The 55,313-nt window shown below is 74.5% G+C and carries 57 protein-coding genes (2 of these 57 running past the window's edge); 21 read left to right on the forward strand and 36 right to left on the reverse strand.

From position 1 onward, the window contains the following. The 3 genes in view from ilvC to ACRAKJ_RS35925 are tightly spaced (at most 35 nt apart) and all read right to left on the reverse strand, a layout consistent with a single transcriptional unit that may run on beyond the window. On the reverse strand, positions 1-633 hold the 5' portion of the coding sequence (ilvC, locus tag ACRAKJ_RS35915) for a ketol-acid reductoisomerase (RefSeq protein WP_438921836.1). The gene continues 381 nt to the left of window position 1, outside the view; the window shows 633 of its 1,014 coding nt (coding positions 1-633); the start codon lies at positions 631-633; its stop codon lies beyond the left edge, outside the window. A 35-nt stretch (positions 634-668) separates the two neighbouring features. Next, positions 669-1,175 carry an acetolactate synthase small subunit gene (ilvN, locus tag ACRAKJ_RS35920; RefSeq protein WP_438921835.1) on the reverse strand — a complete coding sequence of 169 codons (507 nt, stop codon included), beginning with the start codon at positions 1,173-1,175 and terminating at the stop codon, positions 669-671. Between the two features lies 1 nt (position 1,176). Continuing rightward, a complete protein-coding gene (locus ACRAKJ_RS35925; protein WP_438921834.1) occupies positions 1,177-3,015 on the reverse strand; it encodes an acetolactate synthase large subunit in 1,839 nt (612 codons plus the stop codon). A gap of 285 nt (positions 3,016-3,300) precedes the next feature. On the opposite strand from ACRAKJ_RS35925, the gene ACRAKJ_RS35930 reads away from it, so the two are divergent. From ACRAKJ_RS35930 to ilvD, 3 genes are all read left to right on the forward strand, one after another. Further along, on the forward strand, positions 3,301-3,834 hold the full coding sequence (locus ACRAKJ_RS35930) for a PH domain-containing protein (protein ID WP_438921833.1): 534 nt from the start codon (positions 3,301-3,303) through the stop codon (positions 3,832-3,834). Further along, complete coding sequence (locus ACRAKJ_RS35935; protein ID WP_438921832.1) at positions 3,831-4,274, forward strand: vitamin K epoxide reductase family protein; 444 nt, start codon at positions 3,831-3,833, stop codon at positions 4,272-4,274. Before ACRAKJ_RS35930 ends, ACRAKJ_RS35935 begins: the two co-directional genes overlap by 4 nt. Positions 4,275-4,370: 96 nt before the next feature. Then, positions 4,371-6,215: a dihydroxy-acid dehydratase gene (ilvD, locus tag ACRAKJ_RS35940; protein WP_438921831.1), complete on the forward strand. Its 1,845-nt coding sequence runs from the start codon at positions 4,371-4,373 to the stop codon at positions 6,213-6,215. A gap of 95 nt (positions 6,216-6,310) precedes the next feature. On the opposite strand, the gene ACRAKJ_RS35945 is transcribed toward ilvD, so the two are convergent. Together ACRAKJ_RS35945 and ACRAKJ_RS35950 are read right to left on the reverse strand one after the other, a co-directional pair. Continuing rightward, complete coding sequence (locus ACRAKJ_RS35945; RefSeq protein WP_438921830.1) at positions 6,311-7,045, reverse strand: DoxX family membrane protein; 735 nt, start codon at positions 7,043-7,045, stop codon at positions 6,311-6,313. A 72-nt stretch (positions 7,046-7,117) separates the two neighbouring features. Continuing rightward, the gene (locus tag ACRAKJ_RS35950; protein ID WP_438921829.1) at positions 7,118-8,032 is read right to left on the reverse strand and encodes a 2-hydroxyacid dehydrogenase; all 915 of its coding nucleotides are present in this window, start codon (positions 8,030-8,032) and stop codon (positions 7,118-7,120) included. Positions 8,033-8,077: 45 nt separating this feature from the next. Between ACRAKJ_RS35950 and ACRAKJ_RS35955 the strand changes: the two genes are divergently transcribed. From ACRAKJ_RS35955 to ACRAKJ_RS35970, 4 genes are all read left to right on the forward strand, one after another. Continuing rightward, on the forward strand, positions 8,078-8,947 hold the full coding sequence (locus tag ACRAKJ_RS35955; RefSeq protein WP_438921828.1) for an alpha/beta fold hydrolase: 870 nt from the start codon (positions 8,078-8,080) through the stop codon (positions 8,945-8,947). Positions 8,948-8,957: 10 nt separating this feature from the next. Beyond that, positions 8,958-10,139 carry a PQQ-dependent sugar dehydrogenase gene (locus ACRAKJ_RS35960; RefSeq protein WP_438921827.1) on the forward strand — a complete coding sequence of 394 codons (1,182 nt, stop codon included), beginning with the start codon at positions 8,958-8,960 and terminating at the stop codon, positions 10,137-10,139. Positions 10,140-10,363: 224 nt separating this feature from the next. Further along, positions 10,364-11,758 carry a DUF1996 domain-containing protein gene (locus tag ACRAKJ_RS35965; protein ID WP_438921826.1) on the forward strand — a complete coding sequence of 465 codons (1,395 nt, stop codon included), beginning with the start codon at positions 10,364-10,366 and terminating at the stop codon, positions 11,756-11,758. After that, positions 11,755-12,357 (forward strand): hypothetical protein, encoded by a 603-nt coding sequence (locus ACRAKJ_RS35970; protein ID WP_438921825.1) that lies wholly within the window; start codon positions 11,755-11,757, stop codon positions 12,355-12,357. The genes ACRAKJ_RS35965 and ACRAKJ_RS35970 overlap by 4 nt, the downstream gene beginning before the upstream one ends. A gap of 517 nt (positions 12,358-12,874) precedes the next feature. Here the strand turns inward: ACRAKJ_RS35970 and ACRAKJ_RS35975 are convergent. From ACRAKJ_RS35975 to gatC, 7 genes are all read right to left on the reverse strand, one after another. After that, the gene (locus ACRAKJ_RS35975; RefSeq protein ID WP_438921824.1) at positions 12,875-15,361 is read right to left on the reverse strand and encodes a M14 family zinc carboxypeptidase; all 2,487 of its coding nucleotides are present in this window, start codon (positions 15,359-15,361) and stop codon (positions 12,875-12,877) included. Between the two features lie 116 nt (positions 15,362-15,477). Beyond that, positions 15,478-18,138, reverse strand: coding sequence for a CHAT domain-containing protein (locus ACRAKJ_RS35980; RefSeq protein WP_438921823.1), 2,661 nt, complete (start codon positions 18,136-18,138; stop codon positions 15,478-15,480). Positions 18,139-18,217: 79 nt separating this feature from the next. Continuing rightward, complete coding sequence (locus ACRAKJ_RS35985; protein WP_438921822.1) at positions 18,218-18,436, reverse strand: hypothetical protein; 219 nt, start codon at positions 18,434-18,436, stop codon at positions 18,218-18,220. Between the two features lie 359 nt (positions 18,437-18,795). Then, positions 18,796-20,298 (reverse strand): Asp-tRNA(Asn)/Glu-tRNA(Gln) amidotransferase subunit GatB, encoded by a 1,503-nt coding sequence (gene gatB / locus ACRAKJ_RS35990; protein ID WP_438921821.1) that lies wholly within the window; start codon positions 20,296-20,298, stop codon positions 18,796-18,798. Continuing rightward, positions 20,295-20,486 (reverse strand): hypothetical protein, encoded by a 192-nt coding sequence (locus ACRAKJ_RS35995; protein WP_438921820.1) that lies wholly within the window; start codon positions 20,484-20,486, stop codon positions 20,295-20,297. The genes gatB and ACRAKJ_RS35995 overlap by 4 nt, the downstream gene beginning before the upstream one ends. Then, positions 20,483-22,000, reverse strand: coding sequence for an Asp-tRNA(Asn)/Glu-tRNA(Gln) amidotransferase subunit GatA (gene gatA / locus ACRAKJ_RS36000; protein WP_438921819.1), 1,518 nt, complete (start codon positions 21,998-22,000; stop codon positions 20,483-20,485). Before gatA ends, ACRAKJ_RS35995 begins: the two co-directional genes overlap by 4 nt. After that, a complete protein-coding gene (gene gatC / locus ACRAKJ_RS36005) occupies positions 21,997-22,296 on the reverse strand; it encodes an Asp-tRNA(Asn)/Glu-tRNA(Gln) amidotransferase subunit GatC (RefSeq protein WP_015804727.1) in 300 nt (99 codons plus the stop codon). Before gatC ends, gatA begins: the two co-directional genes overlap by 4 nt. A 213-nt stretch (positions 22,297-22,509) precedes the next feature. Between gatC and ACRAKJ_RS36010 the strand changes: the two genes are divergently transcribed. Next, positions 22,510-23,163: an ACT domain-containing protein gene (locus ACRAKJ_RS36010; protein WP_438921818.1), complete on the forward strand. Its 654-nt coding sequence runs from the start codon at positions 22,510-22,512 to the stop codon at positions 23,161-23,163. Between the two features lie 7 nt (positions 23,164-23,170). Here ACRAKJ_RS36010 and ACRAKJ_RS36015 read toward each other — a convergent pair whose 3' ends face one another. Beyond that, positions 23,171-23,824, reverse strand: a complete 654-nt coding sequence (locus ACRAKJ_RS36015) for a LysE family transporter (protein ID WP_438921817.1) — start codon at positions 23,822-23,824, stop codon at positions 23,171-23,173. Between the two features lie 32 nt (positions 23,825-23,856). Next, on the reverse strand, positions 23,857-24,567 hold the full coding sequence (locus ACRAKJ_RS36020) for a 3-keto-5-aminohexanoate cleavage protein (RefSeq protein WP_438921816.1): 711 nt from the start codon (positions 24,565-24,567) through the stop codon (positions 23,857-23,859). Between the two features lie 26 nt (positions 24,568-24,593). On the opposite strand from ACRAKJ_RS36020, the gene ACRAKJ_RS36025 reads away from it, so the two are divergent. Further along, positions 24,594-25,004 carry an SWIM zinc finger family protein gene (locus tag ACRAKJ_RS36025; RefSeq protein WP_438921815.1) on the forward strand — a complete coding sequence of 137 codons (411 nt, stop codon included), beginning with the start codon at positions 24,594-24,596 and terminating at the stop codon, positions 25,002-25,004. Here the strand turns inward: ACRAKJ_RS36025 and ACRAKJ_RS36030 are convergent. Continuing rightward, positions 24,985-25,491, reverse strand: coding sequence for a GNAT family N-acetyltransferase (locus tag ACRAKJ_RS36030; RefSeq protein WP_438921814.1), 507 nt, complete (start codon positions 25,489-25,491; stop codon positions 24,985-24,987). The genes ACRAKJ_RS36025 and ACRAKJ_RS36030 overlap by 20 nt on opposite strands. Positions 25,492-25,761: 270 nt before the next feature. Here ACRAKJ_RS36030 and ACRAKJ_RS36035 point away from each other — a divergent pair, with 270 nt between their 5' ends. After that, the gene (locus ACRAKJ_RS36035) at positions 25,762-27,705 is read left to right on the forward strand and encodes a GTP-binding protein (RefSeq protein WP_438921813.1); all 1,944 of its coding nucleotides are present in this window, start codon (positions 25,762-25,764) and stop codon (positions 27,703-27,705) included. 12 nt (positions 27,706-27,717) lie between these two features. Here the strand turns inward: ACRAKJ_RS36035 and ligA are convergent, their stop codons facing one another. Genes ligA through ACRAKJ_RS36050 form a run of 3 tightly spaced genes read right to left on the reverse strand, consistent with a single transcriptional unit; the run spans position 27,718 to position 31,517 of the window. Next, complete coding sequence (gene ligA / locus ACRAKJ_RS36040; RefSeq protein WP_438921812.1) at positions 27,718-29,931, reverse strand: NAD-dependent DNA ligase LigA; 2,214 nt, start codon at positions 29,929-29,931, stop codon at positions 27,718-27,720. A gap of 9 nt (positions 29,932-29,940) precedes the next feature. Beyond that, positions 29,941-30,630, reverse strand: coding sequence for a hypothetical protein (locus ACRAKJ_RS36045; RefSeq protein ID WP_438921811.1), 690 nt, complete (start codon positions 30,628-30,630; stop codon positions 29,941-29,943). Further along, positions 30,627-31,517, reverse strand: coding sequence for a LysR substrate-binding domain-containing protein (locus ACRAKJ_RS36050; protein WP_438921810.1), 891 nt, complete (start codon positions 31,515-31,517; stop codon positions 30,627-30,629). Before ACRAKJ_RS36050 ends, ACRAKJ_RS36045 begins: the two co-directional genes overlap by 4 nt. Positions 31,518-31,587: 70 nt before the next feature. Between ACRAKJ_RS36050 and ACRAKJ_RS36055 the strand changes: the two genes are divergently transcribed. Beyond that, positions 31,588-32,370 carry a putative sulfate exporter family transporter gene (locus ACRAKJ_RS36055; protein ID WP_438921809.1) on the forward strand — a complete coding sequence of 261 codons (783 nt, stop codon included), beginning with the start codon at positions 31,588-31,590 and terminating at the stop codon, positions 32,368-32,370. On the opposite strand, the gene ACRAKJ_RS36060 is transcribed toward ACRAKJ_RS36055, so the two are convergent. The 3 genes from ACRAKJ_RS36060 to ACRAKJ_RS36070 are packed head-to-tail and all read right to left on the reverse strand — an operon-like array spanning position 32,346 to position 35,627. Continuing rightward, on the reverse strand, positions 32,346-33,092 hold the full coding sequence (locus ACRAKJ_RS36060) for a succinate dehydrogenase/fumarate reductase iron-sulfur subunit (protein ID WP_438921808.1): 747 nt from the start codon (positions 33,090-33,092) through the stop codon (positions 32,346-32,348). The two genes, ACRAKJ_RS36055 and ACRAKJ_RS36060, sit on opposite strands and share 25 nt — an antisense overlap. Then, on the reverse strand, positions 33,089-34,996 hold the full coding sequence (locus ACRAKJ_RS36065) for a fumarate reductase/succinate dehydrogenase flavoprotein subunit (protein WP_438921807.1): 1,908 nt from the start codon (positions 34,994-34,996) through the stop codon (positions 33,089-33,091). Before ACRAKJ_RS36065 ends, ACRAKJ_RS36060 begins: the two co-directional genes overlap by 4 nt. 1 nt (position 34,997) lies before the next feature. Then, positions 34,998-35,627, reverse strand: coding sequence for a succinate dehydrogenase cytochrome b subunit (locus ACRAKJ_RS36070; RefSeq protein WP_438921806.1), 630 nt, complete (start codon positions 35,625-35,627; stop codon positions 34,998-35,000). A gap of 72 nt (positions 35,628-35,699) precedes the next feature. Between ACRAKJ_RS36070 and ACRAKJ_RS36075 the strand changes: the two genes are divergently transcribed. Further along, positions 35,700-36,605, forward strand: coding sequence for a LysR substrate-binding domain-containing protein (locus tag ACRAKJ_RS36075; protein WP_438921805.1), 906 nt, complete (start codon positions 35,700-35,702; stop codon positions 36,603-36,605). Positions 36,606-36,615: 10 nt separating this feature from the next. Continuing rightward, positions 36,616-37,119 (forward strand): GNAT family N-acetyltransferase, encoded by a 504-nt coding sequence (locus ACRAKJ_RS36080; protein WP_438921804.1) that lies wholly within the window; start codon positions 36,616-36,618, stop codon positions 37,117-37,119. A gap of 19 nt (positions 37,120-37,138) precedes the next feature. Here ACRAKJ_RS36080 and ACRAKJ_RS36085 read toward each other — a convergent pair whose 3' ends face one another. Beyond that, positions 37,139-38,149, reverse strand: a complete 1,011-nt coding sequence (locus ACRAKJ_RS36085) for a methionine synthase (protein WP_438921803.1) — start codon at positions 38,147-38,149, stop codon at positions 37,139-37,141. A gap of 201 nt (positions 38,150-38,350) precedes the next feature. Between ACRAKJ_RS36085 and ACRAKJ_RS36090 the strand changes: the two genes are divergently transcribed. Both ACRAKJ_RS36090 and ACRAKJ_RS36095 read left to right on the forward strand, forming a co-directional pair. Further along, positions 38,351-38,800 carry a hypothetical protein gene (locus ACRAKJ_RS36090; RefSeq protein WP_438921802.1) on the forward strand — a complete coding sequence of 150 codons (450 nt, stop codon included), beginning with the start codon at positions 38,351-38,353 and terminating at the stop codon, positions 38,798-38,800. Beyond that, positions 38,755-39,012, forward strand: a complete 258-nt coding sequence (locus ACRAKJ_RS36095) for a hypothetical protein (RefSeq protein ID WP_438921801.1) — start codon at positions 38,755-38,757, stop codon at positions 39,010-39,012. The genes ACRAKJ_RS36090 and ACRAKJ_RS36095 overlap by 46 nt, the downstream gene beginning before the upstream one ends. Positions 39,013-39,019: 7 nt before the next feature. Here the strand turns inward: ACRAKJ_RS36095 and ACRAKJ_RS36100 are convergent, their stop codons facing one another. From ACRAKJ_RS36100 to ACRAKJ_RS36110, 3 genes are all read right to left on the reverse strand, one after another. Continuing rightward, positions 39,020-39,193 carry a hypothetical protein gene (locus tag ACRAKJ_RS36100; RefSeq protein ID WP_438921800.1) on the reverse strand — a complete coding sequence of 58 codons (174 nt, stop codon included), beginning with the start codon at positions 39,191-39,193 and terminating at the stop codon, positions 39,020-39,022. Positions 39,194-39,238: 45 nt separating this feature from the next. Further along, positions 39,239-39,616 (reverse strand): hypothetical protein, encoded by a 378-nt coding sequence (locus ACRAKJ_RS36105; protein WP_438921799.1) that lies wholly within the window; start codon positions 39,614-39,616, stop codon positions 39,239-39,241. A gap of 66 nt (positions 39,617-39,682) precedes the next feature. Then, positions 39,683-40,858 (reverse strand): hypothetical protein, encoded by a 1,176-nt coding sequence (locus tag ACRAKJ_RS36110; protein ID WP_438921798.1) that lies wholly within the window; start codon positions 40,856-40,858, stop codon positions 39,683-39,685. Between the two features lie 41 nt (positions 40,859-40,899). Between ACRAKJ_RS36110 and ACRAKJ_RS36115 the strand changes: the two genes are divergently transcribed. Both ACRAKJ_RS36115 and ACRAKJ_RS36120 read left to right on the forward strand, forming a co-directional pair. Next, complete coding sequence (locus ACRAKJ_RS36115; protein ID WP_438921797.1) at positions 40,900-41,406, forward strand: DUF6584 family protein; 507 nt, start codon at positions 40,900-40,902, stop codon at positions 41,404-41,406. A gap of 15 nt (positions 41,407-41,421) precedes the next feature. Continuing rightward, positions 41,422-42,294, forward strand: a complete 873-nt coding sequence (locus tag ACRAKJ_RS36120) for a threonine/serine dehydratase (RefSeq protein WP_438921796.1) — start codon at positions 41,422-41,424, stop codon at positions 42,292-42,294. A 61-nt stretch (positions 42,295-42,355) separates the two neighbouring features. Here ACRAKJ_RS36120 and ACRAKJ_RS36125 read toward each other — a convergent pair whose 3' ends face one another. The 8 genes from ACRAKJ_RS36125 to ACRAKJ_RS36160 form a co-directional block, all read right to left on the reverse strand. Further along, positions 42,356-42,709 carry a hypothetical protein gene (locus ACRAKJ_RS36125; RefSeq protein WP_438925007.1) on the reverse strand — a complete coding sequence of 118 codons (354 nt, stop codon included), beginning with the start codon at positions 42,707-42,709 and terminating at the stop codon, positions 42,356-42,358. Positions 42,710-42,748: 39 nt separating this feature from the next. Then, complete coding sequence (gene mnmA, locus ACRAKJ_RS36130; RefSeq protein WP_438925006.1) at positions 42,749-43,831, reverse strand: tRNA 2-thiouridine(34) synthase MnmA; 1,083 nt, start codon at positions 43,829-43,831, stop codon at positions 42,749-42,751. A 5-nt stretch (positions 43,832-43,836) separates the two neighbouring features. Beyond that, positions 43,837-45,030: an aminotransferase class V-fold PLP-dependent enzyme gene (locus ACRAKJ_RS36135; protein WP_438925005.1), complete on the reverse strand. Its 1,194-nt coding sequence runs from the start codon at positions 45,028-45,030 to the stop codon at positions 43,837-43,839. After that, positions 45,030-46,400, reverse strand: coding sequence for an MFS transporter (locus ACRAKJ_RS36140; RefSeq protein ID WP_438925004.1), 1,371 nt, complete (start codon positions 46,398-46,400; stop codon positions 45,030-45,032). Before ACRAKJ_RS36140 ends, ACRAKJ_RS36135 begins: the two co-directional genes overlap by 1 nt. 268 nt (positions 46,401-46,668) lie before the next feature. Continuing rightward, positions 46,669-47,523 (reverse strand): 1-acyl-sn-glycerol-3-phosphate acyltransferase, encoded by an 855-nt coding sequence (locus tag ACRAKJ_RS36145; RefSeq protein WP_438925003.1) that lies wholly within the window; start codon positions 47,521-47,523, stop codon positions 46,669-46,671. After that, entirely contained in the window at positions 47,520-48,290 is a 771-nt protein-coding gene (locus tag ACRAKJ_RS36150) for a GNAT family N-acyltransferase (protein ID WP_438925002.1), read from the reverse strand. The genes ACRAKJ_RS36145 and ACRAKJ_RS36150 overlap by 4 nt, the downstream gene beginning before the upstream one ends. Positions 48,291-48,438: 148 nt before the next feature. After that, complete coding sequence (locus ACRAKJ_RS36155) at positions 48,439-49,398, reverse strand: FAD-binding protein (RefSeq protein ID WP_438925001.1); 960 nt, start codon at positions 49,396-49,398, stop codon at positions 48,439-48,441. 14 nt (positions 49,399-49,412) lie between these two features. After that, entirely contained in the window at positions 49,413-50,195 is a 783-nt protein-coding gene (locus tag ACRAKJ_RS36160) for an electron transfer flavoprotein subunit beta/FixA family protein (RefSeq protein WP_438925000.1), read from the reverse strand. Positions 50,196-50,505: 310 nt separating this feature from the next. Here ACRAKJ_RS36160 and ACRAKJ_RS36165 point away from each other — a divergent pair, with 310 nt between their 5' ends. Continuing rightward, positions 50,506-51,375, forward strand: coding sequence for a DegV family protein (locus ACRAKJ_RS36165; protein WP_438924999.1), 870 nt, complete (start codon positions 50,506-50,508; stop codon positions 51,373-51,375). 37 nt (positions 51,376-51,412) lie between these two features. Next, positions 51,413-51,562, forward strand: a complete 150-nt coding sequence (locus ACRAKJ_RS36170) for a hypothetical protein (protein WP_438924998.1) — start codon at positions 51,413-51,415, stop codon at positions 51,560-51,562. 5 nt (positions 51,563-51,567) lie between these two features. Here ACRAKJ_RS36170 and ACRAKJ_RS36175 read toward each other — a convergent pair whose 3' ends face one another. From ACRAKJ_RS36175 to ACRAKJ_RS36185, 3 genes are read right to left on the reverse strand one after another with little or no spacing between them, the layout of a single operon-like run. After that, positions 51,568-52,254 (reverse strand): hypothetical protein, encoded by a 687-nt coding sequence (locus ACRAKJ_RS36175; RefSeq protein WP_438924997.1) that lies wholly within the window; start codon positions 52,252-52,254, stop codon positions 51,568-51,570. A 10-nt stretch (positions 52,255-52,264) separates the two neighbouring features. Next, a complete protein-coding gene (locus ACRAKJ_RS36180) occupies positions 52,265-52,864 on the reverse strand; it encodes a hypothetical protein (protein ID WP_438924996.1) in 600 nt (199 codons plus the stop codon). Beyond that, positions 52,864-54,000 carry a hypothetical protein gene (locus ACRAKJ_RS36185; protein WP_438924995.1) on the reverse strand — a complete coding sequence of 379 codons (1,137 nt, stop codon included), beginning with the start codon at positions 53,998-54,000 and terminating at the stop codon, positions 52,864-52,866. Before ACRAKJ_RS36185 ends, ACRAKJ_RS36180 begins: the two co-directional genes overlap by 1 nt. Positions 54,001-54,315: 315 nt before the next feature. Here ACRAKJ_RS36185 and ACRAKJ_RS36190 point away from each other — a divergent pair, with 315 nt between their 5' ends. Next, positions 54,316-55,062: a methyltransferase domain-containing protein gene (locus tag ACRAKJ_RS36190; protein ID WP_438924994.1), complete on the forward strand. Its 747-nt coding sequence runs from the start codon at positions 54,316-54,318 to the stop codon at positions 55,060-55,062. Beyond that, positions 55,059-55,313: the start of a 1,4-alpha-glucan branching protein domain-containing protein gene (locus ACRAKJ_RS36195; RefSeq protein WP_438924993.1), read on the forward strand. Its footprint extends 1,278 nt past the window's final position; 255 of the gene's 1,533 nt are visible here — the first part of the coding sequence; it begins with the start codon at positions 55,059-55,061; its stop codon lies beyond the right edge, outside the window. Before ACRAKJ_RS36190 ends, ACRAKJ_RS36195 begins: the two co-directional genes overlap by 4 nt.

The raw sequence follows: 55,313 nt of genomic DNA on the forward strand, positions 1-55,313 counted from the left end.
ACCGGCCTGCACCAGCGCGGACGCGCCACCGCAGAGCACGGCCTGCTCACCGAACAGGTCGGTCTCGGTCTCCTCCTTGAACGTCGTCTTGATGACGCCCGCGCGGGTGCCGCCGATGCCCTTGGCGTAGGCCAGGGCCAGCGCCTGGGCGTTGCCGGTGGCGTCCTGCTCGATCGCGATCAGCGCGGGCACGCCCTTGCCGTCGACGAACTGGCGGCGCACCAGGTGCCCCGGGCCCTTGGGCGCGACCATGGCCACGTCCACGTTGGACGGCGCCTCGATCAGGCCGTAGCGGATGTTGAAGCCGTGGCCGAAGAACAGCGCGTCGCCGTCCTTGAGGTTGGGCGCGATGTCGTTGGCGTAGATGTGCCGCTGCGCGGTGTCCGGCGCCAGGACCATGATCAGGTCGGCCTCGGCCGCCGCCTCGGCGTTGCTCAGGACCCGCAGGCCCTCCTCCTCGGCCTTGGCCGCGGACTTCGAACCCTCGCGGAGGCCGATGCGCACGTCGACGCCGGAGTCGCGCAGGCTCAGCGCGTGGGCGTGGCCCTGGCTGCCGTAGCCGATGACCGCGACCTTGCGCCCCTGGATGACGCTCAGGTCGGCATCGTCGTCGTAGAAGATCTCGACGCTCACGTGTTGGTACTCCCTTTCGCAAAAGCGGGGTGGGTTCAGCGCACCGCGGTGGCGGTGATGGAGCGGGCGCCACGGCCGATGGCGACCATGCCGGACTGGACGATCTCGCGGAGCCCGTAGGGCTCCAGCATCCGCAGCAGCGCGTCGAGCTTCTCAGACGTGCCGGTGGCCTCGACGGTGACCGCCTCCGGGGAGACGTCGACGACCTTCGCGCGGAAGAGCTGCACCGTCTCCAGGACCTGGCTGCGCACCGTGGCGTCGGCACGCACCTTGACGAGCAGGAGCTGCCGCTGCACGGCGGCGGCGGGTTCCAGCTCGACGATCTTGATGACGTTGATGAGCTTGTTGAGCTGCTTGGTGACCTGCTCCAGCGGCAGCTCCTCGACGGAGACGACGATCGTCATCCGGGAGATGTCGGGGTGCTCGGTGCGGCCGACGGCGAGCGACTCGATGTTGAAGCCGCGCCGCGAGAACAGGCCCGCCACCCGGGCCAGGACACCGGGCTTGTCCTCGACCAGGACGCTGAGGGTGTGCCGGGTCATCTCACTCGTCCTCGTCGAACAGGGGGCGGATGCCCCGCGCGGCCATGATCTCGCTGTTGCCGGTGCCCGCCGCGACCATCGGCCACACCTGGGCGTCCTTGCCGACCACGAAGTCGATGACGACGGGGCGGTCGTTGATCTCCATGGCCTTCTCGATGACCGCGTCGACCTCCTCGCGGGACTCGGCGCGCAGCCCGGCGCAGCCCATGGCCTCGGCCAGCAGCTTGAAGTCGGGGATGCGGTGCTTGTGCGTGCCCAGGTCGGTGCTGGAGTAGCGCTCGCCGTAGAACAGGGTCTGCCACTGGCGGACCATGCCCAGGTTGCCGTTGTTGATGACGGCCACCTTGATCGGGATGCCCTCGATGGCGCAGGTGGCCAGCTCCTGGTTGGTCATCTGGAAGCAGCCGTCGCCGTCGATCGCCCACACCTGGACCTCCGGCACGCCCGCCTTCGCGCCCATCGCGGCCGGGACGGCGTAGCCCATCGTGCCGAGGCCGCCGGAGTTGATCCAGGTGCGCGGCGACTCGTACTTGACGAACTGCGCGGCCCACATCTGGTGCTGGCCGACGCCGGCCGTGAACACGGTGCCCGCCGGGGTCAGCGCGCCGATCCGCTCGACGACGTACTGCGGGGACAGCGTGCCGTCGTCCGGCCAGGTGTAGCCCAGCGGGAACGTGCGGCGGACCTCGTCCAGCGTCTCCCACCAGGGCGTCAGGTCGACGACCCGGGCGGTGTTCTCCTTCTCGGCGCGGACCGCGTCGATCAGCTCGGCGATGATCTCCTTGCAGTCGCCGACGATCGGGACGTCCGCGCGGCGGTTCTTGGAGATCTCGGCCGGGTCGATGTCGGCGTGCACGACCTGCGCGTCCGGCGCGAACGTGGACAGCTGACCGGTGACCCGGTCGTCGAACCGCGCGCCCAGGGCGATCAGCAGGTCGGACTTCTGCATCGCGGCGACCGCGGCGACCGTGCCGTGCATCCCGGGCATGCCCAGGTGCTGCCGGTGCGAGTCGGGGAACGCGCCGCGCGCCATCAGCGTGGTGACCACCGGGATGCCGGTGGACTCGGCCAGCTCCAGCAGCTCGGCCGACGCCTCGGCCTTGATGACGCCGCCGCCGGCGTACAGGACCGGGCGGCGGGCCGCGGCGATCAGCTTCGCGGCCTCGCGCACCTGCTTGCCGTGCGGCCGGGTCGTCGGCCGGTAGCCGGGCAGGCGCAGCTCCGGCGGCCAGGAGAACGACGTCATCTCCTGGAGCACGTCCTTGGGGATGTCCACCAGGACCGGGCCGGGTCGGCCGGTGGAGGCCAGGTGGAACGCCTCGGCCACGGCGCGCGGGATGTCCGCGGCATCGGTGACCAGGAAGTTGTGCTTGGTGATCGGCATCGTGATGCCGCAGATGTCCGCTTCCTGGAACGCGTCGGTGCCGATCAGCGGGCGGGACTGCTGGCCGGTGATGGCGACCACCGGGACGGAGTCCATGTTGGCGTCCGCGAGCGGGGTGACCAGGTTCGTGGCGCCGGGACCGGACGTGGCCATGCACACGCCGACCCGGCCGGTGGCCTGGGCGTAGCCGGTGGCTGCGTGGCCCGCGCCCTGTTCGTGGCGGACCAGGATGTGGCGCACCTTGGTGGAGTCGAGCAGCGGGTCGTACGCGGGCAGGATCGTGCCGCCGGGGATGCCGAAGACCACCTCGCAGCCCACCGCTTCGAGCGAGCGGACGAGGGACTGGGCACCGGTCACGCGGATGGGGGCACCGCTCGGCGGGGCCGGCTTCGGGCGCGGTCCAGGGCGGGGCGACGGCGGCTCACCGGGAGCCGGTCGCGAGGTTGCGCTGGTCATCTGTCTGCCTCGTGGTAAGGAGAATGCACGGTCCGGGCACGAAAAAACCCTCGCCAACCCAGACGGGTCGCACGAGGGTCGCGCGTCGACGCAAGCTCGAGTGCCTAGGCGTCGACGCGCCTGGGAAGTACGAGAACGAGGTTGCGCTGCATGGCGCTGACGTTAACCGTCAAGTGCGGGAAGCGTCAACTGTGCGGGACGGCACTCCCGGATGGTGGACGCCCCCACGTGCGTCGACCCGGGCCGGGGTCACCCGCCCGGACGACCGGTGGCACCATCGGTGGCGTGTCGAAGGTCGTGTTCCGCATCCCCACCCCCGCCCTGCTCGCCGCCGCGCTCACGGTGATCTGCGCCACCCCGATCGCCTGGGCGGCGCCCGGTCTCCAGGCGATCTACCTGCTGCCGGCGGCGTTCGCGGTGTGGGTCGTGCGCAACCGGACCACGGTGGACGGTGAGCGGATCGTGGCCCGGAGCACGTTCGGCGAGCGGGTCGTGCCGTGGTCCGGGGTCAAGGCCGTCAAGGTGGTCGAGCGCGGCTGGCTGAGCGCGGTGCTCACCGACGGTTCGCTGGTCCGGCTGCCCGCCGTCCGGGCGGGTCACCTGCCCGCGCTGGCCCTGGTCAGCGGCGGTCGCCTGCCGAACCCGGCCGCGGCGGAGGAGGGGCCGGCGACGGCGCCCGAGCCGACCGCGGTGGCGTCGAGCACGGGCCCCGGGGACCCGGCAAGCGCGCCGGGGGGTGCCGCTTCGGGTGGTCCCGACCCGGCCGCCGCCGCGCCTGACCGGGAGGCAACGCCGCCCTCCGTACAGTCCGACGGGTGAGTTCGAACACGCGGACCCTCGGCCGGGTGCCCGTCGTCAGCCTCGTGCTGTCCCTCGCGGGCCTGGCCGTCTCGACCTACCTGACCGTCGCGCACCACACCGCGGGCGCGCTGCTGTGCGCCGAGGGCGAGGTGGTCGACTGCGGCACGGTCACCACCAGCGAGCAGTCCGAGCTGCTGGGCGTCCCGGTCGCGGTGCTGGGCCTGGCGTTCTTCGCGTTCCTCACCGTCGTCTGCCTGCCGTTCGCGTGGCGCGTGGAGGCGCTGCACTGGGCACGCCTGGCGTCGGTCGCGGTCGGCGTGCTGTTCGTCGTCTACCTGGTGGCCGCCGAGTTCCTGCTGATCGGCAAGATCTGCCTGTGGTGCACCGCCGTGCACGTGATCACGCTCGCGCTGGCGGCCGTGCTGGTCACGGGCGCGTTGCGGCGGAGTAGCCTCTAGGCACCGCTCCCACCACCCCGGCGCCCCACCCCCGCGCCGTCGGCGCCTTTCGCGCGCCCCCGCGACCAGCACCTGAACCGCAGACATGGAGGAGCCGTGCCACCGCTCCGTTCCCGCACCACGACCCACGGCCGCAACGCCGCGGGCGCCCGCTCGCTGTGGCGGGCGACCGGCATGACCGACTCGGACTTCGGCAAGCCGATCGTGGCGATCGCCAACTCCTACACGCAGTTCGTGCCCGGTCACGTGCACCTGCGCGACCTCGGCGACATCGTGGCCGAGGCGATCCGCGAGGCGGGCGGCGTGGCGCGCGAGTTCCACACCATCGCCGTGGACGACGGCATCGCGATGGGCCACAGCGGCATGCTCTACTCGCTGCCCTCGCGCGAGATCATCGCCGACTCGGTCGAGTACATGGTCAACGCGCACCAGGCCGACGCGATCGTGTGCATCTCGAACTGCGACAAGATCACCCCGGGCATGCTGAACGCCGCGATGCGGCTCAACATCCCCGTGGTGTTCGTCTCGGGCGGGCCGATGGAGGCGGGCAAGGCGGTCGTGGTGGACGGCGTCGCCGTCGCGCCCACCGACCTGATCACCGCGATCTCCGCGTCGGCGTCCCCGGACGTGGACGACGCCGGGTTGGCCGAGGTCGAGCGGTCGGCGTGCCCGACGTGCGGCTCCTGCTCGGGCATGTTCACCGCGAACTCGATGAACTGCCTCACCGAGGCGCTGGGCCTCTCGCTGCCCGGCAACGGCTCGACGCTGGCCACGCACGCCGCGCGCCGCGAGCTGTTCGCCGAGGCCGGCCGCGTGGTCGTGGAGCTGTGCAAGCAGTACTACGAGCAGGACGACGAGTCGGTGCTGCCGCGGTCGATCGCGAACCGCAAGGCGTTCGAGAACGCCATGGCGCTCGACATGGCGATGGGCGGCTCCACGAACACCGTGCTGCACGTCCTCGCCGCCGCGCAGGAGGGCGAGGTCGACTTCACGCTCGCCGACATCGACGCGCTCAGCCGCCGCGTGCCGTGCCTGGCGAAGGTGTCGCCGAACTCGGACTACCACATGGAGGACGTCCACCGGGCCGGCGGCATCCCGGCCCTGCTGGGCGAGCTGTGGCGGGCCGGGCTGCTCAACGAGGACGTGCGCACCGTGCACAGCCCGGACCTGGCGTCCTGGCTGGGGGCGTGGGACGTCCGCGCCGAGTCGCCGTCCGAGAAGGCGGTCGAGCTGTTCCACGCGGCGCCCGGCGGCGTGCGCACCACGCAGGCGTTCTCCACCTCGAACCGCTGGTCGAAGCTCGACACGGACGCGGCGGGCGGCTGCATCCGCGACGTCGAGCACGCCTACACCAGGGACGGCGGCCTGGCCGTGCTGCACGGCAACCTGGCCGAGCGCGGCGCGGTGATCAAGGCGGCGGGCGTCGACGAGGACCTGTGGCGCTTCGAGGGCCCGGCGCGCGTCGTCGAGTCCCAGGAGGAGGCCGTCTCGGTCATCCTGAAGAAGGAGATCAAGGCGGGCGACGTGCTGGTGGTCCGCTACGAGGGCCCCGCGGGCGGGCCGGGCATGCAGGAGATGCTGCACCCGACCGCGTTCCTCAAGGGCGCGGGCCTGGGCAAGAAGTGCGCGCTGATCACCGACGGCCGGTTCTCCGGCGGCACGTCGGGGCTCTCGATCGGCCACGTCTCGCCGGAGGCGGCGGGCGGCGGCGCGATCGGCCTGGTCCAGGACGGCGACCGCATCCTGATCGACGTGCACGAGCGCCGGCTGGAGCTGCTGGTGGACGACGAGGTGCTGGCCGAGCGGCGCGCGAAGATGGAGGCGTCCGAGCGGCCGTGGCAGCCGGTGGACCGGGTGCGCCCGGTGACCTCGGCGCTGCGCGCCTACGCGCGGATGGCGACCGACGCGTCCACCGGCGCGGTGCGGGACGTGAACAGGTAGCACGTGCCGAGGACCGGCCGTCCCGCGTGGGGCGGCCGGTTTTCGCACGTCAGGGCGTTTCGTCGACGTGCACCGGGCCGTCGGTGGAACACCCGTCAGCGGAACACGTAGAGGGTCGCGGCCGTCGCGCCCACCGCCGGCACCAGGCAGATGAACCCGGCCAGGAGCGCGTGGCGGAACCAGCCCCGGTTGTAGTCGAGCGCCGCCCGGCCCGGCCCGGCGAACAGCAGGCCGAACGCCATCGCCGCGTACGCGACCTCCAGCTCCACGCCGTCCGGCGCCAGGAACCCGGCCCGGTACTTGAGCGCGACGACGTTCGCCATCACGCCCAGCACACCGGCCGCCGCCAGCGGCGTGAACAGGCCCAGGACCAGCAGGCCGCCGCCCGCCAGCTCGGTGACGCCGGTGACCCACGCCAGGATGCGCGGCTCGCGGAAGCCCGCCGCCTGGAGGTAGTTCGCGAACCCGTCGATGCCCGGCCCGCCGAACAGGCCGAACACCTTCTGCAACCCGTGCACGACGAACGCGCCGCCCAGCGCCAGGCGCAGCACGAGCAGGCCGAGGTCGGGACCGGCGCTCCAGCCGAACGGCCTGCGCTCGTCGTCCTCGTCCTCGTAGTGCGACGACGGCTCGTCGTCGAGCGTGGAGACCGGCGCGTACCCGGTGGAGTCGAAGCTCTGCGTGTCCCGGTCGTACGCCTGCGCGCCGAACGCCGTGGTGCCGTCGTCGTCGAAGTGGTGCACCCCGCCGCCGCCCGTGCCGCTCGTCGAGTAGAACCCGTCGTCGGAGTAGCCGCCCGAAGCCCTCGAGCGGTCGTCGTGAGTAGCCACGCACCCGCACGTTAGGAGGTTCGGACGACGACCGCGAGCGTCCGTCCAGCCCTCCCCGCACACCCGAACGGCCTAGTAGTCGCCCGTCACGAGGTTGACCGGCAGCTCCCCGCGGGCGTAGCGGGCCACCTCGGCCGCCACCACCGCGTACGCGCGCTCGGCGTGACCCGTGCAGCTGCCCGCCACGTGGGGGGTGAGGAACAGCCCGGGGGCCGTCCACAGCGGGTGGTCGGCGGGCAGCGGCTCGGGTTCGGTGACGTCCAGCGCCGCCCGCAGCCGCCCCGACTCCAGCTCCGCGAGCAGCGCGCCCGTGTCGACCACCGGGCCGCGCGCCGCGTTCAGCAGCACCGCCCCGTCCTTCATCCGGGCCAGGAACGCCGCGTCCACCAGGCCGGTGGTCGCCCCGGTCAGCGGCACCACGACCAGCACCGCGTCGAAGTCGCCCAGCAGCTCCGGCAGCTCGTCCACGCCGTGCACGCCGGGCCGCGCCGTGCGGGCGACCATCGTGGCGGTCGCGTCGAACGGCTCCAGCCGCCGCCGGAACTGCTCGCCCAGGTCGCCCGCGCCGACCACGAGCACCTTCTTGCCCTGCAACGTGTCCGTCACGCGGTAGTCCCAGCGGCGCTCGGCCCGGGCCCGCTCGAACACCGGGAAGTCGCGGTAGACCGCGAGCAGCGCGCCGATCGCCCACTCGGCCGTGCTGCCGCCGTGCGCGCCCCGGCACGTGGACAGCAGCACGCCGTCCGGCACCGCGCCGACGAACCGCTCCGCGCCCGCCGACATCAGCTGCACGTACTTCAGCGCGGGCAGCTGCGCGAACACCTCGCGCGGGTCGGTGCTCTGCAGGAAGCGCGGCACGATCACCTCGGCCTCGGCGGCCTCGGCGGGCAGCGGTCGCCCCGCCTCGTAGCGGACCGGGCGGACACCCTCCACCCCGGACAGCGCGCGAACACCGACTTCATCGGGGACCAGCACGATGACGCTCACGGCGTCGAACGTTACGGCAGGGCCCGGTGCGGCACACTGGCCGCCATGCGGGAGCACGACGTCCTCAGCGGGGACGGCACGCGGATCAGGCTGTGGCGCACCGGCGGGGACGGCCCGGACGTGCTCCTGTCCCCCGGTCTCGGCGCGGTGCCCGACGGCTGGCCGGAGCTGCCGTCCGCGCGCGTGCACAGCTGGTACCACCGGGGCACGCTGGGGTCCGACCGGCCCGCCGACCCGGCCCGCGTCGAGCTGGCCGACCACGTGGCCGACGCGCTGGCCGTCCTCGACGACGGCGGGGTCGAGCGGTGCGTGGTGATGGGCTGGTCGATGGGCGTGACCGTGGCCGCCGAACTGGCCCTGCGGCACCCGTCGCGGGTCAGCGGGCTGATGCTCGTCGCGGGCTCGCCCGGTGACGCCTTCGCGGGCGTCCTCGGCGTGCCCGGCGTGCCCCCGGAGGTGCGGCGGGTCCTCGGCGTGGCCGTCGCGAGCGCGTTGCGCGCCGCCGGGCCGCTGCTGGACGGCGTGCTGCACCGGCTGCCCGTGCCGAACCTGCCGCACCCGCTGGTCGCGACGCTGCGCCGGTTCCTGCGGCACGACTGGCGGTGGTACTTCACGCTGGCCCTGGCCCTCGGCCGCACGCCCCCGCTCGACCTGGCCGGCGTGACGTGCCCCACCACCGTGCTCGCCGGGCGGTACGACGTGCTGGCGCACCCGGCCGGCGTGGTCGACCCGGTCGCCGCGCTGCCGCAGGCCAGGGTGCGCGTGCTGCCCAACACCCACTTCCTGCCGCTGGAGGACCCGCGCGTGGTGCTCGACGAGCTGGAGCTGCTGCTCGACCGGGTGTCCGCCGTGGAGCGGGTGCTGCGCGACGACGTCGACGGGCCGCTCACCCCGCGTTCACGGCCGCGCGCCTAACCTGGGTGGCGTGTCGCGACTGCGTGGAGTGGTGATCGGGTCGGCCCTCGGCCTGCTGGTCGCGGGCTGCGCGAGCTTCCCCGAGCAGCCGGGACCGGCGGGGTGGAGCGCGGCCCAGCAGCTGACGCCGCAGGCCGGGCCGGTGCCCGAGCTGCCCGGCGAGCTGCCCAAGGCGCCCCAGGGGCAGCAGCCCGGCCAGTCGCAGGCCCCCGTGCCACCGCCGCAGGGCTGCAAGGACTTCAACCCGGCCGTCGTCGGCACCTGCCTCGACCCGGTGTCCGGGGTCGCGCTGACCGACGTGAACCCGGCCACGGGCGCGGTGACGGCGCTGGCGACCGAGCGCGCCACCGGGCGGCTCGTGCGCGTGACGAAGGACGTGGACCCCGTCGAGCTGGCCCGCTTCGAGGTGGACGCCTCCACCGACGGCGGGCTGACCGGGCTGGCCCTGTCGCCCACCTACGCGGAGGACCAGCTCGTCTACGTGTACGTGACGACCGCCACCGACAACCGGGTGATGCGGATCGCGCCCGGTGACGTGCCCAAGCCCGTGCTGACCGGCATCCCCAGGGGACCGTCCGGCAACCGGGGCGTGCTGGCCCACGACCGCACCGGCGCGCTGCTCGTGGCGACCGGCGACGCGGGCAACCCGGCGTCGGCGGCCGACCCGGCGTCGCTGGCCGGGAAGGTGCTGCGGATCGACGGCTCCGGCCAACCCGCGCCGGGCAACCCCACCGCCGGGTCGCGCGTGCTGGCGTCCGGGCTGCGGTCGCCGGGCGGGCTGTGCGTGGCCGGCGACGGGTCGAAGACGTGGGTGACCGACGCGGGCGCGTCCGCCGACCTGCTGTACCGGGTCGAGGCGGGCAAGGCGCTGGGCGACGCGGCGTGGTCATGGCCGGAGCGGCCGGGCGTGGCGGGGTGCGCGTCGATGTCCGACATGGTGTGGGTGGCGACGTCCGCGACGCCGGGGACGCTCACGCTGCCGATGAACCCCGACGGCGGCTTCACCGGCAAGCCGGAGCCGATGCTGGAGGGCGAGGACGGCTTCGGCCGCCTGGGTCCGATGGTGGCGCTGGACGACCGGACGGCGCTGGCGGGCACGGTGAACAAGGCGGCCGGCGGCACCCCGGTGTCCAGCGACGACCGCGTGGTGATCATCCTGCGCCCGGACACGGCCGGCGGCAGCAGGGACTGACGTCCCGGGGGCCCGCGCCGGTTCCCCACCCCTGTCTTCGCGACTTTCCCGTTATCCCCTCACGGCGGTGGCATCTCCTGGTCGGCACCCGGTTCGGTGCCGACCCTGCGGACACACCCCTGAGAGGGACCATGTCATCACTTCCCGTTCCCGAGACGCCGTCTTCCGGGCGCCGCCGCCACGGCGTCCCGCGCACCAGGGGGCGTCGGCGGACCCTGGCCGCGTTGACCGCGCTGGCCGTGACCGGTTCGGCGGCGGTGTACGTGACCTCGACGTTCGCCGCCACCGCCCCGCCCGCGCAGCCGCTGCTCTCGCAGGGCCGGCAGGCGACGTCGTCGTCCACCGAGGCCGCCGCGTTCGGCGCGGCGAAGGCCGTGGACGGTGACCCGGGCACCCGCTGGTCGAGCGCGTTCCGCGACCCGCAGTGGCTCCAGGTGGACCTCGGCTCGACCGCGTCGATCAGCAAGGTCACACTTGCGTGGGAACGTGCCCACGCGCTCGACTACCAGTTGCAGTCATCGTCCGACGGCCTGACGTGGACGACGTTCGACCGGGTGGCGAATTCACCCGGGGGTACCGAAAGCCACGACGTCACCGCGACCGGGCGTTACGTGCGCGTGCACGCCACCAAGCGGTCGACCCAGTACGGCGTCTCCCTGTGGGAGTTCCAGGTCTTCGGCACGGCGGGCCCGACCACCACGACACCACCCGCAAGTGCGACGACCGGCGTCCCCACCACGTCGTCCCCCAGCGCCACGACCTCCTCCACCACGGCCGTCCCCACCACCACCGCTCCTACCACGACCGCCCCCGGCACCACGTCGGCCGGCCCGACCACGTCCGCGACCATCCCCCCGAACGCGGTGCGGGTGGCGGAGTTCGTGGCCGAGTGCCCGTTCACGCACCGCCTGCCGGACGACCCGATCGTGTTCCCCAAGCTGTCGGGCGCGTCGCACATGCACAGCTTCTTCGGCAACGAGTCGACCGACGCTCACTCGGACGTGAACTCCTTGTCCGCCGCGCGGAGCACCTGCTCGCCCTCGGTGGACGTGTCGTCCTACTGGGTGCCGACGCTGTACGTGGACGGTCAGCCGGTCGAGCCGACCGGTACCACGTTCTACTACCTGGGTGAGGGCGTGAAGCCCGAGGTGACGGCGCGCATCCAGCCGTTCCCGCTGGGCCTGCGGGTCGTCGCCGGCAACGCGAGGGCCACCGCGCCGGACGCCACCACGCTCTCCCGGTGGTCGTGCCTGCACGCCGGGCACGTGGGTTCGTCGAAGGACTTCGTCAACTGCCCGGCGGGCACGATGCTGGAGTCCTACCTGGACTTCCCGCAGTGCTGGAACGGCAAGGACCTGGACGCGCCGGACCACAAGAGCCACATGTCGTACCCGGTCGACGGCGGGTGCCCGGCGACCCACCCCGTGCCGGTCCCGAAGCTGCGCCAGGTGCTGCGCTACCCGGTCAGCGGCGACCCGTCGCGCATCAGGCTGGCCTCCGGCGCGGGCTTCACCATGCACGGCGACTTCTTCAACGCGTGGCCGGAGGCGGAGCTGGCCCAGCGCGTCCGCGACTGCATCAACGTGATCGTCAAGTGCGGCCCGAACGGCCGCCCATGACCCCCACCCCCCACACCTGTCCTGACCTGCACTTCTCCCGCACCCCTCGCGGTCCGGCCACCCCGCGCGGCAGGCGCGGCCTCGCGCTGGCCGTCGCCGTCGCCGCGGCGGCGCTGTGCGCGGCGTGCGGCAGCGGCCCCGCGGGCGGCGAGGCGGCCCCGGCGGCGGCCTCGTCCCCCGCAGCCGCGCCGACGACGGCGGCGAACGGCGGGTTGTCGCCCACCGACGTGGCCTGGCTGGAGCTGCTCATCGCGCAGGACGAGTCGGCGTTGGCCCTCGTCGGGGCGATGGGCGACGAGTGGGACGCGGTGGCGAGCGACTACCGGCGCGAGTTGGCGCGGGCCCGGGAGATCCTCGCGGGCGCGGGTGCCGTGGACAGCCGGCAGCACGAGGGGCACGACATGCCCGGGATGGTGCCCGCCGACGAACTGGCCGCGGTGTCGGGCGGCGAGGTCGGGCGGCGGGTGTTGCGGGCGCAGTTGGAGGAGTCCGCCGCGGTCGCCTCGGCCGAGCGGTCGGCCGGGGTGGCCGAGGACGTCGTGTCCTTGGCCGTCGAGGTCGAACGGTCACGGGCCGCGCACCTCGAAGGGCTCGGGTGAGGTAGGCGCATCGCAGGGCTGGGTGCACTCGGGACCTCGCGAGACCCCCGAGTGCACCCAACGCATCGCGGGGCTGGGCTGCACCCGGTGCGTCACGGGGCCGAGGTGCGCTCGGCGCGTCACGGGACCGGGCTGCACCCGGCACATCGCGAGGCTGGGGTGCGCTCGGCACGTCGCGCAGCCGGGGTGCGCTCGGCGGGTCGCGGGTCGCGGGTCGCGGGTCGCGGGTCGCGGGTCGCGGCTGCGCTCGGCGCGTCGCGGGCAGGGTGGGCTCGGGGCGTCGTGGGCCGGGTGTTCGGGGCGTTGGTCGTCGGTCGGCTGCGGGGGCTCCTCGGGTCGTGTGGTGGGCGTTGATCGCGTCCGCTTGGTCTTCAACCGATGTCCGGGACCGGCGTTTACGTACATCGATCACCCGATCGTGTAGCCATCGGGGCTGTCACCAGCGGAGATGACGGGGGCCGCCGGGGTGTGGGGGACGAGCACCCCCTCCCCCCGGCGGCCTTGGTGCACCCGGTGTTCAGTGTGCCGTTCGGTAGAGCGCGTCCGCTACCTGCCAGTACAACCCCTTCGGGTGGTCTCGGAAGAGTGGTTCCGTGCCGAACAGCACCGCTTCGGCACCTCGCGGGGACCGGCCCGCCACCACGGCCGCCTGGCCCGCCGCCTCCGCTTGGCCGCCGGTGCCGTCGGGGCGGCTCGCCCAGTGGCCCGCGACCACGTCCTCGTAGCGCTGGAGCGCCCGCACCCCCTCGCCCAGGTCCGCGAACCAGTGGGGGGCGTACACGAACGAGTGGTCCTTGACGCCCGCTCCGTCCACGACCGACACCACGCCGTTGGCGTCCTCCCTGCCCGCCACCGCACGGACGGGGAGCAGGGACGTGTCCGTCGCGAACCTCGCCCCGGTCGCACCCCTCGTCACCACCCCGCCGCGCGCCAGGAAGGCGTCCACGGCGGCACGCGCGGCGGGGGTCAGCTGGTCGTGGCGCAACCCCGACGAGACGAACAGGACGTTCACCCCGGTCAGGTCGAACCCGGCGTTCAGCGCCGCCGTCGACACCGGCCTGACCTCGAAACCCATGTCGCGCAACGCCTTCAGCTCGTCGGCCGCCACCGCGCCGGCCACCACCGGGCGGACCAGGGGGCGGGTCGGCGCGGTGCCCGCGGCGGTGAAGCGGGCACCGTGGCGGTCCGAGACCTCGGTGACCGCCGCGCGGGCGGAGGCGGGGGCGACGACGGTGCCGTCGTCGGCGCGGCGCAGCGCCACGCCCCGCGCCAGCAGGTCGTTGACCGCCGCCGCGTCCCTGCCGTCGCGCGGGACCAGGGACAGGTCCCGCCCGGGGGCCGCGTCGACCGAGCCGGTGGGCGACGCGGCGGCCACGGGTCGGCCGCGCACGTCGAGGCGACCGGTGGGCACGGCGTCGACGGTGGCTCCCCACAGCAGGCCGTGGCTCCAGCCGCTGATGTCGTACATGACGTCGACCCGGTCGGAGATGTCGCTGCCCGCCTCCAGCAGCACGTTGGCCAGCGCCCGCTTGGGCTGGTGCATGTCGACCACGTACGACCCGGCGGGGTGGGTGCGGCCGGCGAGGGTGAACGGGCGGTCGGCGCGCGTCACCCGGACGTCGTGCGCGACGAGGTGGTCGACGAGCCGGGCCGCGGCGGCGCCGGAGCGCTGGCCGTCCCCGACCGGGATGACGTAGGCGCGCGGGAACGTGGTGGTGTAGCGGTCCTCGGGCCCGAAGCCGGGGACGACGCCGTCGGGCACGGTGCGCTGCGGTTCGCCGGCCAGGCCGCGCCGGAACACCTCGACCTGGTTGTCGAGCATGGGCAGGCGGTTGTCGCGCACGTAGCCGAGGGCGCTGCGGACGGTGGCCTCGACGACGTCGGTGTTGATCGCGGAACGCCGGCGCAGCTCCGCCTCGGGCAGGGTCTGGTAGTCGCCCCGGTTGACCCGCATCGGGACCTCGATCGTGTAGGACACCGCGCCGTGGTACATCGAGTACTGGGCGGTGTAGATGGGCGCCCACCCGTCCCACTCGCCGGGTTGGTAGTCGCGGAACGGGATCTCGGGTCGGGCGGCCTCGGGGTGGCCGAGGGCCTGCACGGCCTTCTCCATGCGCAGCCCGCCGGCGTAGCCGTGCTCGACGTAGAGGTCGAAGTCGTAGTTCTGGCCGTGCGGCGGGGTGGTGGGTTCGATGAGGGTGTTGGCCACGTAGCCGTGCTGGTCGAGCACGAGCAGCGGTTGGACGCGCTCGACGACGTCGCGCAGGGCGCGGGACTCGGGTTGGGAGTTGGTGACGAAGTCGCGGTTGAGGTCGAAGCCGGCGCCGTTGGCGCGGGTGCCGGTGACGCGGCCGTCGGGGTTGGCGCTGAGGGTGAAGTAGACGCGGTGGCGGCGCAGGAACGTCGACGCGGACGGGGTGAGCGCGAGGTCCTCGATGACGCGCAGGGCGCCGTCGGTGCCCTCCCACTCGTCGCCGTGGATGTTGGCGTTGACCCAGACGGGCGCCTTGTAGGCGGTGCGCAGGAAGATGTCGCGGCGGGCGGCGACGGGGTCGTTCTCGATCTTCTCGCGCCACGCGTCCTGGCGGCGGGTCTCGGCGGGGGTCTCGGGCGCGGTGAGGGTGACGAGGTAGAGGTCGCGGCCCGCGGTGGACTGGCCGACGACCTCGACGGAGACCCGGTCGCTGCGGCGCTGGAGGTCGTTGAGGCGGGGCGCGAGGGAGTGGTAGGGGGCGAGGCCGAGCTTGAGGGCCTTGTCGGTGGGGTCCTCGGGGTAGGCGCGGAGCTGGGTGCGGCGCGGGTAGCCGGGGTTGGCGTCGGGCCAGTTGTCGCCGCGCGCGGTGGTCGCGGTGAGCGGCGCGTCGGTGGCGGCGACCTGGTTGCGCTCGGGGCCGTTGCCGGGTTCGCGCCCGGTTCCGGTGGCCGGGGCGGCGGTCGCGGGTGTGAGCAGCGTGGTCGGCAGCAGTGCGGTCAGCAGCAGTGCGGCGAGCAGGGTCGAGCGCACCGGTCACCCTCCGATCACCGGGGAACCCGGGAGGGGTTCGCTCCCTCCTGACTAGTGGGCGGGCCGGTCCCGGGTCAACCGGTCGACCGGGGGGAGCCGGGGCCGCCGGGTGGTGGTCAGCCGGACCCGAGGCAGACGAACGGCCTGCGCAGCGGGTCGACGGCGACGGCGTCGGCGAGGGCCACGGCGGGTCGGGCGCCGGCGGCGAGGTGGCGGTGGAAGTCGGCCATGGCGGCGGCCGAGGGGTGGTCGCCGACGCGGCTGGAGGCGGCGATGACGGTGCGGGTGCCGCCGGCGAGGAGGGCGCCGGCGAAGCCGAGGGGTTCGTCGCCGGGGCGGACGCGGTTGAGGGCGAGTTCGCACGCGGCGAGGACGACGCGGTGCGGTGGGTGGCGGACGCGGCCGACCTCGTGGGCGAACAGGGCGCCGTCGACGAGTTCGAGGCGGGAGAACAGGGCGTTCTCGGGTTCGTGCTCGCCGTGGGCGGCGATGTGGGCGAGGTGGACGCCGTCGAGGGCGTCGAGGACGGCGGTGACGCGGGCGTCGGCGACGCCGAGGACGGTGGCGTCGCCGTGGTAGCCGGCGAGGTTGTCGATCTCGCCCTGGGCGGCTTGCAGGCCGGGGCCGCTGACGAGCAGGACGCCGTCGGCGGCGGGGCGGTCCTCGCGGGTGGCGGACACCCAGGCGGTGGCGGACGGCACGGCGGTGGTGGGCCGGTTCGCGCAGGTCGGGAGGACGCCCCAGGGGACGACGTAGAGGGCGCCGGTGGGCACGACGACGAGTTCGCGGTCGCCGAGGAGGGCCGCGAGGGGGCGCAGGAGGAGCTGGTCGAGCTTGTCGGCCTCGCGGCGCGCGGAGGCGGCGATGACGTCCAGCAGGGGTGGTGCCAGGTGGTCGGGGGCGAGGGCGTTGAGGTCGGCGTGGAGGCGGCGGGCGCCTTCGGTGGCGGCGGCGGCGGAGCCGAGGCGCACCATGCGGACGCGGTCGTCGACGAGGACGACGGCGAGGAGTTCGTCGCCGCTGACGGCGTAGCTGACGAGGGCGCGGCCGGCGAGGCGGGCGAGGACCTCGTCGGGGGTGACGACGGGGCGGGGCGTGCCCCAGGGGTGGGCGGCGCTCCAGCCGAGGCGGGAGGCGGCGCGCTGGCTCGTCCGGAGGCGGGTCTCCAGTTCGGCGGTGGGCAGGCCGTCGAGGCGGGCGCGGAGCAGGACGCGGCTGAGCCTGCGGACCTCGGTGATCCGCTCGCCGAGTTCGCTGTCCACGGTGGACTCGGCGGGGTCGTAGCGGTAGAGCTGGGCGCGGGTGCGTTCGAGCCAGGTGAACAGGCGCTTGGCGTTGGCGGCCGGGTCGCGGCCGCGCAGCACCAGCCCGATGGCGAGTTCGCCCAGTTCGCGGCCGTGGACGGCGGTGCCGGAGACGAGTTCGAGGCCGCCGAGGCGGTCGCGCACGCGGCCGAGTTCGGCGAGGCCGGCCTTGGCCTGGGCGAGGGCGACGCGGTGGTTGCCGCGGGCGAGGGCGAGTTCGGCGCGGCAGAGCCGCAGCACCATGCGGTGGTCGATGGGGGCGGGGCGGCGGGCCTTGGGGACGCGGCGCAGCAGGTCGGCGGCGCGGTCGGGGTTGGCGCGGCGGATCTCCAGGCGGGCGGCGAGGACGAGGGCGAACGCGGCCTGGTCGGGGAGCTTGAGGTCGGCGAGTTCGGCGGACAGCGCCTCGGCGCGGGCCACGACGGCGGCCCCGGGGCGGGGCGGGGTGCCGGCCGCGTCGCGGGGGCGGGCGGCGAGGGGGCGGGTGGCGAGGGGGCGGGCGCCGAGGAGGCGCTGGGCGTCGACGCGCAGGGCGATGAGGCCGGCGACGGCGGCCCACGCGGGGCTGCCCCGGCGGGCGAGCTTGCGCTGCGCGGAACCGGCCGTGCGCTTGGCGAGCAGGAGGTCGCCGTCCTGGAGGGCGGCGGCGGCGCGGAACAGCTCGGCTTCGGCGACGTCCTGGCCGGTGCGCTGGCGGCGCAGCTCGGGCAGCACCTCGTCGAGGAGCCGGCCGGCCTCGTCGGCGAGGCCGACGCTGATCATGGCCTCGGCCTGGTCGATGCGCAGGCGCAGCAGCAGGCCGGGTTCGAGTTCCTGGAACGCCCGGTTGGCCTCGTGGTAGTACCGGAGGGCGGCGGGGATGTCGCCGGCGCGCTGCACGGTGTTGCCGAGCGCGTGCTTGGCGATGGCCGCGCGCAGCGGCAGGTCGTGGGCCTCGGCGAGGGCGACGACGCGGTCGAGGTCGCGGACGGCCCGGTCGTGGTGGTGGACCTCGCCGTGGGCGTTGCCGCGGTTGGACAGGGCGAGGGCGAGGAGGTTGACCGCGTCGGGGTCGGGTGCGCGCCGGATCGCCGCGTCGAGCAGGTCGACCACGACGTCGAGGCTGGCGATGCCCTCGTCGATGCGGCCCACCCGGCACAGCAGGGCGGACCGGTTGAGGTTCGCGGTGGTGGCGAGGCGGGCGCGCAGCACGTCGTCGCGCAGCTCCGCGAGTTCGCGGTCGACGGCGGCGAACTGGGTGAGGCCGTCCTCGACGTTGCCGGTCTCGCCGAGGCAGAAGGCGAGGAGGCTGAGGAGCCGGATGCGGACCTCGTGGCGTTCCTGGGGGTCGACGCCGGGGGTCTCCAGCAGTTCCAGGCCGCGCCGCATCTGCCGGATGGCGGCGGGGTGCCGGTCGGCGGTCGCGGCGTCGAGTGCGCTGTCGCGCAGTTCCCGGGCGAGGGCGACGGCCCGAGCGGGTTTCGGCGCAGGCACGGTCATATCAGATCACAGCCGGTGCGGGGGTGCCGCCGACTCGGGGTCGGCGGCACCGCCGCGCGTCACCGGGCGATCGTCAGACGGCGGCCGCCGGCTCGCTCCCGGGCTTGTAGGGGCCGCCGTTGGGCGTCGGCAGCGGTTCGCCGCCGGGCTTGTAGGGGCCACCGGTGGGCACGGGCAGCGCGCCACCGCCGCCGGAGCCGGCCTCGGGCACCACCAGGTCGGTGGTCCCGGCGACCAGGTCGTCCTCGATCGCGTCGATCTCCGCGACGAGCTTCGGGTCGGTTCCAGCCATGACGTCGTCCTCCCCTAACAACGGGCCCGTCCAGGCTTGTGCGCGACGGGCGGTCCAGTCCGGTGGCGACCTCCCCGACCGCCTCCCGAACGGGCCCAAGCCTTACACAGATGGACGCAGCCACGAGGAGAAATTTCACTATGAGCTACCAAGATCACGTTCAGCGCCGCGTTGACCAGCAGCAGCATGGTCAATTGAGCTTTGTTACCACTCGAACGGACGAATGCCTTCACAGGCTGCATCCACTGTGGGTCCGCAATAGTGTGGACACCCGCCCCGGCAACGGCCCCCGGGAACGACCCCCGGGAACGACGAGGGGGGCGGCACCCGCGGGCACCGCCCCCACCCGGTCGCACGACCTACGAGCAGCGGGCGATCACGAGCTCCCGCACGCGCTTGGCGTCCGCCTGGCCCTTCGTCGCCTTCATCACCGCGCCGACGATCGCACCGGCCGCGGCGACCTTGCCGTCGCGGATCTTCGCCGCCACGTCCGGCTGCGCGGCCAGCGCCTCGTCGACCGCCTTCTCCAGCGCGGAGTCGTCGGACACGACCTTCAGGCCGCGCGCCTCGACGACCGCGTCCGGCTCGCCCTCGCCGTCGAGCACACCGGTGACGACCTCGCGGGCCATCTTGTTGGTCAGCTCACCGGAGTTGACCAGCGCCACGACCCGCGCCACCTGCGCCGGCGTGATGGCCAGCCCGGACAGCTCCACGCCCCGGTTGTTGGCCTCCTTGGTCAGGTAGGCCACCCACCACGACCGCGCCTCGGCGGGCGTCGCGCCCGCGTCCACCGTCGCCGCCACCAGGTCCACCGCACCGGAGTTGACCAGGTCGCGCAGTTCGGCATCGGTCAGCGACCACTCCTGCTGGACGCGCTTGCGGCGCTCCCACGGCAGCTCCGGCAGCGTCCCGCGCAGCTCGTCGACCCACTCGCGCGACGGCGCGACCGGCACCAGGTCGGGTTCCGGGAAGTACCGGTAGTCCTCCGCGGTCTCCTTCTTGCGCCCCGGGGAGGTGCTGCCCGTGGACTCGTCGAAGTGGCGGGTCTCCTGGGTGACCGAGCCGCCGTTCGCGAGCACCGCCGCCTGGCGGGTCATCTCGAACCGCACGGCCCGCTCGACGCTGCGCAGCGAGTTCACGTTCTTCGTCTCGGTGCGCGTGCCCAGCTCGCCCGTGGTCTTCGGCGAGAGCGACACGTTCGCGTCGCAGCGCAGCGAGCCCTGGTCCATCCGGACGTCCGACACGTCGAGCGCCTTGAGCAGGTCGCGCAGCGCCGTCACGTAGGCGCGCGCCACCTCGGGGGCCCGCTCGCCGGTGCCCGGGATCATCTTGGTGACGATCTCGATCAGCGGCACGCCCGCGCGGTTGTAGTCGAGCAGCGAGTGCTCGGCGCCGTGGATGCGCCCGGTCGCGCCGCCCACGTGCAGCGACTTGCCGGTGTCCTCCTCCATGTGCGCGCGCTCGATCTCGACCCGCACGACCTCGCCGTCGTCCAGCGTCACGTCGAGCCAGCCGTTGAACGCGATCGGCTCGTCGTACTGCGAGGTCTGGAAGTTCTTCGGCATGTCCGGGTAGAAGTAGTTCTTCCGGGCGAACCGGCACCACTCGGCGATCTCGCAGTTCAGCGCGAGGCCGATGCGGATGGCCGACTCGATCGCGGTGGCGTTGACCACCGGCAGCGCGCCGGGCAGGCCCAGGCACACCGGGCACACGTTCGTGTTGGGTTCGCCGCCGAACGCGTTGGCGCACCCGCAGAACATCTTGGTGTTGGTGTGCAGCTCGACGTGCACCTCCAACCCCAGCACCGGGTCGTAGCGCTCGACGACCTCGGCGTAGTCCATCAGCTCGTCCACCGACGTCATGACTTCCCGCCCTTCCGCAGCCCGCGCGCGGCCAGCGCCGCACCGGTGATGGCCACCAGGATGCTCGCCGCCGCGTTGGCCAGGGCCAGCTTGTCGCCCTTGCCGCGGGCCGACTTCAACGTGGAGAACGCGCTGGTCGCGGCACCGGCGGCGCCCACCAGCGACAGGATCACGCGCGCCTTCTTCACCGGGCCACCGCCAGGTCCGGCACGCCCAGGACCAGCGCCGACCCGGCCGCCGCGTCCCGCGCCGCCTCGTAGGCCGCCGCCACCCGGTACATGCGGTGGTCCTGGAGCGCCGGGGCCATGATCTGCAGCCCCACCGGCAGGCCGTCCTCGTCGGACAGTCCACTGGGGAGGCTCATGGCCGCGTTGCCCGCCAGGTTGGCGGGGATCGTGCACAGGTCGGCCTTGTACATGGCCATCGGGTCGCCGGTGCGCTCGCCGATCGGGAACGCCGTGGTCGGCGTGGTCGGCGACACCAGCACGTCGACGGTCGCGAACGCCGCGTCGAAGTCCCGCGAGATCAGGGTGCGCACCTTCTGCGCCGACCCGTAGTAGGCGTCGTAGTAGCCCGACGACAGCGCGTACGTGCCGATCATGATGCGGCGCTTGACCTCGGGGCCGAACCCGGCCTCGCGGGTCAGCGACATGACCTCCTCGGCGCTGCGGGTGCCGTCGTCGCCCACCCGGATGCCGTAGCGCATCGCGTCGAAGCGGGCCAGGTTGGACGACGCCTCGCTGGGCGCGATCAGGTAGTACGCGGGCAGCGCGTAGTCGAAGCTCGGGCAGGAGACCTCGACGACCTCCGCGCCGAGCTGCTTGAGCTGCGCCACGGCCGCCTCGAAGCTGCGCAGCACGCCCGGCTGGTAGCCGTCGCCGGAGAACTGGGTGACCACGCCGACGCGCACGCCGGACAGGTCGCCGTTCGCGCCCTCGCGGGCCGCCGCCACCACGGGCGGGACGGGCGCGGCGATCGAGGTGGAGTCCAGCGGGTCGTGGCCCGCGATGACCTCGTGCAGCAGGGCCGCGTCGAGCACCGTGCGGGCGCACGGGCCGGCCTGGTCCAGCGACGAGGAGAACGCCACCAGGCCGTAGCGCGACACGCCGCCGTAGGTGGGCTTCACGCCGACCGTGCCGGTGACCGCGCCGGGCTGGCGGATCGAGCCGCCGGTGTCGGTGCCGATCGACAGCGGGGCCTCGAACGCGGCCAGCGCCGCCGCCGAGCCGCCGCCGGACCCGCCGGGGATGCGGTCCAGGTCCCACGGGTTGCGGGTGGGCCCGTAGGCGGAGTTCTCGGTGGAGGAGCCCATCGCGAACTCGTCCATGTTGGTCTTGCCGAGGACCACCACGCCCGCCTCCTTGAGGCGGCGGGTGACCGTGGCGTCGTAGGGCGGCAGCCACCCTTCGAGCATCTTGGAGCCGACCGTGGTGGGCACGCCCTCGGTGGTGAACACGTCCTTGAGCGCCACCGGCACGCCGGCCAGCGGCCCCACGGCCTCGCCGGCGGCGACGGCGTCGTCCACCTTCTTCGCGGCGGCCAGCGCGCCCCCGGTGTCGACGTGCAGGAACGCGTGCACCGCGCCGTCGACCTCGGCGATCCGGTCGAGGTGGGCCTGCGCGACCTCGACCGCGGAGACCTCGCGGCTCGCGATCCTCGCGGCCAGCTCGGCCGCGGTGCTGCGGATCAAGTCCTTGCTCATGCTTCCTCACCCAGGATTCGAGGAACGCGGAAGCGGCCTTCCTCGGCGGCGGGGGCGCCCGCGAGCGCCTGCTGCTGACCGAGGCTGGGACGCACCACGTCCTCGCGGAACACGTTGGTCAGCGGGACGGCGTGCGACGTGGGCGGGATGTCCGCGGTGGCGATGTCGCCGACCGTGGCAACCGACTGGAGGATCACGTCCAACTGGCCCGCGAACAGGTCGAGCTCGTCGTCGGTGACGGCGAGCCTCGCCAGTCGGGCCAGGTGCGCGACCTCGTCGCGGGAGATGCTCGGCACCTCGTCAACCCCCGGGGGTCTGGTTTTATGGTTTTTGGACCCACCGAGTCTATGGGCTGGTCAGGGGGACCTCGTACCGGGTTGCGCGCCCGCGCGCGCGGGGGTGCGCGATTTTACCGGTGCGCAACGCGGCCGGGAGGTCGGAAAGCGAAGCTGCGTCTGCGAGAATCACCGGTCGGCAAGTCCCACCACCTGCTCTTGGAGGCGTGCACCGTGTCCTTCCTGATCCGGGTCCAGCTCCCGGACCGTCCCGGCACACTGGGCGCGGTCGCCACCGCGCTCGGCGAGATCGGGGCCGACATACTGAGCGTGGACGTGGTGGAGCGCGGGGCGGGCCTGGCCATCGACGACCTGGTGGTCGAGCTGCCCTCGGGCCGGTTGCCGGACGTGCTGATCACGGCGGCCGAGTCGATCGAGGGCGTCGAGGTGGACGCGGTGCGGCCGTACGCGGGTGTGCTGGACACCCACCGCGAGCTGGAGCTGGTCGAGGAGGTCGCCGAGGACCCCAAGCACGGGCTGGAGGTCTTCACCGAGGGCGTCCCGAAGATCATCCGGGCGGGCTGGGCCGTCGTCGTGTCGTGGGACGGGCGGAAGGTGCACCGGCTGACCTCGTCGTCGGCCGCGCCGGAGACCCGCCTGGAGTCCCAGCCGTGGATGCCGCTGGCGCGGGCGACCGTGCTCGACGGCGACGACGACTGGGTGCCCGAGACGTGGCGCGAGCTGGGCACCGAGCTGGCCGCGACGCCGCTGGGCAAGCCGGACCGCGTGCTGCTGGTCGGCCGGCCGGGCGGTCCGATGTTCCGCGCGGCCGAGGTGGCGCGGCTGGCGCACCTGGCGGGCATCGTGTCCGTCGTGCTGCCGGACTGAACCCCGGCTAGTCCTCCCCGCCGGTCACGGCGACCGCGACGCCGAGGCCGATCATCGTCGCCCCGCCGACGCCGCCGACCGCCGCGAGCCGGCGCGGCGAACGGGCGAACCAGGTCCGCGCGGTGGCCGCGGCGAGGCCCCAGGCGCTGTCCGAGGCCACCGCGATGAGGTTGAACACCAGGCCGAGCAGCAGCACCTGCGCCACCACGTGCCCGCGTGCCGGGTCGACGAACTGCGGCAGCACGGCGGCGAAGAACACGATGGTCTTCGGGTTGGCCACGCCGACCGCGAACCCCTCCCACAGCGTGCGCAGGCCGCCGCGCGCGACGCCGCCACCGCCGCCACCGCCGCCGCCGGGGTCGGCCGTCAGCTCACCGCGCCGGCGCACCGCCTTCACGCCCAGGTGGACCAGGTAGGCGGCGCCGGCCAGCTTGAGCGCGGTGAACACGAGCGCCGAGCGCTCCACGACCGCGCCCACGCCGAACGCCACGGCCACCACCAGCAGGTACGCGCCCAGGGTGTTGCCGACGACGGTGACCAGCGCCGCCCGGCGGCCGTGCGCCAGCGCCCGGCCGATCACGAACAGCACGCTGGGCCCGGGGACCAGGATCAGCGCGAACGACAGGGCCGCGAAGGCCCACAACCGCTCGGTGGACACCATGCGCCCAGGCTAGGCACCCGGTCCAGGCAGTTTCAGCCGCGCGCCAGGGCCACCAGCTGCGCGTTCGTCAGGCCCGTCTCGCCGTCGCGGCCCAGCAGGGTGTCCTCCAGGCCGACGCGGGTGTCCAGGCCGCGGGCGAGCGCCAGGTCCAGCACCGGCCACGCGCTGTCGTCCTCGCCGTGCAGCAGCACGGGCGCGCCGAGCGGCGCGAGCAGGTCGAGCAGGCGTTCGGCGTCCCCGGTCGTCCCCTCCGGCCGCACCTCGGCCAGCACGCGGACCGTGCCCGGCGGGAGGCCCGCGTCGAGCAGGGTGCGCGCCGCGGCCTCGTGGAACACGCCCAGCTCGATCCCGACGCCCGCCTCGCGCAGGGCCGCGGCGCACCCCCGCCAGCCCTCCTCGTGGACGTTGACCGACGCCACGTCCGGCCGGCCCGCCGCGAGGCCCGCCCAGCCGCGCAGCAGCTCGGCCCGCCGCACCGGGTCCGGCACGACCCACGCGCCCGTCGTCACGCCGATCTCCGCGCCCGGCACGGCGGCGCGCACCACCGCCACCGCCGTGGCGACCTCCGGTCCGGCCAGGACCTCCAGCCCCACCACGTCACGGGGGTGGAGGTGGAACGCCGACACCCCCAGCTCGGCGCACGCCGCGGCGTCCGCGGCCAGCTGCTGCGGGGTGATCGGCAGGTTCGGGTGGTCGCCCGGCACGCGGGCGCCGTTCAGACATGCCTGGAGCACGGAGCCCACTCAACCGCACGGTGTTGGATACCGCCATGCAGACGCTCACCCCGGCCCTGCTCCGACACCACGCGGGCGCCAAGTCCTACTGGCGCGGGTTGACCTACCGGGACGCCGTGGTGGAGCTGGTCGTGCGCTCGCGGCACGTGGACGCGACCGTCGTCGGCGCCGACACCTACCGGGTGTCGCTGGCCTGGGAGGGCACCCACCTGGCGGGCGACTGCTCGTGCCCGTACGGGGCGCAGGGGTTCTTCTGCAAGCACTGCGTCGCGGTCGGCCTGGTGCTGCTCGACCGGGGCCTCACCGTGCCGCCGCCCGACGCGGAGGACGCGGAGCTGCGCGCCCGGCTGGGCGAGCTGGACCACGCCGAGCTGGTCGAGCTGCTCTACGAGCGGGCGAGCGCCGACCGGGCGCTGCGCGACGCCGTCATGCGAGTTCGAGGCTGAACGCGCAGGCCACGACGTCCACGCCGGGCACCGGCAGCCAGTCGCGCTCGGGCAGCCGCCGGAACCCCAGCCGCCGGTAGAGGCGGTGCGCGGTGAGCATGTGCTCGGAGCTGCTCATCACCAGCCGCCGCGCGCCCAGCTCCCGGGCCCGCGCGACGACCGCCAGCACCAGGGCCTCGCCGACGCCGCGCCCGCGCGCCCCCGGGCTCACCGCGAGCATCCGGAACTCGACCTCGCCCGGCCGGCTGACCTCGGCGTACGGCGTGCCCGGCCGCACCACGGTCACCGTGCCCAGCACCGTGTCCTCCACGTCCACCGCCACCAGCAGCTCCGCCTGCGCGGCCCGCGACCGCGCGTCGACCAGCACGTCGGCGTACCCGCCGGTGTGGCTGTCGATGTGGCGGTCGGCCCGGTAGGCGGCCACCGTGACCGCACCGGCCGCCGCCCACTCGTCTTCCCTCGCGGGCCTCACCACGACGTCGGCCATCTGGCACCCCTCCACCTCGGCGACTCCCGATTCCCGATTCCCGATTCCCACCCCCAGACAACTGCGCGGGTGGTGGTGCGATCAAGGTCCGGCGGCGATGTCACCCGTTGCCGCCCGCAAGACTGCGGAGCGCGTTAACCGGTTGCCGCACCCCGGGTCGGCCTGGTTGCGTGGTCGGGGTCCCGATCCCCCGAGCGAGGAGACGCGTCGTGCGAGCTGTCACGCCCTTCCGGAAGGTCCTGAACACCTGCCAAGAGGACGTGACACCTGGTGCGAACGCTCAACCTGGGCATCCTGGCCCACGTCGACGCCGGTAAGACGAGCCTGACCGAACGGCTGCTGCACACCGTCGGCGTCATCGACGTGCTCGGCAGCGTCGATGGCGGCAGCACGCGGACCGACACGCTCGACCTGGAGCGGCAGCGCGGCATCACCATCAAGTCCGCGGTGGTGTCGTTCGAGGTCGCGGGCACGACGGTCAACCTGGTCGACACCCCCGGCCACCCGGACTTCATCGCCGAGGTGGAGCGGGTGCTCGGCGTGCTCGACGGCGCGGTGCTGGTCGTGTCGGCCGTCGAGGGCGTGCAGGCGCAGACCCGCGTGCTGGCGCGGGCGCTGCGGCGGCTGCGCATCCCGACGCTCGTGTTCGTGAACAAGGTCGACCGGGGCGGCGCGCGGCCGGAGGCGGTGCTGCGCGACCTGGCGGCGGTGCTCGCGCCCGCCGTGGTCGGCACCGGGCGGGTGCTCGGCGCGGGCACGCGGTCGGCGTCGGTCGTGCCGGGGCTCGCCGACGACGCCGCCGAGGTGCTGGCCGACGGCGACGACGCGCTGCTCGCCGCCTACGTCCGCGGCGACCTGCCGGACCTGCGGCCGGCGCTGGCCGAGCAGACCCGGCGGTGCGCCGCGCACCCGGTGTTCTTCGGGTCCGCGATCACCGGCGCGGGCGTGCCCGACCTCGTGCGGGGGCTGGTCGAGCTGCTGCCGGCGGCGTCCGGCGACCCGTCCGCGCCGCTGTCGGCGCTGGTGTTCAAGGTCGAGCGCGGGCACGCCGGCGAGCGGGTCGCCCACCTGCGGCTGTTCGGCGGCGTCCTGCGGGTGCGCGACCGGGTGCCGGTGGCGGGCGTCGGGCGGAAGGTCACCGGTATCGCCGCGTTCGCGCACGGCGACGCGGTGCGCGCCGACGCGGTGTCCGCCGGGCAGGTGGCCCGGGTGTGGGGGCTGGGCGGGGTCCGCGTCGGCGACGCCGTCGGCGCGCGGCCACCGGTGGTCGTGCACCGGTTCGCGCCGCCGACGCTGGAGACCGTCGTGGTGCCGGCCCGCGCGGCCGACCGGCCCGCCCTGCACGCGGCGCTGGCGCGGCTCGCCGAGCAGGACCCGCTGATCGACCTGCGGCAGGACGACGTGCGGCGGGAGATCCGGCTGTCGCTGTACGGCGAGGTGCAGAAGGAGGTCGTGCAGGCCACCCTCGCCGCCTCGCACGGCCTGGACGTGGCGTTCCGCGAGACCACCACCGTCTGCCTGGAGCGGCCGGTCGGGGTCGGCGAGGCGGTGGAGGTCGGGCAGCAGGGCGACAACCCGTTCCTGGCCACGGTCGGGTTGCGCGTCGAACCCGGTGACGGCGTCGCGTTCGCGCTGGGCGTGGAGCTGGGGTCGATGCCGTTCGCGTTCTTCAGGGCCGTCGAGGAGACCGTGCGCGAGACCCTCGCCGAAGGGCTGCGCGGCTGGCGGGTGGACGACTGCGCGGTGACCGTGACGCGCGCCGGCTACTGGCCCCGGCAGTCGCACGCGCACGCCACGTTCGACAAGTCCATGTCCAGCACGGCGGGCGACTTCCGGCTGCTGACCCCGCTGGTGCTGATCGAGGCGCTGCGGCGGGCCGGCACCGCGGTGCACGAGCCGGTGCACCGGTTCGCGCTGGAGGTCCCGACCGACGTGCTGGGCGTGCTGCTGCCCGCGCTGGCGAGGCTGCGCGCCGTGCCGCTGGACACCCGGCCGGGCGGGCGGACGACCGTGCTGGAGGGCGACGTGCCCGTCGCGTCCGTGCACGCCCTCCAGCGGCGGCTGCCGTCGCTCACCCGCGGCGAGGGCGTGCTGGAGACCTGGTTCTCGCACCACTCCCCCGTGGTCGGGGAGCCGCCGGCGCGGGCGCGCACCGACCACGACCCGCTCAACCGCGAGGAGTACCTGCTGCGCGTGACGCGGCGGACCGACTGACCACGCCTCCGCCTACGAACCGGCCTGATCCCCCTCGGCGGGGCTTTCGCCGGCCGGTTCCCCGGCAGGGCTCTCCTCTGCGGAGGGCTCCTCTGCGGGGGGCTCCTCGACAACGGCCACGGCCGCCGCGGCTTCCGGGCCCTGCTCCAGCAGGACCCGGAAGCCCGCCTCGTCCAGCACGGGCACCTTCAGCTGCGCGGCCTTCTCGGCCTTCGACCCCGGCGACTCGCCGACCACCACGAACGCCGTCTTCTTCGACACCGACCCCGCCGCCTTGCCGCCGCGCGACAGGACCGCCTCCTTGGCCTCGTCCCGCGAGAACCCGTCCAGCGAGCCGGTGACCACGATCGACAGGCCCTCCAGGGTGCGCGGGACCGACGCGTCGCGCTCCTCGGCCAGCCGCACGCCCGCCGCGCGCCACTTCGCCACGACCTCCTGCCGCCACGGGGTGTCGACCCACTCGCGGACGGCGGCGGCGATGGTCGGGCCGACGCCCTCGGCCGCCGCCAGCTCCTCCTCCGACGCCGACGTGATGCGGTCGAGCGAGCCGAACTCGCGGGCCAGCGCCCGCGCCGCCGTCGGGCCCACGTGGCGGATCGACAGCGCCACCAGCACCCTCCACAGGGGACGCTCCTTGACCGCCTCCAGGTTGTCCAGCAGCTTGTGCGCGTTGGTGGTCAGCCCGCCGTGGACGGTCCGGAAGAGGCCGACCTCCAGCAGCCGGTCCGCGTCCAGCGAGAACAGGTCGCCCTCGTCGCCGTAGACCGGCGAGTCGACCAGGGCCGCCGCGGCCTCGTAGCCCAGCACCTCGATGTCGAGCGCCGACCGGGACGCCAGGTAGGCCAGGCGCTCCCGCAGCTGCCCCGGGCAGCCCGCCGCGTTGGGGCAGCGGATGTCGACGTCGCCCTCCTTCATGGGGCGCAGCAGGTGGCCGCACTCCGGGCAGGACACCGGCATCACGAACTCGCGGGCGTCGGCGGGGCGGGCGTCGACCACCGGGCCCAGCACCTCGGGGATCACGTCGCCGGCCTTGCGGATGACGATGCGGTCGCCGATCAGCACGCCCTTGCGGCGGACCTCGCTCGCGTTGTGCAGGGTGGCGCGGGCGACGGTGGACCCGGCGACCTTCACCGGCTCCATCACCGCGTACGGCGTGACCCGGCCGGTGCGCCCCACCTGCACCTTGATGTCGAGCAGCGTGGTGGTGGCCTCCTCCGGCGGGTACTTGAACGCGATGGCCCAGCGCGGCGCGCGGGACGTGCTGCCCAGGCGGCGCTGCAGCGACACCTCGTCGACCTTGACGACCACGCCGTCGATCTCGTGCTCGGCGTCGTGCCGGTGCGCGCCCCAGTGCTCGACGTGCCCGGCGACGTCCTCGAACGCGGTCAGCACCTTCGTGTGCGGTGACACCGGCAGGCCCCACGCGCGCAGCGCCTCGTAGGCGGCGGACTGGCGGGTCAGCTCGAAGCCCTCCCGCTTGCCGAGGCCGTGGCAGATCAGCCGCAGCCGGCGGGACGCGGTGACCTTCGGGTCCTTCTGCCGCAACGAGCCCGCCGCCGTGTTGCGGGGGTTGGCGAACGGCGGCTTGCCCGCCTCCACGAGCCGGGCGTTGAGCTCCAGGAAGTCCTCCACGGCGAAGAACACCTCGCCGCGCACCTCCACCAGCTCGGGCACCGGGTGCTCGTCGGTGCCGGTCAGCACCTCGGGCACGTCGTCCAGCGTGCGCACGTTGAGCGTCACGTCCTCGCCGGTGCGCCCGTCGCCGCGGGTGAGGGCGCGGACCAGCCGGCCCTTCTCGTAGAGCAGGTTGACCGCCAGGCCGTCGATCTTCAGCTCGCACAGGTAGTGGACGCCCGTGCCGACCTCCTTCTCGACCCGTTCGAACCACGCGCGCAGCTCGTCGGGCGAGAACGCGTTGTCCAGGCTGAGCATCCGCTCCAGGTGGTCCACCGCCCGGAACTCGGTCGAGAACGTGCCGCCGACCCGCTGGGTGGGCGAGTCGGGGGTGGCCAGGCCGGGGTGCGCCCGCTCCATGGCCTCCAGCTCGCGCAGCAGCGCGTCGAACTCACCGTCACCGACCGTCGGCGAGTCCTTCACGTAGTAGTTGAACTGGTGCCCGCGCACCACCTCCGCCAGGGCGGCGTGGGCCTCCCGCGCGGCGGCGGGCACGTCCTCCACGCCCTCGGCGGGCGGTTGGGTCTCGTTCACCGGGTCGCTGCTGGTCACAGCATGATCCTAGTCAAGGGGCCCGACATTTTCGCCGCTGTCCCCGGCCATCCCCCGAACCAGTTCGCGCAGTTCCAGCAGACCGATCGTGCCCTCCGGTTCGGCTGACGCGGTCTCCACCCGACCGAGTCGTTCGCCCGCCAGTCGCTCACCCAGGGTGACGTCCAGGGGGAGGAACGTCATGGTCCGCCGGGCCGCGTCGTCCAGCGCGGCGAACTCCGGGTGGTACACGGCGACGTCCACGAGCCCGTCCGCGACCTGGGCGACGACCCGCACGTCGGCGAGCGCGATCCGCCGCGCGCCCAGGTTGACCGTCACCCTGGTCGGGTCCGGCACGGGCGGCACCGAGTCGTGGTACTCCCAGATCATGTCCCCGGCGGGCGCGGCGGCCATCCAGGCGTCGGTCCACGCCCGCAGCCTCGGGTCCTCCTGCCCGGTGAGGACCAGCGCGTAGATGGCGCGGTGCCCGCGTTCGAGGGAGAAGCGCAGGTCGGGGTGGACGGCGGCGACCAGGGCGCCGATCTCGTCCTCGACGCGGTGCGGCTCGCCGTCGCCGAGCGCCGCGCTGACCGCCGGCAGCAGCTCGAACCAGGCCGTCCAGAACGCGACCGCCGCCTCGTCCGGGTTGGGCAGGTGCGCGCGGGCTCCCCCGGCCTGGGGTCCGGGCACGTCGGGGCGTCGGCGGCGGAACCAGCTCATGGCCCCATTGAACTACGCCGGACCGCCACCGCGAGGAGTTCCGCGGCAGGTCCCACGAGCCGCCGCCCGCCCGGCCACACGGCCCGCAGCACGCGCCGCAGGTCCAGCCCGACCGGCACCTCCACCAGCCGCCCGTCGGCCAGGTCGACGCCCACCGCGAGCGCGCTGAGCACGGCCGGCGCGACCCCGGCGACCACCGCGCCGCGCACCGCCGTCGTCGACCCCAGCTCCAGCGCGGGCGGGCACGCGCCGGGCAGCGCGCGGTCGAGGGTGTCCCGGGTGCCCGACCCGCGTTCCCGCACCACCAGCGGCGTCGCGGCCAGCTCGGCGGCGGTCGGCCCGCGCCGCCGCCGCGCCCACGGGTGGCCGGGCGCGACGACCAGGGCCAGCCGGTCCACCGCGACCTTCCGGGTGGACAGCCCGGCCAGCGCGCCGGGCGCCTCGACGAACCCGACGTCGACCGCGCCGTCGCGGACCAGCCCGACGACGGTCTCCGAGTTCGTCACCCGCAGCCCCACCCGCAGGCCGGGCCGGGCGCGCCGCAGCTCGGCGATCCAGCCCGGCGCGAGGTGCTCGGCCACGGTCATGCTGGCCGCGACCCGCAGCTCCGCCTCGCGCGCCGACCGCAGCGCCTCCGCGCCCGCCAGCAGCCCGGCGACCTCGTCGAGCACGCGCCGCGCCCGTTCGCCGACCACCACGCCCGCCGGGGTGAGTGCGGAGCCGCGCCGGCCCCGGTCCACCAGCACCAGCCCCAGGGCGCGCTCCAGCGTGGCCAGGCGCTTGCTCGCCGACGGCTGCGCGACGCCGAGCCGTTCGGCGGCCCGGCCCAGGCTGCCCAGCTCGCCCACCAGCACCAGCAGGCGCAGCGAGTCCAGGTCCGGGGTCATAGCCCCAGGGTATGACCCCAGAGCGCGTTGCCGCCTACCGGCGAGGCCCGCGCGGGCGCACGGTGGACGGGTGCTGATCGCCGCGGTGGTGCTGGGTGTGCTGGTGGGCGGCCGGGTGCCCGACCTGACGACGTGGACCCGCCGGCTGCTGCGGACGGGCGTCGTCCTGCTCGGGTTCCAGCTGTCCGTGCCGGTGCTGGTGTCCCTCGGACCGGGCGTGCTGGTCGCGGTCGTGGTGACGGTCGGCGTCACGTTCTTCGGCACGCTGTGGCTGGGCAAGCGCTTGCGCCTGCCGCGCGGGCTGACCGTGCTGGTGGCGAGCGGCTTCTCGATCTGCGGCGCGTCGGCCATCGCCGCCGTGGAGGGCGTGGTGGAACGGGAGGACGAGCACGTGGCCGCGGGCGTCGCCCTGGTCACCCTCTACGGCAGCCTCGCGATGGTCGCGCTGCCGCTGCTCGGCGCGTCGGCGGAGTGGACCGGGCTGAGCGTGCACGAGGTGGCGCAGGTGGCCGCCGCCGCCCCCGCGGGCGGGCTGGCGACGGCCATGGCGGTCAAGCTCGCCCGGGTGGCGCTGCTCGCTCCGGTCGTGGCGTACCTGGGCGGGCGGCGCGGCGTGCCCGGGTTCCTGCTCGGGTTCGCCGCCGCCGCCCTGGCGGGCCCGCTCGTGCCCGCGCCCGTGCTGGACGTCGTCCGCACCGCCACGGCGGTCCTGCTCGCCGCCGCCCTGTTCGGCCTCGGCACGGCCGTCCGGCCGCGCGCCCTGCTGCGCCTCGGCCCGCGCCCGCTGCTGCTGGGCCTGCTGTCGACGCTGCTGGTGTGCGGGACGGGCTACCTGTCGCTGCGGGTGGTGTGAGCGCGCAGCAGGTCGGCGTTGAGCCGGGCGATCGTGGTCAGCGGGATGCCCTTGGGGCACACCGCCGTGCACTCGCCGGTGTTCGTGCAGCCGCCGAACCCGGCCGCGTCGTGCTCGGCCACCATGTCCCGCGCCCGCGACCACCGCTCCGGCTGCCCCTGCGGCAGCACGCCCAGGTGCGTCGCCTTGGCCGCCGTGAACAGCATCGCCGAGCCGTTCGGGCAGGCCGCCACGCACGCGCCGCACCCGATGCACGCCGCCGCCTCGAACGCGGTGTCCGCGTCCGGTTTCGGCACGGGCGTGGCGTGCGCGTCCGGCGCGGACCCGGTCGACACGCCGACGTACCCGCCGGCCGCGACGACCCGGTCGAGCGCCGACCGGTCCACCACCAGGTCCCGCACCACCGGGAACGGCCCGGCGCGCCACGGCTCCACGGTCACCACGTCGCCGTCGCGGAAGTGCCGCAGGTGCAGCTGGCACGCCGTCGTCGCCCGCTGCGGCCCGTGCGCCACGCCGTCGATCACCAGGCCGCACGCGCCGCAGATGCCCTCGCGGCAGTCGTGGTCGAACGCCACCGGCTCGCCGCCGCCCGTGATCAGCCGCTCGTTGAGCACGTCGAGCGCTTCGAGGAACGACATGTCCGGCGACAGCCCGTCCAGCTCGTAGTCCACCAGGCGGCCGGTGTCGTCCCGCTGCCGCCAGATCCTCAGGGTCAGCCTCACGCGTAGCTCCTGGTCGACGGGGTGACGTGCTCGAACACCAGTTCCTCCTTGTGCAGCACGGGTGGCGCGCCGACGCCCGTCCACTCCCAGGCGGCGACGTGGGCGAAGTTCGCGTCGTCGCGCAGCGCCTCGCCGTCCGGGGTCTGCGACTCGGTGCGGAAGTGGCCGCCGCACGACTCGGCGCGGTGCAGGGCGTCGACGCACATCAGCTCGGCCAGCTCGAAGAAGTCGGCCACCCGGCCCGCCTTCTCCAGCTCCTGGTTGAAGTCCGGGCCGCCGGGCACCTTCACGTCGCGCCAGAACTCCTCGCGCAGCTCCGGGATGCGCTCCAGGGCCTTGCGCAGCCCGGCCCCGTCGCGTTCCATGCCGCACTCGTCCCACATCAGCCGGCCCAGCTCGCGGTGGAACGACTCGGCGGTGCGCCGGCCGTCCGCGGCCAGCAGGGTCTTGAGCCTGCCGCGCACCTCGGACTCGGTGTCCGCGACCTCCCGGCGGCCCTCGACGGGCTCGAACGGCGCGTCGGCCAGGTAGTCGCCGATGACGCCGGGCAGCACGAAGTAGCCATCGGCCAGGCCCTGCATCAGGGCGCTCGCGCCCAGCCGGTTGGCGCCGTGGTCGGAGAAGTTCGCCTCGCCGATCACGTACAGGCCGGGGACGTTGGAGCGCAGGTCGTAGTCCACCCACAGGCCGCCCATCGTGTAGTGCACGGCCGGGTAGATGCGCATCGGCACCCGGTACGGGTCGTCGCCGGTGATGCGCTCGTACATCTCGAACAGGTTGCCGTAGCGCTGCTCGACGGCCCGCCGCCCGAGCCGGCCGATCGCGTCGGCGAAGTCGAGGTGCACGCCGCGCTTCTCGTCGGAGATGTTCTTGGCCGCCCGGGAGGCGATGTCGCGCGGCACGAGGTTGCCGAAGCTCGGGTACATCCGCTCCAGGAAGTAGTCGCGCTCGTCCTCCGGGACGTCGTTCGGCGCGCGCCGGTCGTGCGGGTCGCGCGGCACCCACACGCGGCCGTCGTTGCGCAGCGACTCGCTCATCAGGGTCAGCTTCGACTGGTGCTCGCCGCTGACCGGGATGCACGTGGGGTGGATCTGGGTGAAGCACGGGTTCGCGAACAGCGCGCCGCGCCGGTGCGCCCGCCAGATCGCCGTGGCGTTGCAGCCCTTGGCGTTGGTGGACAGGTGGAACACGTTGCCGTAGCCGCCGGTGGCGAGCACGACGGCGTCCGCGAAGTGCGTCGAGACCTCGCCGGTGACCAGGGACCTGACCACGACGCCGCGCGCCCGGCCGTCCACCACGACGAGGTCGAGCATCTCGGTGCGCGCGTGCACCTCCACCCGCCCGGCCGCGACCTGCCGCTCCAGCGCCTGGTAGGCGCCCAGCAGCAGCTGCTGCCCGGTCTGGCCGCGGGCGTAGAAGGTGCGCGAGACCTGCGCCCCGCCGAACGAGCGGGTGTCGAGCAGGCCGCCGTACTCGCGGGCGAACGGCACGCCCTGCGCCACGCACTGGTCGATGATCGCGGTGCTGATCTGGGCGAGCCGGTGCACGTTCGACTCGCGGGAGCGGAAGTCGCCGCCCTTGACGGTGTCGTGGAACAGCCGGTGCACGCTGTCGCCGTCGTTGCGGTAGTTCTTGGCCGCGTTGATGCCGCCCTGCGCGGCGATGCTGTGCGCCCGGCGCGGGCTGTCCTGGTAGCAGAACGACGTGACCCGGTAGCCGAGTTCGGCCAGGGTCGCGGCGGCGGACCCGCCGGCCAGGCCGGTGCCGACGACGATGACGTGCCGGTTGCGGCGGTTCGCCGGGTTGACCAGCCGCGCGGAGAAGCGGCGGCGGTCCCAGCGGGACTCGATCGGCCCGTCGGGGACGCGGTGGTCGGCGATCGGGGAACCCTCGGTGAAGTGCATGTCAGCCCACCAACCCGGTGATGACGGCGAACGGGACGGACAGGAAGCCGGCGCAGATCACCGCGGCCGCGCCGAGGCCGATCGCGCGCGACGTGGTGACGCCCAGCGTCTGCGCGGCGCTCCACACGCCGTGGCGGACGTGGAACCCCAGGGCGAGCACGGCGGCGGTGTAGGCCAGCACCACGTACCAGTGCCGGAAGTCCGCGACGACGTTGGCGTGGATCTCGCCGGGCACGCCGTGCGGGTTGAGCCACCCGGCGGTGAGGTCGAGCAGGTGGTAGACCACGAACAACGCGATCACCACCCCGCCCCAGCGCATGGTGCGCGCCGCGTAGCCGCCTTGCACGCGCCGCCGGTGCTCGTAGCGACCGCGTGCCCGCCGGGCGCGGGCGGTGAGCTGGTGGGCGGCGGTGAAGTGCAGCGCCACGGCGACGAGCAGCGCCACCCGCGTCGGCCACACCGCGCCGACCTCGCGCAGCCACCGGCCGTAGCCGTCGATCGCCGCCGGGCCGGCGAAGATCGTCAGGTTGCCGACCATGTGCGCGACGACGTACAGCAGCAGCACGGCGCCGGTGACCGCCATGACGGCCTTCTTGCCGACGGTGGTGCGGTAGAGCCGGATCGTGTCCACGCCCAGGACGGTAGGAACACGTGCGACGAGTCGTCCAATACATCGTGGAGTGCCTGACGATAGCCTGGCGCTATGACGTTGACGCAGCTCGCGTACTTCCTGGCAGTGGCCAGGACGCGGCACTTCACCCGCGCCGCCGAGGAGGTGCGTGTGGCGCAGCCCTCACTGTCCAAGCAGATCCGCGCCCTGGAGCGGGAGCTGGGGGCGGAGCTGTTCAGCCGCGCGCGGGGCAACATCGCGCTCACCCCGGCGGGCGAGGCGCTGCTGCCCGTCGCGAGCCGCATCCTGTCCGATGTGGACACCGCCGGGCTGGAGGTGGCGGAGCTGGTGGGGCTGCGGCGCGGCCGGGTGCGGGTCGGGGCGACGCCGAGCCTGTGCGGGAGCCTGCTCGCCGACGTCATCAAGCGCTTCCACGACGCCTACCCGGGCATCCGGGTCGTGGTCACCGAGGGCGGGTCGCGCGACCTGGTGGCGGCGCTGGAGGTCGGCGACCTGGACCTGGCGCTGGTCATCGTCTCGCCCGCGGACGCCGACCGGGCGCTGACCGTGGTGCCCGTGCTGCGGGAGGAGCTGGTGGTGGCGTCCGCCGAACCGCTGGGCGTGACCCGGATGCGGCTGACCGACCTGCGCGAGCACCCGCTGGTGATGTTCCGCGCGGGCTACGACCTGCGGGAGACGACGCTCGCCGCGTGCCGGCGGGCCGGGTTCGAGCCGTCGTTCGCCGTGGAGGGCGGGGAGATGGACGCCGTGCTGCGGTTCGTGGAGGTGGGGCTGGGGGTGGCGATCGTGCCGTCCACGGTGCTGGCCACGCGGTCCCTGCACGCCACGCCGCTCGCGCCCGGCACCACCCGCACGGTGGCGCTGGCGCACCGCACGGACGTGGCGCCGACGTCGGCCGGCCGGGCGTTCCGCGACGTCCTGCTCGGGTTCCTGCGCGGGGCGGAAATGCCCTCGGGCGTGCACCTGATCGGGTCGTAGGCTGCGCGGCGTGCTGATCCGACGCGAGACCGCCGCCGACACCGACGCCGTCCGGGCCGTGACCGAAGCGGCATTCGCCGCCCGACCCGGCGGCGAGGCGTGGCTGGTCGGCGCGCTGCGCGAGGACGCGGGCTGGATACCCGCCCTGTCCCTGGTGGCCGAGGTGGACGGCGAGGTGGTGGGCCACGTGGTGTGCACGCGCGCCACCGTCGGCGACGCGCCCGCGCTGGGCCTGGGACCGCTGGGCGTGCGGCCGGACCACCAGCGCGCGGGCGTCGGCACGGCCCTCGTGCACACCGCCCTGGGCGTCGCCGAGGGCCTGGGCGAACCGGTCGTGGTGCTGCTCGGCGACCCGGCCTACTACTCCCGCTTCGGCTTCCGCCCCGCCGCCGACCTGGGCATCACCCCGCCCGTGCCGGAGTGGGCCCCGCACTTCCAGGTCCGCGCCCTGACCGCCTGGACGCCGTCGCTGCGCGGCCCGTTCCGCTACGCGGAGCCCTTCGACCGCCTCTGAGCGCGCCCGACCCGGCCGGTCACCACTCCTCGGGCGGCTCCACGAACGCCTTGCCCAGGTCGCGGGTCAGCGCCAGCGACCGGCGCACCCACGCCGCACCCGCCCCGGCGAGGCCGCACGTCGGCGTCGGCACGGCGTGCGTGCCGAGGATTTCGCGCGGGAAGCCGAGCCGGTCGACCAGGTCGAGCACGGGCCGCGCGACCTCCCTCAGCTTCCGCGGCGAGCCCGGGTCGGTGCTCGGCGTGACGCCCAGGAACAGCTGCGTCCCCTCCTCCCACGCCTCGCCGACCTCGTCCCACAGCGACTCGTCGAGCACCGTGACGTCGAACGAGACCGCCTTCGTGCCCGCACCGCGCAGTAGGGCGATGGGCGGGTTCGCGGCGCAGCAGTGCACGACCACGTCCGCCTCGATCCCCTCGACCACGCGCTGGAGCAGGTCGCGCGCCTCGGGCTCGGGGACGGCGGCGACCGTGCCGAGCTTGGACGGCGTCGGCAGCAGGCCGCGCAGCACGGCGGGCAGCGCCGGTTCGTCCAGCTGCACGAGGACCGCCGCGCCGGTGCGCTTCGCGACCTCGGCGACGTGCCGGTTCAGCCCCTCGGTGAGCGAGGCGGCGAACTCGCGCAGCGCGCCGCGGTCGGTGAGCACGCGGTGCCCGCGCGGCAGCTCGACGCTCGCCGCGAGCGTCCACGGCCCGGCGGCCTGCACCTTGACCAGGCGCGGCGGCGCCGGTTCGGCGGCCTCCTCGAACGCGTCGAGGTCGCGGCGCATCAGGTCCACCGCCCGCCGGTGGTCCCGGCCGGGGTGCGCGGCGGTCCGGTAGCCGGACGGGACCACCTCGACGGGCAGGTCGACCAGCAGCCCGGCGGTGCGGCCGATCATGTCCGCGCCGACGCCGCGCGCGGGGAGTTCGGGCAGGTGGGGAAGGTCGGGCAGCTCGCCGAGAACGATCCGCGAGGCTTCCAGCGGGTCGGTTCCGGGCAGCGAGCCGAGGCCGGTGGCGGTACCGGCGGTCCAGGGGAGGGCGTCCACCGGCACAGTCTCCCACCGACCGGTCGGCGGGCGCCCGTGCCGGAAGAGGTCTAGACCCATTGACGTGGTGGTACAGACCACATACGGTCACCTTGTCGGTGCCGACGGTCGCGGCGGCACCACCACGACCGTGGTGTGGGGACGTGCCGCGCCCCACGTCCTCACACCACTCCCCACCCGCCGTCGGTAGGGTGCGCCCGCATGGGCATCGACGTCGCCGCGGAGCTCTCCCTCGGGCTCGACGACCGGGACGACGCGTGGCGGTTCATCAGGTGGTACGCGGAGCACTTCGCGGCGCCGCTGGAGGACGGTGACGGCCACGCCGTCGAGGAGGCCGAGGAACGGCTCGGTGTGCGGCTGCCCGCGGCGGTGCGGGAGGCGTACGCGCTGTTCGGGCGGCGGGCGGACCTGACGAGCAACCAGGACGAGCTGCTCGCGCCGGACGAGCTGCTGCTGTCCGGCGACGTGCTGGTGTACCGGGCCGACCACCGGGCCCGCGCGCACTGGGGGTGGCGGTGCACGACCCCGACGACCCGCCGGTGCTCGTGCGCACCGACCCCGCCGGCGCCTGGGAGCCGTGGCTGGACCGGTTCTCGTGGGCCTGCGTGGAGCTCGTGCTGTCCGAGTCGCTGTTCCCGCGCGACGACATGACCGGCTGCCGCGAGGTGGACGAGGGCGAGCTGCCGCTGCTCGACCTGGCCTTCACCCGCATCCCCGTGCCCTCGCCGCCCGACACCCGCTGGTACGCGGGCGACGAGGTGGTGCTGCGCGTCCACCGCGACCGGGTCGCCCGGGTGCGGGGCGCCACGGCGGAGGCGGTGGACCGCGTGCTGGCGCTGTTCCCGGGCGACTGGACGCGCTGAGCGGCGGTCAGCCCAGCAGGACCAGCACGCCGATGCCGATCAGCACCACCGGCAGCACGACGTGGCCCCACCGGCCCGGGGCGCGCGCCACCGCGGGCCGGCCCGCGAAGAACAGCGCCGGCAGCACGGTGTCGTCGACGTTCGTCACCGCGAACAGGCCGGCGGCCCGCAGGATCTCCACCGGGAGACCCCGGGTGGCCGGGCCCCGCCCCGGACACGCCCGCGCTCAGGCCGAGCGGCGCAGCCCCAGCACCTGCAGGGCGATGAACGCGGCCACGGCCGCCGCCTGGGCCAGCACCAGGAACACCCCGAGCCCGGTGACCGGGAACCACCCGGCGAACGCCACCAGCAGGCTGCCCACCACCCACACCAGGTTGCCGACCACGACGACCGCGACCAGCGGCCGGACGGGTCGCACGCCGAGCAGGAAAACGCCGATCCCGTACACCACGAGGAAAACGCCGAGACCGATCACGAGGCCGCGCGGCAGCCCGTGGTCGACGTCGAGGAAAAGGGCCGACAGGCCCAGCGAGCCCGAGGCGACGCCGTCGAGCTTGAGCGCGAAGCGGAGCAGGCCGTCAGTGCGGACAGCGGTAGTCGTCATGGCCACGACACTGCCGCCCGGAGCACTGCCGGCGGTATGCCGAACACTGCCAACGCCTGCCGGTTCTCACGGCACGACCTGCGACGACAGGTCTTCGGCCACCAGTTTCGCCGCCGCGTTCTGCCAGTTGTGCAGGGTCCGCTCCGGGACCTGGTCCACGAACCACGCGAGCGCCCGGCGGCCCACCGGGTCGAGGTCCTCGCGCTTGGTGCGCCTGCTGTAGGGGCGAATACCGGCGACGTAGTAGAAGTAGAGCGCGTTGTAGTGCCGCCACTCGTCACTGGTGCCGAATTCGCCGTCCCGCGGTTTCAACCGGGAAATGCCCTCCAGCAGCAGCGACTTCAACTCGGCCGCGCGTTCCAGCGGGTTGTCCGCCGCGCCGCGCGCGGCCAGCCGGGCGTCGATCACCGGCAGGTCCACCAGCGGGCTGGCGACGAGCTTGCCGAGGTCGCCGTAGTGGCTCAGCGCGCGGCGGACCAGCTTCGCGAAATCGGCCGGCACCTCCAGCGGCGGGCGCTTCGGCAGCGACTCGACGGCCTCGCGCAGCTCGGCCCGCTCGTCGGCCACCCGGGGCACGGCGACCCGGTCGGCGAGCAGCGCCAGCGGGTTCGCCAGCACCTGCACGGCGATCGCGGCGGCGACCGTGCCGTACAGCAGGGGCACCAGCCGGTCGTCGAGGAACAGCGCCACCTGCCCGCCGAAGACGGCCGCGAGACCGGCCGAGGCGAGCAGCGAGCGCAGCATGTCGCCCCGGATCGCCTCGCCCTCGTCGAACGCGTCCGCCACCGCCACGAGCACCCCGAACAGCAGCAGGTCCACGCCCGCCGAGGCGACCACCAGCGCCCTCGGCAGCACGTCGAGCAGCAGCGCGCCGCAGCTCAGGCCGAACAGCGCGGTCGCCGCGCCGAGCAGCGCGCGCCGGGTGCGCAGGCACAGCACCAGCGCCGCGGCGAGCGGCACGAGCACCACGGCGGGCGCGAACCAGGCGGCCACCAGCAGCGGCACGGCGCTCCAGCGCCACCACCGGTCGTGGCGGGCGGGCAGCCGGCACACCACCGCACCCGTCCAGGCCACGGCGGGCACGGCCAGCGCCACCGGCGGCAGCGGCAGCGCGATCACCGCGGCGTAGGCGAGCAGCCCGGCCGAGGCGCGCCGCAGCACGGGTTTGCGGGGGTCGCGGACCAGCAGGTAGAGGCCGAGCCACCAGGCGAGACCCGAGGTCACCACCGACAGCGTGATCACCGGGCGATCCTACGGTTGCGCCCACTGGGACGATGTGCGTCATGCCAGTCGAGCTGACGCTGCGCAGGGTGGCCGAAGAGGTCGGGCGCGGCGACCTGGCGAGCGTGCTCCGGGCGCGGCAGCGGCTGGTCGGGCTCGTGACGAGCTACCCGGACCGGCTCGACCTGCGCCTCCGCCTCGCCGAGGTGTACCGGCTGCTGGGCGACGCCGCGCAGGCCGGGCGGTGGAGCTACCTGGCCGAGGAGCGCGACGAGGCCGAGGTGGCGGCGTTCGAGCGCGCCTACCGCACGCCGCTGGCCCGGCTGACCGCGATGAACTGGGTGAGCGGCGAGGCGGGTGCGGCCACGCCGACCGCGCGCGACCGGCTGGTGGCGCTCCGGGTCGCGGCCGACGCGCAGCTGCGCGCGGAGCTGGTGGTGACCGAGGACCGGGACTCGTCGTGGACGACGAACGCGCTCGTGCTGCTCGGGCTGGTCGTGGTGCTGCTGTGCTTCGTCGTCGGGGCCGTGACGCTGGTCATCTGGGTCTACAGGTGGTTCACCGGGTGAGCGCATCCTGGTGACATGAACCCCGACGTCTCCGCCGCCGCCGACCGCATCCGACCGCACGCCCGCCGCACGCCGCTGTGGCGCGTCGAGGTCGACGGCCGGCCGCTCGTGCTCAAGCTCGAACACCTCCAGCTCACCGGCTCGTTCAAGCTGCGCGGCGCGCTGAACAGCCTGCTCACCGCGGGCTCGCCGGACCGGGTGGTGACGGCGTCGGGCGGCAACCACGGCCTCGGCGTGGCGAAGGCCGCCCAGCTGCTCGGCCTGCCCGCCACGGTGTTCGTGCCGGTCAGCGCGCCGGAGGGCAAGGTGCGGCGGATCGAGGCGGCGGGCGCGAAGCTCATCCGCCACGGCGACACCTACGCGGAGGCGGTGCTGGCGGCGCGCGAGACGCCCGGCCACTACGTGGAGGCGTACGACTCGCCCACCGTCATCGCCGGTCAGGGCACCGTGGCGGCCGAGGTGGTGCGGGACGCGCCGGACGTGGACACCATCGCGGTGGCCGTCGGCGGCGGCGGTCTGGCGGCGGGCACGGCGCTGGGCTCGGGCCTGCCGACGGTGGCCGTCGAACCGGAGCGCTGCTGCGCGCTGCACCGCGCGCTGGCCGCGGGCGAGCCGGTGGACTCGGAGGTGGCGTCGGTGGCGGCGTCCGCGCTCGGCGCGACCCGGGTGGGCGAGGTCCCGTTCGCGGTGCTGCGCTCGCACGACGTGCGCTCGGTGCTGGTGTCCGAGGCCGAGCTGCTGGCCGCCCGCGACCGGCTGTGGGAGGAGTTCCGGCTGGCCGTGGAACCGGCGGCGGCGGTGCCGTTCGCGGCGTGGCTGGCCGGGCGGGTGCCGGGCGAGCTGCCGTGCGTCGTGCTGTGCGGCGCGAACACCGACTGGACGCCCTGACCGCGAGGACGCCCCGGCCCCCGCCGCCCCGGAGCGGGGTGACGGGGGCCGGGGCGTCCGACTAGCGCTCGTCGCGGCGACGCCCGAGCACCGGCACGTCGCCGGCCTCGCGCGGGCGCGCCACCCTGGGCTCCGGCCCCCGTGCCTGCACCGGCACGTCGACCTCGACCTCCGGGGCCAACCGGTCCACCCGCCCGGCCAGCTCCTCGACGCGGGCGAGGACGCCCGCCCACTCCACCCGGTGCCGGCGTTCACGGGCGACCCACTGCACCGTCCGCACCTCGGCCCTCAGCCGCTCGTACTGCTCGACCGTGAGGCGCTGCGCGGACGGGTGGTCGACCTTGCTCCCCAGCACACCGACCCGTTGTTCGACGTCCGCCAGCGTCCGGCGGCGTCGTGCGTTGTCATGCGACACACGAGCAGTGTCCCAAATCGCACCGACAAAAACCGGTTGTCAGCGGGTCGAACTGATGGTGGCGCTCGCCAGCACGAGGTCGCCGGCGGCGTCCTCGCGGTAGACCGCGACGGCCTGACCTGGTGCGACACCGCTCAGCGGCTCGCGCAGGCGGACCACCAGCTCGTCGCCGACGAGTTCCGCGACCGCGGGCGCGAGGCCGCCGTGCGCGCGCACCTGCGCCACGCACTCCACCGGGCCGTCGAACCGGGTCCGGGTCACGGGCCGCGTCGCCACGATCTCGGTGACCTGGAGCTTCTCCGCCGAGCCGACCCGGACCGTGCCGCTCACCGGCTCCAGCGACAGCACGTAGCGCGGCCGGCCGTCCGGCGCGGGCGCGTCGATGCCGAGGCCCTTGCGCTGGCCGACGGTGAACTCGTGCACGCCGACGTGCCGCCCGAGCACGGCGCCGGTCTCGTCGTCCACCAGCACGCCGGGCTGCTCGCCGAGCTTGCGGGTGAGGAAGCCCCGGGTGTCGCCGTCGGGGATGAAGCAGATGTCGTGGCTGTCCGGCTTCTCGGCGACCTGGAGGCCGCGCGCGGCGGCCTCGGCGCGCACCTCGGTCTTGGTGGAGCCGCCGAGCGGGAACATCGCGTGCGAGAGCTGCTCGCGGGTCAGCGAGGCCAGCACGTAGGACTGGTCCTTGCCGTCGTCGGCGGACCGGCGCAGCTGCACCTCTCCGTCCACAGTGGACAGTCGGGCGTAGTGCCCGGTGCACACCGCGTCGAAGCCGAGCGCGACGGCCTTGTCCAGCAGCGCCTCGAACTTGATCTTCTCGTTGCACCGCAGGCACGGGTTGGGCGTGCGGCCCGCCGCGTACTCGGCCACGAAGTCGTCCACCACGTCCTCGGTGAACCGCTCCGCGAAGTCCCACACGTAGAACGGGATGCCGAGCACGTCCGCCGCGCGCCGCGCGTCCCGGGCGTCCTCGATCGTGCAGCACCCGCGCGCGCCGGTGCGCAACGTGCCCGGCTTCGCCGACAGCGCGAGGTGCACGCCGGTCACGTCGTGCCCCGCCTCCACCGCACGCGCCGCGGCCACGGCGGAGTCCACGCCGCCGCTCATCGCCGCCAGCACCCGCATCCCGGTCACACCTCCGCCTTCGCCTGGTTCCTGCCCGCGAGCCGCTTCATGCCCGCGATGCCCGCCGTCCGCGCCCGTTCCACCACCGGGCCGATCACGCCCGCCAGCTCGCGCACCTCGTCCGGCGTGGACGTGTGCCCCAGCGAGAAGCGCAGCGAGCCGCGCGCCAGCACCGGGTCGACGCCCATCGCCAGCAGCACGTGGCTGGGCTGCGCCACGCCCGCCGTGCAGGCCGAGCCGGTGGAGCACTCCACGCCCTTGGCGTCGAGCAGCATCAGCAGGCTGTCGCCCTCGCAGCCGGGGAAGGTCAGGTGGGCGTTGCCGGGCAGCCGGTGCACCGGGTCGCCGTTCACCGCCACGTCCGGCACCGCGCGCCGCACCTCGGCCACCAGCTCGTCGCGCAGCGCGGACAGCCTCGCCGCCGTCTCCTCGCGCCGCTCCACCGCGTGCCGCACCGCCACCGCCAGGCCCGCGATCGCGGGCACGTCGAGCGTGCCGGACCGCACGTCGCGCTCCTGCCCGCCGCCGTGCAGCACCGGCGTGGTGGCGACGTCGCGGCCCAGCAGCAGCGCGCCCACGCCGTAGGGGCCGCCCACCTTGTGGCCGGAGAGCGTGAGCGCGGAGGCGCCGGACCCCGCGAAGTCGACCGGCACCGCGCCGACCGCCTGCACCGCGTCGGTGTGGAACGGCACGCCCCGGTCGGCGCACAGGGCGGCCAGCTCGCGCACGGGGTTGACGGTGCCGACCTCGTTGTTCGCCCACATCGCGGTGACCAGGGCGACGTCGTCGCCCAGCGCGTCGGCCAGCACCTCGGGCCGGACGCGGCCGAGGCCGTCGGGCTCCAGCCAGGTCACCTCGGCGCCCTCGTGGTCGACCAGCCACTGCACGGCGTCGAGCACGGCGTGGTGCTCGACGGACGAGGCGACCACGCGCGTGCGGCGCGGCGTGCGGCGGGACCAGTAGACGCCCTTCACGGCGAGGTTGTCGCTCTCCGTGCCGCCGCTGGTGAAGATCACCTCGGAGGGGCGCGCGCCGAGGGCGTCGGCGATGTCCTCCCGCGCCTCCTCGACCGCGCGCCGCGCCCGCCGCCCGGAGGTGTGCAGCGACGAGGCGTTGCCCGGAACGGACAACGCCCTCGTCATCGCCTCGATCGCCTCCGGGAGCATGGGGGTCGTGGCGGCGTGGTCGAAGTAGGCCATCAGTCGTCCAGGGTAGCCCGACGCAGTCGCCCGGCGAGTACGGCACCGAGCACGGCGACCCCGGCCATCAGCAGGTCGAACGGCAGGACGGCCGCCGTGGGCGCGGCGGCCGAGGCGAAGGTCGTGACGAGCACGCCGCCGAGCCCGACGAGCAGCGCCGAGCCGAGCATGTCGCTGATCTGGAGCGCTGCCGAGTTGAAGCCCCGGTCGACGTCGGTGGACGCGGCCAGGGTTAGCACGCTGAGGCTCGACATGGCCAGCCCCATCCCGGCCCCGGCGACCGCCCACAGCACCGGCGTGGCCCACGCGGGCCCCCACTCGGGTGCGATGAGCGTCACGCCCGCGATGCCCGCCGCGTTGAGGACGAACCCCCACCGCACGAGCTTCTCGCGCGGGACGTCGGTCCGGCGCGACTGCCACCACGCGGCGCTCGACCAGCCGAGCGCGCTCAGCGTGAGCGGGATGCCGGAGGCGACGGCCGAGTAGCCGTGCACGGAGGTGAGGGTCAGCGGGATGAACGCCTCGGCGGCGAAGAAGGACCCGGCGAGCAGGGCGCGGGCCAGGATCGTCATCGGCAGGCCGGGGCGGGCGGTGAGCGTGCCCCTCGGCAGCAGCAGGCGCAGCGCGGGCACCAGCACGGCCAGCCCGGCGACCCCGATCACCAGGTTCAGCCCGCGCGGGTGCTGCGCGGCCCAGCTCAGCGCCGCCACGCCCGCGCCCGCCCCGAGCGCCGCCCACGGCAGACCGCGCCGCGTGCCCTGGTCGGGGGTGTGCGCGGGCAGGTTCCGCAGGACCGGGACCAGCAGCAGCACGCCGAGCAGCACGAACGGCGCGAGCCCGAGGAACACCCACCGCCAGCTCGCCACCTCGGTCAGCCACCCGGACAGCGCCGGCCCGACCAGCGAGGGCACCACCCACGCGGAGGCGAGCAGCCCGAACACGGCGGGCCGGTCGCGCTCCGGGTACACCAGCCCGATGAGCACGTAGACGGCCACCACCTGCGCCCCGCCGCCGACGCCCTGGAGCACCCGGCCGAGCAGCAGCACCGGCATGTCCCGCGCGAGACCCGCCACGACCAGGCCGACCAGGAACAGCGCCGGCCCGATCAGCAGCGACGGCCGCGGGCCGCGCAGGTCGCTCAGCCGCCCGGACAGCACCGTCGCGACCACGCTCGCGGCGAGGAAGGCGAGGAACGGCCAGGCGTACAGCTCGTTGCCGTCCAGCTCGGCGACCATGCGCGGCATGGCGGTGGAGACGCCCATGTTCTCGAACGCGAGGAGGGTGACGAGGAGGACTATGCCGATCGTCGGTCCCCGCCGTTCGGCTGTCCACAGGTTGCTCTTGCCGGCAGGCGTCTCCGTCGTCGTCACGGCTCAATGGTTCAACCTCCACCCCGGTCGAGGTCAAGGTGATATGACCTGGACGGGCGCGCTGCGGGCGGCCGTCCGGCCCCGGCACCCGACCGGCACCGGCACCCGATCGGCACCGGTGCCGGTCGGCACCGGTGCCGGTCGGCGGGGTCGAGGTGCGTGCGCCGGGCCGGCGGCGCGTGGTCGGCCGTGCGCCGGGCCGGCGGCGCGTGGTCGGCCGTGCGCCGCCGGGGTCGGGGACTCCCCTCGGGGGCGTCGACGCCGCGGGTCAGGCGTTGACGGCCGGCGCGGTGTGCCCGGTGGGCACGACCAGGTCGCCGTGCGCGACCCGCTCGGAGTCCCGCTGCACGATCGCCGCCAGCTCGCGGCGGTCCGCCGCGCGGCCCGGGGCGACCTCCTCCAGCACGTGCACCTCGACGACGAGCCGCCGGGCGCGCAGCACGCGCCGCACCGAGTCGACCAGCGAGTCCGAGCCGACGAACGCCGGGCGGGTGGAGGGCCTCCCCTGCTGGAGGTAGCGCAGCACGACGGGGCGCACGGGCACGCCCGCGTCCAGCGCGGCCTGGAACAGGGCCGGCCGGTAGCGCCCGGACGCCACGCCGCACCACGTGGTGCCCTCGGCGTGGATGCCGACGGCCGCGCCGCCGCGCAGCGCGCCGGCCAGCTCGGCCACCGTGCCCGGCAACAGCGACAGCCGCTCGCGGTCCAGGTACACGGTGCGGGCCGCGGTGATCAGGCGCCCCAGCACGGGCCAGTCGCGGATGTCCCGCTTGGCGACCAGGCGGATCGGCTGGGTCGCGTCGAGGGCCAGCTCGTCCAGCCACGACACGTGGTTGGACACCACGAGCACGCCGCGGCCGGGCGTCGCCTGGAACACCGGCCCGACGACCCGCAGCCGCACCCCGAACGCCCGCAGCAGCACCCGGAACCAGCCGCGCAGCACCGACTGCCGCGCACCGCCCCGCAGCACGGGCACCGCGCACACCACGAGGGCGCCGGACAGCAGCACCACGACCGCCGCGAACCCCCGGAGGAACGCCCGGAGCCCGCCCACGGTCGGCGTCGCGTGGTCGACGCACCCGTCACCGCAGGGCGACACCGGCATCCACGGGTGCGCGCTCACGCCGTCTCCCCGAGGAAGAAGCGCAGGTAGCGCTGGTCCACGCGGTCCATGCCGAGCAGCACGGGCAGGTCGGCCACGCCGAAGTCGGCGTCCAGCGCGGGCGCGCCGCACACCCACGCGCCCAACCGCAGGTAGCCCTTCAGCAGCGGCGGCAGCACGGCCTTGCCCGTGCGCGGCACCGCGTCCACGTCCCACGCGCGCAGCGGCACGACCCGGTGCTCCTCGGGCGCGAGGTGCCTGGTCCGCACCACGTCCCACACGCCCGCCGCGAACGCGCCGCCGTCGTGCAGCGGCACGGAGGCGCAGCCGATGAGCCACGAGTGCCCGGACAGCAGCATGTACCGGGCGATGCCGGCCCACACCAGCGACACGACGGCGCCGTTGCGGTGGTCGGGGTGCACGCAGGAGCGGCCCGTCTCCACCATCGACGGCCGCAGCGGCGCCAGCCGGGACAGGTCGAACTCGGTGTCGGAGTACAGCCGCCCGGCCTCGCGGGCCCGTTCGGGCGGCAGCATCCGGTAGGTGCCGACGATGTCCCCGGTCCGGTCGTCGCGCACCACCAGGTGGTCGCAGTGCTCGTCGAAGTCGTCGACGTCGTGGCCGGGCACGGGCGTGCGCAGGACGGCGCCCATCTCCTCGGCGAACACCAGGTGCCTCAGCCGCTGCGCGGCGGCGACCTCGGCGCCGTCGCGCGCGACCAGCAGGGAGTAGCGCGGCGCGTCGGAAGCGGCGTCACCGGTGCTGACAAGCAGTTGCGGCTGCGTCATGGCTCTGGTCTACCGACCGGTTGGCGACCGGGAGCAGGGCGTTCCGGTGACACGTCGGTGAGGGCTCGGTTAAGCCGGGGTGAGGCCGGCACGGGCGAGGGCCGCCCCGCGACGTGCGGGACGGCCCTCGGCCTGGTGGCGGGGGGTGTCAGCCCTTGCGCTTGCCCACCTCGTCGGTGAGCTGGGGCGCGACGGCGAACAGGTCGCCCACGACGCCGAAGTCGGCGATCTCGAAGATCGGCGCCTCCGGGTCCTTGTTGACCGCGACGATGGTCTTCGACGTCTGCATGCCCGCCCGGTGCTGGATGGCGCCGGAGATGCCCAGGGCGATGTAGAGCTGCGGCGACACCGTCTTGCCGGTCTGGCCGACCTGGAACTGGTGCGGGTAGTAGCCGGAGTCGACCGCGGCGCGGGACGCGCCCACGGCGGCGCCCAGGCTGTCGGCGAGCTTCTCGACGACGTCGAACTTCTCCGCGCTGCCCACGCCGCGACCGCCGGACACGACGACCGACGCCTCGGTCAGCTCCGGGCGGTCGCCGCCCGTGACCGGCTCGCGGCCGGTCACCCGGGTGACCTTGGCCGGGTCGGCCGCGGGGACCTCGACGGCCTGCTCGACCGCGTCGGCCGGGGACTCGGTCGCCTCGACGCCGCCGGGGCGGATCGCGATGACCGGGACGCCCTGCTTGACCTTCGACTTGACGACGTACGCGCCGCCGAAGACCGACTGGGTGGCCACGCCCTCGCCGTCGAGGTCGACGGCGTCGTAGAGCAGGCCGGAGCCGAGGCGCACGGCCAGCCGGCCCGCGACCTCCTTGCCCTCCAGCGTCGCCGACACCAGCACGGCGACCGGGGACGCGGTGCCCGCGATCGTCGCCAGGGCGTCGACCTTCGGCGTCACCAGGACGTCGAGGGCGTCGTCGGACTCGACGGCGTAGACCTTCGTCGCGCCGTAGCGGCCGAGCGACTCCCTCACCTTGCCCGCGGTGCCGGGCGATCCGACCACCACCGCGGCCGGCTCGCCGAGACCGCGCGCGGCGGATAGAAGCTCATGGGTGACCTTCTTGACCTCGCCGTCGACGTGGTCGACGAGGACCAGGACCTCAGACATGCGTTCCCTCGCCTTCAGATGAGCTTCTGGCCGACCAGGTACTCGGCGATCTTCGAACCGCCGTCACCCGAGTCCTCGACGCGCTGACCGGCGCTGCGCGGCGGCTTCGGGGCCGCCTCCAGCACCTTCGACCACGCGGCGCCCAGGCCGACCTCGCCGGCGTCCAGGCCGAGGTCCGCGACGGTGAGCGTGCTCACGGGCTTCTTCTTCGCCGCCATGATGCCCTTGAAGGACGGGTAGCGCGGCTCGTTGATCTTCTCGTTCACGGAGACCACGGCGGGCAGGCTCGCCTCCAGGTGCGCCACGCCCTCGTCGGTCTCGCGCTCGGCCTTGACCGTGCCGCCCTCGACGGTGAGCTTGCGGACCTGCGTCACCTGCGGGAGGCCCAGCAGCTCGGCCAGGATGGCGGGCACGGCGCCCGCGCGGCCGTCGGTGGCCTCGTTGCCGGCGATGACGAGGTCGAAGCCCTCGACCGTGCCGATGGCCTTGGCCAGCACCTTCGCGGTGGTGATCGCGTCGGAGCCGTGCAGCGCCTCGTCGGAGACGTGGATCGCCTTGTCGGCGCCCATGGACAGCGCCTTGCGGATCGCGTCGGTCGCACGGGCGGGACCCATCGAGACGACCGTCACCTCGCCGCCGTGCGCCTCCTGGAGCAGCAGCGCCTCTTCCACGGCGCGCTCGTTGATCTCGTCGAGCACGGCGTCCGCGGAGTCGCGGTCGAGGGTGTGGTCGGCGTCGGAGAGCTTGCGCTCTGACCAGGTGTCGGGCACCTGCTTGACCAGGACGACAATGTTCATGGGTCCTCTTCGACCTCCTGCGGACGGGCGGCGACGTGCCTGGGCGACGGTGGTGACCCCGGTCGCCGGTGTGTTCTTCGGTGACCCGTGACCCTGCCATGTCATCGCCGCGGTGGCATGGTGGTGTCGACCACCCCGATGTTACCCGTGAGTAGCAGGGGTGCAAACGACAGCAAGCACCCAGCACGCGTGACGATGCTCACTGGGCCGTTCCGCCGCCTCGCGCAAGCACCTGCGTAACACCGGTGTCACTGTCCGTGTCGTGACCTCACCGTGACAAACACTCCCCCTAATGGGCTACGTTCGCCCCATGTTCCGGCGAGTAGCGATAGTCACGGACTCCACCGCGTGCCTGCCGCCGCAGTTGACCGAGAAGCTCGGGATCACCGTCGCGCAGATCCAGGTGCGCATCGGCGACTGGGTCGAGGACGAGGTCCGCGTCCCGGTGCCCCGGCTGGTGGACGCCCTGCGCGGTCAGCTCGACGTGGGCACCGCGCCGCCCGACCCCGGCGCGTTCTTCTGGTCCTACGCCGACGCGGCGGCCTCCGGCGCGGAGGCGATCGTGTCGCTGCACGTGTCGACCGGGCTGTCGCGGACGGTGGAGGCCGCCCGGCAGGCCGCCGCCCAGGTCCAGGTGCCCGTGCACGTCGTGGACACGCAGACGTGCGGGATGAGCCTCGGGTACGCGGTGGTCGCCGCCGCCACGGTGGCCGTGGCGGGCGGCGGCGTCGACCGGGTCGTGTCGGCGGCCCGGCACACCGCGACCCGCAGCACCGAGCTGTTCTACGTGGACACGCTGGAGTTCCTCAGGCGCGGCGGGAAGATCGGCCGGGCGACGGCCGCGCTCGGCTCGGCGCTGTCGGTGAAGCCCCTGCTGACCATGTCCGAGGGGCGGATCACGCCGCTGGACAGGGTGCTCGGCGCGGAGCGCGCGGTGCGCCGGATGGTCGACATCGCGGTCGAGCGCGCGGGCGGCGGCGAGGTGGACATCGCGGTCGAGCACTTCGACGCGCCCGAGCGGGCCCGGTCGGTCATGCGGTCGCTGCGCGGGAAGCTGCCCCGCGTGCGGCGCTTCATGCTCACCGGGGTGAGTTCCGCGATCGGCGCGCACGTCGGCCCGGGAGCCCTCGGCGTGACCGTTTCGCCGGTTCAGGAACCACCGCCGGGGTTTGACCGTTGAGCTGACAGGGAAGCATTGGACTGTCAAGGAGGTAGACATGGCTTCGCTGTTCAGCAAGATCGCCGCGTTCGCCCGCAGTCCTCAGGGTCGTCGGGTCACGGAGCAGGTCAAGAACGCCGCGCGCGATCCGCGCAACCGCGCCAAGGCGCAGCAGGTGCTGCGCAAGTTCCGCGGCAACAAGCACTAGGCGGTTCAGCGGTCCGAGGTCTGCCGGCCCGACCGGCGTCGGGTCGCCTCGAACGCCCGCAGGTAGCGCTCGCGGAACTCGGTCGCGCTCGGCAGGTCCACCTGCTGCGGCGCGGACGGGTCCGCCTGCGCGGGCAGGTGCACGACGACGGTCGCCGGCGTCCCGGTCACGGGCAGCGCCGGCGTCGTCGCGTCCGGCGTCACCCCCTCCGCACGCTCGCCGGGCTCGGGCTCGGGCTCGACGGGCGGCACCGGGCGCAGCACCACCGGCTCCGCGTGCGGCTGCTCCGGGGCCACCGGTCCCAGCCGCACGGGGTCGAGGGCCACCAGCGCGGGGTCCGCGTCGCCGTGCCGCGCCGGTTCCGGCGGGTCGCGCACCAGGTGGATGCGGCGCACCGCCTCCGACGCGACCGGGCGCTCCGGCTCCGGGTCGGGCACGACCGACAGCCTGGGCTGCGCGGGCAGGGCCCGCGGGATGCCCAGCACCGGGTTGCGGTGGATGGGCCTGGTCGCGTAGTCCTCCGGCGGCCACGGCTGCTCCGCCACCCGCGCCTCCGGTTCGACGAGCGCGGTCCGCCGCACCGGCTCGTCCTCGGGCGCGGGCCCGCGTCTGAGCACCGCGACCGTCAGGGCGCACCCCGCGGCGAACGACACCGCGCACAACCCGAACACGAACGCCACCGCGCCTGCCATCACCGCATCCCTACCCCACGAGCACGTCGACTTGCGGTCCGCCGTCGGCGGGCGGACCCCACACCGGGTCGACCACGACCCCGGTGCTGATGGACTCGGCCGGGACACCGCGCCCGACCAGGAAATCCCGCACGAGCCCCGCCCGCCGGGCCGCGAGCAGGTCGCACCGGTGGGTCGGCGTCTCGCCGCTCCACGCGTGGGCGACGAGCCTGACGGCGGTGCCGGACAGCCCGCCCAGCAGGTTGCCCACGCCCTGCTGCACGGCCTCGCCGCGCCCGACGAGCTCGGTGCCGCCCGGCGCGAACGTGATGCCCTTGACCCCGTTGCCGCTGAACAGGCTGCTCACGTTCTGCCGCACCAGCTCCGGCGACGGCGGCACGGCGGCGGGTTCCCCCCGCACGGGCTCCTGGGTCGGCCGGACCGGCGCCTTCGTGGGGCGCGTGGCCACGGGCCCCGGCGGCGCGGACGAGGGCGCGGACGAGGAGGCCGGCGACAGCGCGTCGGTGATCCCCTCGCCGTGGACCCCGAACCCGAACGCGGTGACCGCGGCCGGCACGACGACCAGCCCCAGCGCGAACGGCAGGACCGGGACCCTGGAGCGCACGGGCATCAGGCGCCCACCCGCCGACCGGGGTCCCGGCCGGACGCGACCGGCTGCTGCGCCCCCGCCTGCTGGGCCCCCGCCTGCTGGGCACCCACCGGCTGGGCCCCCGCCTGCTGGGCGTTCACCTGCTGGGCCTTCGTTGACTGGGCGTTCACCTGGGCGTTCACCTGGGCCTTCACCTGCGCCGCGTCGGCCTCCTCGGCGCTGGTCTGCTCCGGGATCAGGCTGGGCACCCGGTCCGCCGCCGACTCCAGCGCCACCCGGGCCGCCGCGAGCTCGGCCATCACGGTGCGCCGCAGCTCGAACAGCTCGTCGACGCGCTCCTGGACGTCGGCGATCCGCCGGTGCGCCTCGCGCGCGGCCATCTTGACCAGGAACGCGGCCCGCGTGCGGGCCAGCTCCTCCTGCTCGGCGAAGTGCTGATCGGCCTCGTTGCGGCGCCGGGTCATGGTCAGCTCGAAGAAGTTCTGCGCCTTGGCGCGCCTGGCGTCGGACTCCGCCTCCAGCCGGTTGCACTGCTCGGCGGTCTCCCGCAGCAGCCGGTCCGCGTCCTCCTGGGCGCGCACGACGGCGGCGGCGCACTCGGCGTCGGCCTGCTCGGTGCGGGCCTTGAGGTGCGCCTCGACCTCGGCGCGGCGGCGCTCCAGGTCGACCTCGCGCTGGTCCAGCTCGGCGGCGCGCCGGTTCGCGGCCTCGCGCTGCGCGGTGGCGTGCGCGTCGGCGCGGGCGCGGGCCGCCTCGATCTGCGCCTCGACCTCGCGGACCCGCTCGGCCAGCTCCACCTCGGTGCGCTGCCGCAGGGCCGCCACGTCGCGCTCGGCGCGCAGCCGCAGCTCGTTCGACTCGTCCTCCGCCAGCAGCAGCATCCGGTGCAGGCGCTCGGTCGCGCCCGCCGTCGTGCCCGGCGACATCTCCATCCGCTCGACCCGCGCGCGGGTCTCGTCCAGGTCGCGCCTGGTCATCTCCAGCAGCTTGCGGAGGTCGGCGGCCTGGGCCAGGGCCTCGGCGCGGTCGACGCTGGTGTACTTGAGCTGCTCCTCCAGGTTCTCGATGTGCTCGATCACCTGCTTGCGGTGGAAACCCCGGTAGACCACGTCGAAACCCGCGTGCAGCGGAACAATCTCCGGATCTTTCGCACCCATGGTCGCCCCACTCGTTCGAAGATTGGTCGAGGGTACCGAGCACGCGGTACCCCAACCAGCACTTGACCACCACCAACTACCCCGCGCATCCCGGGGCGAAGCGGCGGGGAGCAGCCGTAACACTATCGTGGAAGATCGACACGACCCGGTCGCGGCTCACCCGATGGTGTCATTTCCGATGAATGGTCGAACACCTTCGGAATGAACAGCGAGACCCGACGCGGAGAATCGAGAACGGCCCGTTCACACGAATAGGCGGACCTCCGGTGACCGGGCGCTGGCTACCCGTGAGTAACGGGCAACTACGCTGGACGGGTGACCGTCGAGCCGCTGCCCCTCACCGGTGAGCGCACCGTGCCCGGTATCGCCGAGGAGAACTACTGGTTCAGGCGCCACGAGGCGGCCTACCTGGACCTCGCGCACCACTGCGCCGGCGCGGTGGTGCTGGAGGCCGGCTGCGGCGAGGGCTACGGGGCCGCGCTGGTCGCCGGGCGCGCCGCGCGGGTCGTGGCGCTGGACTACGACGCGACGACCGCCGCCCACGCCCACCGGGCGTACCCGGAGCTGGACGTCGTGCGCGGCAACCTCGCGTCGCTGCCGCTGCGGGGCGCGAGCGTCGACGTGGTGGCGAACCTCCAGGTGATCGAGCACCTGTGGGACCAGGAGGGCTTCCTCGCCGAGTGCGCGCGGGTGCTGCGGCCCGGCGGCAGGCTGCTCGTCACCACGCCGAACCGGATCACGTTCTCCCCCGGCCGCGACACGCCGCTGAACCCCTTCCACACCCGCGAGCTGGCCCCGTCGGAGCTGCGCGACCTGCTCGTCGGCGCGGGCCTGCGCGTCGAACTGCTGGCCGGGCTGCGGCACGGCCCCGCGCTGCGCGAGCTGGACGCCCGGTTCGGCGGGTCGGTCATCGACGCGCAGGTGGCGGTGGTCGTGGACGGCGGCGAGTGGCCCGCCGACCTGCTGGCGGCCGTGGCCTCGGTGCGCAGCGAGGACTTCGAGATCACCACCGACGACCTGGACGCCTCGCTCGACCTGGTGGCCGTGGCGGTGCGCCCGTGACGCCCACCGCGACGCCCCCTGCGACGCCCACCGCGGCGGGCTCCGGTGACGAGGGGACGTTCTGCCTCGTCCTGCACAGCCACCTGCCGTGGGTCGCGCACCACGGGGCGTGGCCGGTCGGCGAGGAGTGGCTGTACCAGGCGTGGGCGCACTCGTACCTGCCCGTGGTCGACCTGCTGGAGCGGTTCGCCGCCGAGGGCCGCGAGGACGTGCTGACGCTCGGCGTGACGCCGGTGCTGGCCGCGCAGCTC

This window comes from Saccharothrix sp. DSM 118769 (assembly GCF_052936295.1).

Excerpts from the sequence above, each read along its gene's own strand:
- ilvN (WP_438921835.1), bottom strand. The coding sequence starts at position 1,175 with ATGACCCGGCACACCCTCAGCGTCCTGGTCGAGGACAAGCCCGGTGTC.
- ACRAKJ_RS35925 (WP_438921834.1), bottom strand. The coding sequence starts at position 3,015 with ATGACCAGCGCAACCTCGCGACCGGCTCCCGGTGAGCCGCCGTCGCCC.
- ACRAKJ_RS35955 (WP_438921828.1), top strand. The coding sequence starts at position 8,078 with ATGCGGGAGCACGACGTCCTCAGCGGGGACGGCACGCGGATCAGGCTG.
- ACRAKJ_RS35970 (WP_438921825.1), top strand. The coding sequence starts at position 11,755 with ATGACCCCCACCCCCCACACCTGTCCTGACCTGCACTTCTCCCGCACC.
- ACRAKJ_RS35985 (WP_438921822.1), bottom strand. The coding sequence starts at position 18,436 with ATGGCTGGAACCGACCCGAAGCTCGTCGCGGAGATCGACGCGATCGAG.
- gatB (WP_438921821.1), bottom strand. The coding sequence starts at position 20,298 with ATGACGTCGGTGGACGAGCTGATGGACTACGCCGAGGTCGTCGAGCGC.
- gatA (WP_438921819.1), bottom strand. The coding sequence starts at position 22,000 with ATGAGCAAGGACTTGATCCGCAGCACCGCGGCCGAGCTGGCCGCGAGG.
- ACRAKJ_RS36015 (WP_438921817.1), bottom strand. The coding sequence starts at position 23,824 with ATGGTGTCCACCGAGCGGTTGTGGGCCTTCGCGGCCCTGTCGTTCGCG.
- ACRAKJ_RS36025 (WP_438921815.1), top strand. The coding sequence starts at position 24,594 with ATGCAGACGCTCACCCCGGCCCTGCTCCGACACCACGCGGGCGCCAAG.
- ACRAKJ_RS36030 (WP_438921814.1), bottom strand. The coding sequence starts at position 25,491 with ATGGCCGACGTCGTGGTGAGGCCCGCGAGGGAAGACGAGTGGGCGGCG.
- ACRAKJ_RS36045 (WP_438921811.1), bottom strand. The coding sequence starts at position 30,630 with ATGAGCTGGTTCCGCCGCCGACGCCCCGACGTGCCCGGACCCCAGGCC.
- ACRAKJ_RS36050 (WP_438921810.1), bottom strand. The coding sequence starts at position 31,517 with ATGACCCCGGACCTGGACTCGCTGCGCCTGCTGGTGCTGGTGGGCGAG.
- ACRAKJ_RS36065 (WP_438921807.1), bottom strand. The coding sequence starts at position 34,996 with ATGCACTTCACCGAGGGTTCCCCGATCGCCGACCACCGCGTCCCCGAC.
- ACRAKJ_RS36075 (WP_438921805.1), top strand. The coding sequence starts at position 35,700 with ATGACGTTGACGCAGCTCGCGTACTTCCTGGCAGTGGCCAGGACGCGG.
- ACRAKJ_RS36090 (WP_438921802.1), top strand. The coding sequence starts at position 38,351 with ATGGGCATCGACGTCGCCGCGGAGCTCTCCCTCGGGCTCGACGACCGG.
- ACRAKJ_RS36105 (WP_438921799.1), bottom strand. The coding sequence starts at position 39,616 with ATGACGACTACCGCTGTCCGCACTGACGGCCTGCTCCGCTTCGCGCTC.
- ACRAKJ_RS36115 (WP_438921797.1), top strand. The coding sequence starts at position 40,900 with ATGCCAGTCGAGCTGACGCTGCGCAGGGTGGCCGAAGAGGTCGGGCGC.
- ACRAKJ_RS36120 (WP_438921796.1), top strand. The coding sequence starts at position 41,422 with ATGAACCCCGACGTCTCCGCCGCCGCCGACCGCATCCGACCGCACGCC.
- mnmA (WP_438925006.1), bottom strand. The coding sequence starts at position 43,831 with ATGCGGGTGCTGGCGGCGATGAGCGGCGGCGTGGACTCCGCCGTGGCC.
- ACRAKJ_RS36135 (WP_438925005.1), bottom strand. The coding sequence starts at position 45,030 with ATGGCCTACTTCGACCACGCCGCCACGACCCCCATGCTCCCGGAGGCG.
- ACRAKJ_RS36150 (WP_438925002.1), bottom strand. The coding sequence starts at position 48,290 with ATGACGCAGCCGCAACTGCTTGTCAGCACCGGTGACGCCGCTTCCGAC.
- ACRAKJ_RS36155 (WP_438925001.1), bottom strand. The coding sequence starts at position 49,398 with ATGTCTGAGGTCCTGGTCCTCGTCGACCACGTCGACGGCGAGGTCAAG.
- ACRAKJ_RS36160 (WP_438925000.1), bottom strand. The coding sequence starts at position 50,195 with ATGAACATTGTCGTCCTGGTCAAGCAGGTGCCCGACACCTGGTCAGAG.
- ACRAKJ_RS36165 (WP_438924999.1), top strand. The coding sequence starts at position 50,506 with ATGTTCCGGCGAGTAGCGATAGTCACGGACTCCACCGCGTGCCTGCCG.
- ACRAKJ_RS36170 (WP_438924998.1), top strand. The coding sequence starts at position 51,413 with ATGGCTTCGCTGTTCAGCAAGATCGCCGCGTTCGCCCGCAGTCCTCAG.
- ACRAKJ_RS36175 (WP_438924997.1), bottom strand. The coding sequence starts at position 52,254 with ATGGCAGGCGCGGTGGCGTTCGTGTTCGGGTTGTGCGCGGTGTCGTTC.
- ACRAKJ_RS36180 (WP_438924996.1), bottom strand. The coding sequence starts at position 52,864 with ATGCCCGTGCGCTCCAGGGTCCCGGTCCTGCCGTTCGCGCTGGGGCTG.
- ACRAKJ_RS36185 (WP_438924995.1), bottom strand. The coding sequence starts at position 54,000 with ATGGGTGCGAAAGATCCGGAGATTGTTCCGCTGCACGCGGGTTTCGAC.